The following is a 57,671-nucleotide window of genomic DNA, read 5'->3' on the forward strand; positions in this document are numbered from 1 at the left end:
AATGTATTATTTCGGCAGAGTCGGATGTTTGCTTTATGGGGGGATCAGGAAATAATTTGTTGATGGAAACTTACACGGTTACTCATACGAGTTGTGTTTGGAAGATGAGGGTGGTGAACCACAAAACTTGAATGTCCGAAAAGTAGGGCGTCGACGGGGTTGCATAAGGGAACGAGCGGGAATAGGTGCTGGTAGCAAGAACTTCAGAATTCGTTGAAGTTCCCGAGGTCATTTGCTAAGCTGACCTTCCGTTTTTTTACCCATCAACAGAGACGAGTGGCAGGAGAACACATGGCAAGATTGGGGAAGGCGCTCATCAGCGTATCCGATAAAACTGGTGTAGAGAAAATGGCCAAGGGGCTGGCGGCACTTGATGCAGATATTTTGTCGACAGGTGGAACCGCCAAGATGCTCAGGGACGCGGGAGTGGCCGTGACCGAGGTGGCAGATTACACCGGGTTTCCTGAAATCCTGAACGGGCGGGTGAAAACGTTACACCCCAAAATTCATGGTGGGTTATTAGGGCGGCGTTCGGTCGATGCGCATGTGCGGCAGATGCAAGAACAGGGGATCGAGCCCATCGATGTCGTGGTTGTGAATCTCTATCCGTTTGAAGCGACCATTACGAAGCCTGGTTGTACATTTGAAGAAGCCATTGAAAATATTGATATCGGGGGACCGTCCATGCTCCGGTCGGCGGCCAAGAATCATGAGGATGTGCTGGTGGTGGTCGATCCACAGGATTATGAGCGGGTGTTGGAGGCCTTGCAGTCCGGGACCGTCTCCTTAGGATTGCGACGGGAGTTAGCCAAAAAAGTCTTTGACCATACCGCCAGGTATGACAGCCTGATCGCCAATTATCTCACCTCCAAGTTAGCCGATACCGCAGGGCAAAAATTTCCCTCGTTATTATGCCTGTCGTATGAAAAGGTCGAAGATTTGCGGTACGGGGAGAATCCGCATCAGGCCGGTGCGGTCTATCGTGATCGGCAGACCCAAGAAGCCTCCCTTTCTCAGGCTCAACAGCTTCATGGCAAAGCCATGTCCTATAATAATTACCTGGATGCCAATGCGGCGTTGGAACTTGTGAAGGAATTTGATGAAACCGCGGTGGTCATCGTCAAACATAATAATCCCTGCGGGGTCGCGATCGGGGATATGCCGGTCGAGGCCTATGTCCGGGCGCGAGAGACAGATCCGGTCTCGGCATTTGGCGGGGTCATTGCCTGTAATCGAAATGTCGATCTGGCCATGGCCAAAGAAATCACCTCGACGTTTGTGGAAGTATTGATTGCGCCGGCATTTTCGGATGAGGCCTTGGCGGAACTTCAACGGAAAAAGGATTTGCGGCTGTTAGCGGTGGGGGCGTTGGAGGGTGCTCAACGGGATGCGTTAGATATGAAAAAAATTGTGGGCGGGATCTTGGTTCAGGATCGGGATCTGGGATCGTTGCGTGAGATGGGAGACTTATCCATGCCGAGTGAACGTCAGCCGACCGACTACGAGTATCAAGCCTGCGATTTTGCCTGGAAAGTCTGCAAACACGTCAAGTCCAATGCCATTGTCTTTGCCACGCAGACCCAAACCGTCGGGATAGGCGCCGGTCAAATGAGCCGGGTAGATTCAGTGAAACTGGCGCAAATGAAAGCGAAGCTTCCCATCAAAGGGTGCGTGATGGCTTCGGATGCCTTTTTCCCATTTCGTGATGGCATTGATGCTGCCGCAGACGCAGGCATTACCGCCGTGATTCAACCGGGAGGGTCTATCCGGGATAAGGAGATCATCCAGGCCGTGGATGAGCATAAGATGGTCATGATTATGACGGGTATGCGTCACTTTCGTCATTAACCGAACTCCATCCGATTTTTTTTTCAGTCTTCCTGGATTGCGGTTGTTCAGCGTGATGCCGGGTGTGTTTTCGGATCGGAGAGTTGGAACCGGGCTTCGGGTCATCAGTAGTAGGATAGGGCACAGGCCATGTTGGCGCATTCCCCCATCCTCGGGATGGAGCGGGAAGGGAAAGCAATCCGTGTTCCGATGAACGTATTCATCATAGGCAACGGTGGACGAGAACATGCACTCGCGTGGAAGCTTGCGCAATCCCCTCGCGTGACCAAACTCTTTTGTGCCCCCGGCAATGCGGGGATCGCACAGGTAGCCGAATGTGTGCCACTTCAGGTGGACGACCCTGAAGGCCTCAAGCACTTCGCACAAACCCACGAAATTAATCTGACGCTGGTTGGACCGGAACTGCCGCTCTCCCTAGGTATCGTCGACGAATTCCGAAAATCCCATATGCGGATTTTTGGTCCCACCCGCAATGCGGCCCTCATTGAATCCAGTAAATCGTTTGCCAAAGAACTCATGGTGCGGGAAAAAATCCCCACCCCATCTTCCCACACGTTTGACAAACTGGAGCCGGCGTTAACCTATCTGGAATCCTGTCCGCTCCCGGTCGTCGTGAAAGCAGATGGTCTGGCGCAAGGCAAAGGGGTCATCATCTGTGCGACCAGGGCCGAGGCCCGTGAGGCAGTTTGCAGCATGCTGGAAGAGCAGCGCTTTGGAAAGGCCGGCGCCCGGGTGGTGCTGGAAGAATTTCTTGATGGAGAAGAACTCACGGTCATGGCCTTTGCCGATGGTCGTACCGTTATTCCGATGCTGCCTGCTCAGGATCATAAGCGAATCGGTGAGGGGGACACCGGTCTCAATACCGGAGGGATGGGGGCCTATGCACCGGCCCCGTTGGGAACACCGGAACTCCGGCAGCGGATTCTTGATGAGGTGTTGTGTCCGGCGGTCACAGGGTTGTCCCGGGTGGGGAGTCCATTTTACGGCGTGTTGTACGCGGGGATTATGGTGAAGGATGGGAACCCGTATGTGCTGGAATTTAACGCCCGCTTTGGTGATCCTGAAACGCAGGTCGTGTTGCCACTCTTAAAAACGGATTTGCTTGATGTGCTTGAAGCCGTGGTCGAACATCGTTTGGACCAACTGCAGGTAGAGTGGCATGATCAGGCGGCCGTGTGTGTAGTATTGACCTCCGGCGGATATCCAGGGTCCTATCAAACGGGTCTCCCGATCACCGGCCTGCCGGAAAAAGAGTCGAAGTCCGTCATGGTGTTTCATGCCGGGACCACTCATGCCAATGAAAAGATTGTCACGAATGGGGGGCGGGTCTTAGGGGTGACCGGGCTTGATTCAACCCTGGCGGGAGCCAGAGATCATGCCAATCAGGCCCTCGCCTCGATTCAGTTTAAAGGCCGGTACTTTCGTTCGGACATTGGCCACCGCGTGCTGCAGGTTCCATCCTGATTTAAGAGGCCCCTCCTGTGGCCACCGTTCTCCAACTCAATTCCCCACCATCGCCTCAACTGATTCATCAGGTTGCGCAATGTCTTCAGGATGGCGGAGTCGTGGCTCTGCCGACCGACAGCTTTTACGCGCTCGCGGTGAGTCCCTTCAATGAGATGGCATTAGAGCGGCTGATGGATATCAAAGGCGAACGCAACCACAAACCCTTTCCGGTGTTAGTGGGTGACCCATCGCAACTGGACTGGCTGACGGAAGTGATTCCCGATGTCGCTCGAACACTTATGAAAGAGTTCTGGCCCGGTTTGCTCACCTTGATCTTTCAGGCTCGTTCAACTTTGTCTCCCATTCTGACCGGCGGCCAGGGAACCATTGGTATCCGGCAGCCGAATGATCCACGAGTCTGCGAACTCATGACGCACATCGGGCCGCTTACCGGCACTAGCGCCAATCGAAGCGGGCAGCCGCCGGCAGAATCCGTGGGAGATGTAATGGAACAATTAGGGGCAATGGTTGATGTGATTGTTGATGGTGGCCCTACGCCCGGTGGTCAACCCTCTACCGTACTCCAGGTTTTGCCAGAGGCTCGTATCCTTCGTGAAGGGGCTATTTCCCGCCTGAAACTTCAAGAAGTCCTTGCCTGCAAAGGAAAATCTCTTTCCTGGTAGGTTTCTGAGAAATTCTCAAACATCATTGAATGAATGAGATTGGTCCCCTTCACCATCTGCTCTCCTGTTTTGTCTGCATGGGGCGTTGTCCTAAGGCAACCAAGGAAAATGAAATTGTTGTGTTTAAGAAAACCTCTTGAAGTATCTGATCTATTGGATATAATCTTACTAGTAAGTTTATAGAAAAGGAGGATAACATGGCGTCTATAGCCACAACAAAACTTTCGTCCAAGGGCCAAGTCGTCATTCCGGAAGAGATACGAAAACAACTGGGCTTAAAAGAAGGCGATCAATTTGTGGTCGTGGGGCAAGATGACGCGGTCATTCTGAAAAGCATCAAAAAGCCTGTCTTGAATGAATTTGATTCGCTTATCGATAAGGCCAGGCGGCAGGCGAGGGACGCCAGGTTGAAGCGTTCGGACATTGGGAAGGCCATTGCCAAAGTCAGAACCACTTCATGAGGCTCGTCCTTGACACCAATGTCTTTATTTCTGGTGTGTTTTTCGCTGGACCGCCTTTTGATATTCTGAAATCTTGGAGAGTTGGCCAAATTGAAATTGTCGTCTCTGCTGAAATTCTTGACGAATACCGACGAGTTGGAGTTGAGCTGTCCGAGAAATACACAGAAGTTGACCTTACTCCGTTTCTCGAGCTTCTGATCTCCCATGCCATCGTCGTTCATGCACCCCCCTTGGATGAACGTGTGTGCTCCGATCCTGATGATGATAAATTTATGGCTTGTGCTCTGGCAGGCCGGTCAAAATTTATTTGCAGTGGTGATAAGGCCCTCCTGAAGATATCGGGATACAAGGGGATTTCGGTCGTGACACCCAGAGTATTCGTGGATCAATACCTGCCACAAAAGAAATAACCAATTGGTTGTTGACCTCCTTTTCCAACTAAGTCTCTTGGCAGGGGCCTGTCCTGTTGAAGTGTTTGACTATTTGACATAATTCGTGAGTTGAGCAAGGATTCGTCTGGAATACCAGCGGTTCTAATATGGTTCCGGCCTTACAGATTTAAAATGTGTTTCGGGAATTCATTTTAGCCTCTTCCATTAAAAAAGGCTGGCAGGTGAACGCATCGTATTTTGCTCACCAACTCTTGTGTCAACGTAATGTTCTATGTTGCCGGGACTCGCCCCGGCTGGCGAGGCCCTTTTGTTTCGGCAAAAGGTCCCAAAACCAGTGACGCCCCGTCTGGCCTCATTGAAAGGGGATGGACGCAAGGCTGAAGAGGGCGGACCAACTCGCTCCGCTCAAACAAGGCCCGCCAGCGGATGAGAGCGTCCATCTCTAGGGCCAGACGGCAGGCGTCGGGCTATAAGTGGTACTTTTAGAAACGCTCATACTAAGAACGAGGAGCTAAAAATTCTGCATGATTCGTTTGGAGGCTGGCGGATGGTTTCATCATCTTTCTTGATGCGGAAAGCAGGGAAGACGGACGGGACTTGCAGCCTTTTGTCTTCAAAAACGGAATGTGGGTTGGTTCTAAGGTATGAGAAACATGAAGGAATCGCAGTCAAATGGATTTGGACTTGCCCGGATAAAATGCATAAGCGAGCGAGCTTTACAGACCAATATACTCACTAGTTAGATTCTTGCGTGCCGAAGAGGGAAGAGAAAATATAAATGATGAATAAAGAACTTGAAAAGCTGTTTAATCCTCCATGGTTAGAATCAATTAAGAGACTCCAAAAGCAGACGGATCTTGCTATTTTAGCGTTACGAGAGTCTGAAGCTTTACGCTCCATCAAAACACTAGGTGAATCTGCCAGGCTGGCTTCTTTAGCATTTTGTGAATCGGACCTAATGAAGACTGCTCGGATGGTTGCAGAAAGCAGCAAACTGGCGTCGCTCGCGTTCCGCGAGTCAGATGCCATGAGGTTAATCAAAGAGATGACAGAATCAAGTCGCTTTGCTGCACTCGCATTGCAAGAATCAGAAGCAATGAAATCTTTCAGAGCTGTTGCGGAATCAACTAGATTATCTGCTATTGCATTCCAGCAATCTGAGACGACAAAGCAACTCAAGTGTCTCGCTGAAACCAGCCAGCTAGCTTCTATTGCGCTAAAGCAATCGAAAGCTTTTGAAAAGTTGTCACAGCTCAGCAATCTGGAGTCATTTAAAGCTCTTTCTCGCTTGATAAATTCTCCGTTCCCTGAACAGGCATCTTTAGCGTTTGTGATAGATATGGCGTATTCAGAAGCGATTGACGACTCTCTTATAGAAATAGATGCTGAAATAAGAGAAGAAATATCGTCCGTAACTGACTTTAATGCGCTACCAGAAAAAACAAAAAGTATCTTACTTTACCTGTATCACACCTATTTTTTGCCGGTTTTATTAAGCTGTTTGTCGGCATACGTAATGACAAATGCGGTTAAAGCTAAAATAGAAACTGTTAGAGTAACCACGCCTGGTGAGGCGAGAGCTTTTGTTAGAGAGACCAACAGAAAATTCGATCGGTCTGCGTTAAAAGCGTTTCGTATCACAACAGCTAATGCATTGAACTTTAGAGACAATTCCAGCATGAAATCTGAAATTATCACGACTCTGCCAGTTGGAACTTTGGTCGAAGTTATAGATAAATCCAATCGGTCTTGGCTACTCGTTGAAGTCGAAATTGATGGTGAACTTGAGCAAGGATGGATTTTTAGACGTTACACAGCGTATTTCAGATGAATCTAACTAAGCGCTGCTTTCGGATAAATTTTACGCTGGGCTCTAAATTTGCCGCAGAGCGCGGCGTTCAGCCGACCGCAGGCGGCGGACGGGGTGCTGACGGAGTTGACGGGGGCCGTGGCTGCTCGACGTGAAATAGAGGGGAATTGATGAGCGGTCGGCTGAACAGAGTCGTGTCTGGCCGTGCGTTCCAGCCCCCCTGCGGCAACCGAACGCGCGGCTCGAATCGACGAGCCATCGGCCCGCCTCTCAGCCGCGCACTCTGTTATGCCGCCTCGTAGGTCCGAAAATGTCCAGTTCTCCTACTGACCATCGCCCACTCCAGGGCGGCGTACTAATCATCGGCTCGCTCCTTTGGCGTGAAGATGACATCCGGTCAAAGTGGCGGAGCCGTCTAGATATGGAGCGAAAGCAGCGTATTCATGCTCCAATACGGTATGGCCGACTGTCTGCAAAAAACACCGATAGTCCGTCGTACACCATGGTTTTCGCGCGTTCCTGCGCGCGACCTCGGCGGCGTCTCGGCACAGCGTGGGCGGTCCCGTTTCGAACACCAACGGATGGGGAGGAGGAATTGAGGGTCGAAGCCTCGGAGCTTGCGCGGGCAGAGACAAATCGCGCGACCTATAGTCAACTGTCTAATGACTGGTTTACCGTGGGCATCATTGTCAATCCACACAGCCCAATGCGCCGCGACATTCAGAAGTGGTGGGGCCGAGTCTATGGGCAAATTCGGGATGATCACGACCTTCGACGTATCCATCTGAAGTCTGAAGGATCCATCATCACTCGTGACGGCTGTGTTCGCGTATCGTGGCCGGACATCGTGGAAAGTGGCGGCACGCTCGATTACGATTACCTGCTCGCCACGCCAACAGTCCCGGAGATCAGCGGTGGTCGGTATCCAACCGTGCGGCAGATCGCGTCTTCTTGGGCTAGAAACGACGAGTACTTCCGACGAAACATTGATTCTTTCATAACCACGGCCCAGGACCGCGAGCTCCAGAAGCACTTGGAGCGCGGGCGTTCAGTCGGCGGCATAACGGAGGTGTGAAGCTGACGGGCGGATTGTTCTGTCGCGGAGCTGCTGGTGAGAACTCGTATCGCAGTTCAGTTGGTGTTCCGCTGGTGTGGCCCGCAGCTTACACTAATTGCGTTCAGCCGACCGCAGGCGGCGGACGGGGTGCTGACAAAGTTGAAGGGGCTGTGGCTACTCGATGTGGGATAGATTGAAATTGATGAGCGGTCGGCTGAACAGAGACCTCGTCTGGCCGTGCGTACCCGCCGCCTTCGGCAGCCGAACGCGCGGCTCGAATCGACGGGCCTCCGCCCCACCACTCAATTGCGGACTCTATTAGCCCAAAAAAACATGGAACAAAAAGACAATAAATGGCCAGCTTCCAGGATAGTTCATCTGGTGGGAGGGTGTAGGGCAATAAATAATCAAGACCCAAAAGTTCAATTTGATCCACATACACTTGGGGGAAAACAAGCGCAATTTCAAATAAATCAATATGGTGCCATTTTCCACAGCCTGGAATCATTAGGGTTCGGCGTTATTGGTGTTGATTTCTATTCACATTTTTTGGAAGCAAAAGGAAGTGTACCTCCTAATTGGAGGTCATATCACCGAACAAGTCATACTTCATGGCCCACGGAAGAGGTCGCTCAAAAGTGGAGGAATATTGGCCATGCAGCATTTAAACAAAAAAATGGGAAATTATGGGACATTGCAAGTCGAATTGGATACCAATTAAGAGTGTGTGATTGGAGGCTCAGGGAAATTTCAGAAGCATACTGCAATCAACTTATCGCACAAATTCAATTAAAGAGCTTTAAGGTCGGTCAAAAATATGAGGATGGTTTTTCTTGGTTATCTTATTTATCTATTCAGTCATTTTTAGTCGATGCCTGCATACTGAGGGATTATTTATCTGAATTCATGGCGGATTTTATTTACAACGGCACGGTTGAGTTGGGTAACCTCAGAATTACTGCTATGGGTGCCTTCAAAAAAAAGGTGTTAAATAAAATCACCGAACCTGACGGTTTTACACGAGAACTCATTTATGCAACCAGCAATGGTGGCTGGTTAACGTTACTTGGCAATTACAGAGATATGGTCGTGCATTCTGCTCCACTTGTCCAAGCAGAAAGAAAATTATTTTCAGTATGTAATGAACTTAAAATTATTGGTGGTGGGAGCATGCCTATCATCTGTTGTCCAATTCCAGAAAACCCTGATGAAATTTCAAGCTCACGCTCAACAGGTAGCCATTTTGAAGATTTTGAAAAACAATTCAATGTTTTTGTCGAGGCTGCCAAAGGGGACATTCCAATGATTGATGGGCTGGACTATGCGAGTGCAGCTCTTGGTAATCTTGCAAAATTATCTGAAAAAGCGGCAGAAAAATCTCCAATTGTTCCGGAAATGATGGTAATTGACTCTTCTAATATTATTGGTGAAATAAAAACCACTAGACATATGGGCTAACCAGGCGCTGTACCAGACTGGTTAAGGCTCCGTGGCGCTAAGGCCGCAAGTTCGGGGCTGGCTGGTTAGCATCCGATTGGACACCGCCAATGAAGATTGTCGAATTTGCTTTTATCGTATATCCAGCCTCGGATCTGGCGCGGTCCCGTGCCTTTTATGAGGGCGTTCTCGGGCTCACCAGCGCGACTTCCATGGATCTGGCCGACGGATTCTGGGTCGAGTATGAGATCGGTCCTCACACGCTGGCCATCGGCAAAGAACCATTCCTGAAGCCCTCGGGCGATGGTCCTCAGCTTGTGCTGGAAGTGGACGATTTTGACAAGACGATAGAACATCTCAGACATCACAACGTGCAGTTTGCCCTTGAGCCTTTTGACCTTCCTCATTGCAGGGCAGCAATTGTTCTGGACCCCGACGGGAACAAGCTTGGTATCCATAGACGAAAGACCTAACGAATTTGGATTATGGTTTAAGTATGTTGGTGAAAGTTTGAAGGTAGGGTATCAGGAGCCTATCCCCTCAGTTCGACTGATCGTGCTCCGGGAATTGCAACGCCGCGCATGCGAGGCCGCCGTCGACCATTAGGACCGCCCCGGTCATGTAGCTTGAGGCATCGGAGGCCAGTAGGAGTAGTGGGCCGTTGTATTCTTCGACCTCCGCGAAACGCTTCAGTGGCACCGATCCTACCGCTGCCCTACCATCTGGGGTCTTCAGAAACTCCCTGACCATATTGGTCATAATGCCACCGGGAGCAAGCGAATTCACTCGAATCCCGTATGGCGCTAACTCGGCGGCAAGTGCTCGAGAGAGATGGTTTACTCCCGCCTTCGCGGTGGCGTATGGCACCAGGTTGGGTTGAGGGCGGTGTGAAGTGGCCGATGAGATGTTGATCAGACTACCAGGAATCTCGTTGGCGATCATGTGCTTGGCCACTGCCTGACACATTAGCCATGTGCCTTTGAGATCGACGTTGAGCAGCAGGTCCCACTCTTCTTCGGAAACTTCCAGAGCCTGTCGCCACAAAGCGACTCCCGCCGAGTTTACTAACACGTGGATATCGCCGAACGCTTCGATCACTTCCGCCACGCCGGCGTCGACAGCCTTGGTCTGTGAGATATCGACGACCTGGCTTATCGATTGACCACCCACCTCTTCAATCCTAGCGGCTGTTTCAGCCAGTCCATCCTGGTTGACGTCGAACAGTGCGACTCGGGCACCTGCGCGCGCGAGCGTTTTGGCGCCATGTTGGCCCAAACCCGAAGCAGCCCCTGTGACGATCGCATTCTTTCCTTCAAGCGTGAACAACGATTTCAGAAACTGCATCCGGCACCTCGTTCCTTGTTGGATAATAGGTGTTTGAAGAAGGATTTATCTTTCACACTCGTGTGAGATCTGAGATAAGGTAAGGGCAGGCTAATTTCCTAGAAATAAAATGTCAACGGTGCCGGGTGGGATGTAGGTCCTCAAAGACGACCAAGGGCTACTTGTTGTGGTGCGTCTTGAAGGGCCTGCCCCTTGTTTGCAGCAAGGACCCCAAATCATTTTTACCCAGGTCGGTCACATTCAATCGGGCTGACGCCGGGTACGTTGTAGCGGCCTAACACGCTGGGCTCAAACAGGGGCGGTCCCTTACTTGAGCGTCAGTCCGGTTGGGCGATCTGCAGGTGGTGGGGCAATTCGATGGAGCAGGAACAGGTATAACAAAAGGACCGTGGATTGGCACACGGTGGTATGGATGAGTGAAGCAGAAAAAGAAATGTTTGCTTGCGAGACCAGACCTCGGATTCGTTTAAGATTTGCTCATCGTTCGCCTAATTCGAAGGTATCGGGAGTCGGTCGTCAAAGGCATGCCGCGATGCCTAGGGACAGTATATCGCGGTTTGCCAGATGTAATCGATTTACGAGTCAGAGGCCTTAGTTGGTAGTTCCTTGGAACGGTATGCTTAGTTATACCTGGGCATCCCGAAGGAACATTCCATCTCCGAATCCTGAATTAATTTCTGCCGCATTTCCCGCGTGTGTAATGAGTTGGGTCCACACTGGGTGGAAAGGTATCCACCCAGGTGGCTCATGTTGTTCGGTGTTCCCGACCCTTCGAAATTTATCTGCCTCTTGTCCATTCCCGTAAAATTCTAAATGCCTATGGCATCTCAATTTTTTGATTACACCGTTAGTGCGAGGGGCTTTTACTCTTTCTCTATGAAAGACACATCGGTGACCTTATTTTCCTCATCAACAAATAATACGACTTCTTGTCCTGAAGAAAGATTTTTAAACTTATCTTGAATGATGGAACGCACTTCATACTGTTGTTCTTTTTTCCCATCCTGTTGAACGGAAACCTTATTGTCTTTCAGTGGTTCTTTCAGGATGCCTGAAACCTGTTTGAAATTTCCTTTCAGGGGAGATTTCTTTTTCTCAGGGTTTTTGATTTTTTCCACTTCTGCCGCATTCTCAAATGTGACGTCAACGATCTGATCCATTTCATCAATGAGGAATATAGCTTCCGCGCCAACCGGGATGGATGCGACTTTGCTCCTGGCCAATGGCCTGATAGGATGCGTTTCCTCTTCACCTTCCTTCGACTGAATGACAGCTTTTTCGTGTCCGGTCGCCAGTGGCTGAGTCAACACCCCATGTACGGTTCGGTGTTGGGACTCTTCACCTTCCAGATGAACGTCCACAATGAGGTTTTGATCGTTAACGGTTATGTCAACCCGATCACCCTTCTTTAAAGCGGGAAGCCCTTTCTCCTCACGGAGATTCATGGGTAGATAGCGAGGTTGAGCTTCCCCGGTATCTACCTTGGCTTGTTCCCCTCTGATTTCTTCGACAGTTCCACTAATGACTCGTTCCCCGGACAGGGTTTCGCTTCCTTTCGCATCCTTTCCTTCATGGGCTAACGCCACACCGGAAAAAATCAGACATCCAGTCAACAAGCACATTCCATACAGTTTTAAGCGTCCGATGGCGCCCTGTGCGGTTGGAAACTTTGATGTGTGTTGAAATACCGTCGTGAAAGACATGGAGCACTCCTTTGGCTAATTGAACATTGAGTGTTTTGATTCAGACATTTGAAATATATCCAATTTTTCTTCAGGGGAGACCTGAGGAAAACCCTGGGTCTGATATTCCTAGATTTTCTATGAAGTGGGAAAAGGGCTGGAAAAACTCAATGCGGGGATTCTGCGCTATGAAGTCCGTTTTCAGTTGGCGTCCGGGTGGATTTCGATAAAAGAAGTAAGCCGATACAGGCTGAGAGACAGGAGGCGATTAAAATGGCCAATTTCGCTGTTTGTAAATCGGAGGGTTCCTGGAAAGCCAACGTCGCAATGAAAATGGCCATGGTAAATCCAATTCCTCCCATAAATCCCAAACCGATGATTTGTGGCCAGCCAAGATCGGATGGAAGAACAGCACTGCCAAACTGTACGACAACCCAGGCTCCAAGACATATTCCCAATGGCTTGCCCAGCAATAATCCCAGCCCGATTCCCAGTGAGACGGAATGGCTGAGAAGGGAGGAGAAGTCCGTGGCAATCACCACGCCTGCATTGGCCAAAGCAAAAATTGGCATGATAGCGAACGTGACCCACGGGTATAAGGCATGTTCGAGTTTTTGGAGTGGGGGTTGAATTAAATCCTTAGCCGTTTCGAGAGCCTTAATCGCCTCAGACTGTTCTTCATTCCCTAACACAGGAACCCCCGAGACTTCGGCTTTTCGGAATTCTTGACTGAATTTTTCGCTTTTATGGGCAAATTCCTTTTTCGTGATAGCGGAAGTGGCCGGAATGGTGAAGGCGGCAAGCACTCCCGCAATCGTTGGGTGAAGGCCGGAAAAAAGAAAGGCCAACCACAGGCCGCCAATCCCGAATAGGCCATATATAAAGGGAGAGCGAAGGCCCATTCGGTTGGCACCCATGAGTATGGCTAAGAATACGCAGGCGGTTCCAAGGCTGATCCAGGAGATTTCCGACGTATAAAACAACGCAATCACCAGAACGGCTCCAAGATCGTCAACGATAGCCAGGGTAGTCAGAAAAATTTTAGCGGAAAAGGGAATCCTTGAACCCAATAGGCCCAGTAGGCCAATGGCAAAAGCAATATCGGTGGCCATGGGAATGCCCCACCCGGAACTGTAGGGCGATTGGAAATTGAACAGGAGAAATATGAATGCCGGAATCACCATTCCCCCCAAAGCAGCCGCAATGGGAAGAATGGCTTGACGAGGTTCGGTTAATTCCCCCACCAATATTTCCCGTTTGATTTCGAGTCCGATGACGAAAAAGAAAATGGCCATCAAGCCGTCATTGATCCACAGTATTAGGGGTTTCTCTAATAGATGGGTGCCAATGCCAATGGTAAAAGGGAGTTCCCAAAAATTCGAATAGAGATCGCCAAAGGCCGAATTGGCCCAAAGCAATCCGATAGCAGTACAGACCAAGAGAACGATTCCACCGGAAGCATTGAGTTTGGTGAAATCCTCAAAGGGCGAAATAACCCGTTCCATCGGTCGGGTTATCACGGTTTGTTTCGCTTCTTTTACAAGATCCATGATTTCGAAAATTTTGGATTATGACGTAAGGTTCGGGATCCACCCATGGAGGAGATGAATGCCTGTCTGCCTGCCAGTTAGTGAAGAGTTGTTAAGAGATGCTTGCATAATTTTGAGTGCGAAGGTCGAACCGATTCGGCTGTTATGGGTGGCGCCGTCCAAAAGCTGGTGGGGCCAGGAATCAACCCGGATGGCACAATCTGACGATTAAGAACTCCTAAAAACGAAGTGTTATTGATGATACATGGGAGAGAATTTGAAATCTAAGACAAATGTTAAAGACAGGAGTCTGTTTTGTCTCTTGAGGCCCATCCACTCCCATCCATTAGGATAAAGGAAATTAGACCATAGGAGAGAAAATGAAATGAATTTTTCTTAACAACTTCCCAATTCTTATGGGAGACGAACCTTTTTGAAGGCAATTCAAACTTTTCTCGGCCTTGCTGTGGTGATGGGATTGTTGGTGGGTGCCAGTCTATGACGGGTTAAACGAATTGATACTGATCTGACAGTTCATCTTCAATAGTTCAAGCCTTCATTGTTCCCGGAAACTCCCGCCTTAGTGGCGGGAGATATTTTTGGGTGAACGGAATCGTCAGAGGATTAATCAACAGCAAAAGCCAGTATTTTTTTCATATAGATTGAAAAATATTTTCTCATTCTGCAAGTTCCCCCATGGAAGGGGTGGCCACGGCTGGAGTCACACATGGTAACCCAGGAAAACAAATCATGGATGATTCGTACCCTTATCATTTCATTAGGGACGCTGGGATTTGCCATTCTGGTGGTGTGTTTGGCGTCATTTTTTGTCGATGAACCTCTACGAAGGTATATCGAAACAAACCTCAATAAAAACCTCGAAGGATATACGGTGCAATTAGAGGCAGTGGATTTTCATCCATTGGGGTTTTCGATCGACTTTGAAAATTTAACCTTAAGGCAGGAAGCCAATCCTGATCCACCTCTTCTCATCATTCCCTCCTGGACTGCCAGTATTCAATGGACAGAATTAATCAAAATGGGAATTGTCAGTGATCATGTCATTAGAAATGCTGAAGTAAAATTCCTTTTTACTCAAGCCGAAAAAGAAGTGAAGGATAAAACGGGCGTTGAAGACAAAGGTTGGCAAGAAGCCTTATATGCCATGTACCCCGTCACCATCAATACTTTCCGAATTGAAGATAGTTCCTTTTCATATCGGGATCAGCCTGATCAACCTCCGCTTGAACTGACCAATCTCCTACTGGAGGTGGGAAACATACAGAACGTCCGCTCACAAGTAGGGGAGTATCCATCCAGCATTCATTTGGAAGGATCCCTGAATCAGACCGGTTTTGTGAATATCATGGGAAAAGCCAATTTCTTAGCCGAACCGTTTCCCGGTATATCAGTAGATTTCGATTTAAAAAATCTTCAGCTGCAGCCGTTTATTCCATTTTCCTCACTTGTCAATGTGGAAATACATTCCGGAACGCTGAACGGAAAGGGACATGTCGAATATTCCCCTTGGGCAAACATGGCTCAAATTGTTAGGTTGGAAATTGAAAATCCAGATATTAATTATGTGGAGAAACATTCTCCCAGGAAAGCACAAAAGGCCAAGCAGGAGTCCCCGACGCAAGACACGGATGATTCAAAAAAATCCCAAGACCCCTTCAAGGTGGCGATTGACTCGGCATTAGTGAAAAATGGCGAATTTGGCTATACGAACCAGACAACAAATCCCCCCTATAAGATTTTTTTCAATCATGTGGATCTTCAGGTAACTGGAGTGGGGTCTCCAAGGATCACTCAGAAAGGAGAATTGAAACTTTCCGGGAAATTTATGGGAAAGGGGAAGACGTCAATCGAAGGCGGATTCCGGCCGGAGGTGCAACATCCTGATTTTGATGTAAAAGTGAAAATTGAAAAAACAGAAATGACAACTTTCAACGATGTATTGAAAGCCTATGGAGGTTTCGATGTGAAGAGCGGGGAATTTTCGTTAGTTTCTGAATTGCATACTGATAGTGGCCGGGTCCAGGGGTATATTAAGCCATTTTTCGATAAACCTGAAATTTACGATCTTTCACAAGACAAAACCGACAATATCTTTCAAAAGGCCTATGAGGGCGTTGTGAATGCGGTTGCTTCTCTATTGGAAAATGTTCCAAGAGACCAGGTGGCCACGAAAACAGAAATCAGCGGGAATTTAGAAAATATTAAGGTAGGGACATGGGAGCTTATATGGAATCTATTCAAGAATGCATTTGTTGATGCCATGAAACCGGCCTTCGAAAATTTAAAAACCACTGGCAAGAAGAATGGTAATTAAGCCGATTTATCTAAGCCAGGGCTGGAAACACTCATGTATGAAATTTAAATGCGTTGGAATTGGCCATGCCAGAGGAGGCTGGGAGTCTTGTTGGTGCGAAGAACAATTCTCACGCCCGCTGTTACAAGAATATCTTTCCCATGGTTTTTTAAACACAAAGGAGGCGGAAAAATGAGCGAAAAAAATTATGTGGGGGCAGTGCTTTTGATCGCATTATTAGCGATGACCGGATGTAATACTATGGAGGGAGCCGGCGAGGATGTACAAAAAGCCGGGGAAGAAATTGAGAAGGCAGCGGATTAATCCTCTGTGTACATAACATAAGGCGGAATTCCTTTATCCGGGTTTGGGGATTCCGTCTTCCTCTCTCTGTTCATTCTTTTTCCCTCCAACGTCCAACACCCCGAGTAAATCAGGCCTGTGAATTTGTCCGGGATACCTTTACATATTCCCTGAGCAACATTCGGGAAACGAACCGGCATGGCCCCTGTATTAAGTCTAAAGGAAAATCTGGATAAAAAAGAGTGAGTAGAAAACCAATTTATACGTTGGTGAAGCGGGGTTTGTCTTGATAATACATAGTATCGAAGTAATTAAGAAGTGGGTTATTCATCCACATGACATTTAAAAACGTTTAGGAATCCCATCAAAGGAGGTGGATAAGCAGACGAAGAAAACAAGATTTAACGGGTATTTGAAAGATTTTCATAATTACAAAAACATTTCAAGGAGAACACAATGAACAAAGAACAATTCAAAGGAAATTGGAACCAGTTTAAAGGCGAGGTGAAAAAAAAGTGGGGAAAGTTTACGGACGATGAATTGACCCAAATCGAGGGAGATTACGATAAATTTAAGGGAAGAGCCCAAGAATTATATGGAGATCAAAAAGAGGAATTGAATAAGTGGACTGAGGATTGGCAGGCGAAAAACCAAACAGTTCGCTAATCCTATTTTCACTCATGGTGTAAGATCAGGATACCCTTTACCCCAGGAGACGGGAGATTTCACCTTCCGCTCCTGGGGTAAGGTATGTCTTGGGTGATATGAAGTGCCTCAAATATCTATCTTAACAATCTTCTGTTTCAACACGATTTAGTCAAGATGCATGGAGGAAGGAGTACAATTATGAACATCACGCAACATATACTGAAAAACAAAATTGCCTCAACCGTGGCGGCCGTTCTTCTCATGAGTGCTCCAGCTTGGGGGGCAAACGGAATGAATTATTCTGTCTCCGCAGAAGAAGGAGTTCAAAACGGGTACATCCACAAGGTGTATAATGAGGACCAATTTAATGGCAATTGGAAGCAGTTAAAGGGGGCGCTCAAGGAAAACTGGGGAGAGTTTACTGAGGATGATTTGTTGGCGATTGAGGGCCGAACCGACCGTTTCGAAGGAAAACTTCAAGAACGATATGGAGACCGGAAAGAAGAAGTGAAGGCTTGGGTCGATGACTGGATGGAAAAACATCCTTATGAGAAGACCCAGGATCGACAACACTAAGACAGAAGAATTTTCCTGCCTTGAAAAATTACCTCCGGCGAAATGGGATATCTCCCATTTCGCCGATATTCCAAACCGTCTATCACCATCCATAGCTCCTATAACGGTTTTGGCATTTTTCGTATCGCTATGGGTAGATTATCAGCCGAATAGCGAATTTCGGCTTGATCCCCAACGGTAATTGACTCATCGACCAGCGTCATGGAGTTCACTTCAACGGAAATTTCTCTTTCATCCTGGTCTTTAATAACATAGGTTTTCTCTTCAATCGATACCACTTCACCTGTAATATTTCCTGGGATGCCGGGTGTGAGTCCCTCCTGTTGGGAAACGGTCGGCATGTCGGATTCAATCGGCGGTTCATTTGCCACGGTTCCCGGAAGATTATTTGATTGAGCAGGGGGTGTATTGACGGGTTCATGTTCTTCCTGACACGCAATAACTCCAGAAAGTAAAAATGGTATTATCCAAACTGTTCTTATGAAAACTGATCGTTGAGTTCGTGAGTCATGTTTCATGGGATCACCCCTATTGGAAATTAAAAAAATTACTGTTCGAGCCCGGTCCTTCCTTGAAATGATGATTTTAAAAAAAGAAAATTGAAGTGTTGTTCACAATAAATGATTCGGTGGAGCCTTCTGTCGGATCAATCGCTATGGACAGAACGCTATTATATTTCTTTTCTTCCTTTTCCTCTCAATAGAATTCATTTTAGGGCATGGGGAGATATTGGGAACTCATCAAAACCCTGGCTTGTTTTTGACGTTAAGGGCTTGGCGGGAATAATTCTATGGTTGATTCAAATTGAAAAGGTACATCCACGATTGTGGATGCCGTCGTGGGGGAGGGGGATTGTGGCGAATAAATCTTGTGAAACCTGATATAAACCGTTTGTCGGGGGATGAGGGATTGATGGACTAAAAGCACATCGGGTCCATTCCATCGTGGTGATGAAAATGGATTCAAAACATGATGAATGATGCGTCGAGGTTTGACCGAAATATCTCTACTTGAGCTCTCGTTGTTATGGGGTCGACCAAGACCTGATCGGCACCGTCGATATGGAATTTTTTGGTGAGCCTTCGATCACTTTATCGCTGTATACGAGATAAATGAAGGTTTGACGTTTCTTGTCAAAAAATCTGACCACCTGCAATTTTTTAAAGATTAATGAGCGACTCTCGTGAAACACCTTTTCCCCCTCTTCAAGCTCAGCAACAATGTGAATGGGGCCGACCTGCCTGCAGGCAATTGACGCATCTGAAGTGTCCTCAGCGACACCAACCATACCCTTTAACCCTCCTGTTTTTGAGCGACTCAGATGGCAGGTGACTCCTTCAATTTTTGGATCATCAAATGCTTCAATCACAATTTTGTGATCTGGGCCCAAAAAATTGAATTTGGTATCCACACTTCCAATTTCCTCAGCATAGGCACCAGAAACCAGTGATATAGAAAAGATCAAAGACATCCATGCAACATTGGGATTCATTTACTATCTCCTCTGAGCGTTATTTGTATGGTTGATAGGACAACTTGTATGAATTTGCACTCTACGCTATTTGGGACCATAAACAACACAACCAAAACATTGAAACCTTCATCGAGAAGTTCCAGTTTTTTTATTGATAAGGAGAGCTATGGTGTGGATTTGGTTGCAGCCCTCAATGAGGCGTCTTCATCTACCCTGAAAGCCCACTCCGGCTCCTTATTCATGGCCCATGCCCGTTCCGTCTATGGAGACGATCACTACCAGAGGTGTTACCGGGCCTTGGTATTATGAGGGGAAGGCTCTGGCGTTGAGTAGAATTCCCCTATCATTAATTTCCACTTTTCGTCCTTCATGTCGGGCCAATCATTTTTATTAAAGCCTGGCGCCGTTTCTAATTTTTTCGATTGAATATCCAGAGTCAAATGTTCCTGGCCTGGTGGATGTGCAAGCGATGCCCATGGGACGGCAAAGAGCTTGTCCCCCATATCTAAAAATCCTCCAAAGGATAAAACCGCATATCCGACTTTTCCGTCACTCCCTATAACCAGTTCTTCAATCAGCCCAATGTCTTCACCTTGGAGATTTTTGACGGATTTCCCAACTTGCTCACTGGCCTTGTAGGAATCCTGGTCTAAATTTGCAGCTAAAGCTTGGGAAAGGGGTGCGACGAGCAAGATAAAACCCCAAAAAATAAATAGAAGCGAAACCGGCATTCAGACCTCCATTCTGTTTTTGTGTCGTCTGGGCCATTGGGCATCGAAATCTTCTTATGCAGGCGGCAGCGTGCCCCCTTCAATAAAGAGCCATAAATGATTCTCTAACATAGATGAAATAGGGCGGTCTATTAGGACGTTGTCCGCTCCTCAATCTTGAGGTATTTCCTCGGGTACGCAGGGATAGGATAAAGCCCAGGGAAGATTTAATAAGTTACCCATTCAAGGGTTTTTGATAGTGGCCGATCCCCTAGGAATCCGCTAAAAGTTACCAGCCTGATTCTATCTATGGTGGAGGGGGCCTACATGATTTATCTTGTGATAGAAGATCAAAAAATTTCAGAAATCATTGCAGAGCGTTTGCGGAAAATGGGTAAAAAGACGAGGGTAATTTCCCAATCGGAGGAATTGTGGATGGGCATTCGGGAAAGTTCTCCCGATATCATTATTCTGGATGGTAATAGCCCGCATATTAATGCTCTGGAAATTTTGAAGGATCTTAAAGCCCAGGAATATAAAGGCCAGACTATAGTTTTAGGAGGTGAATCTTCTGCCCCGTTTACCCCTGAAATCTCCCGTTTCGGTGCTATTCAGACAGCCGGTCGCCCTCTGGCGGCCAGTCGCATAATGGGCGCTATCAGGATTGCCCAAGAACATTTGAATGCGGATCTATGGCGTTCCTCGTCAAGCAGATCTGAAGTGATGAGGGATTCCGGCCAAAAGGCAACCTTTTTATAGACCCTAGGACTGAAAAGTTTGAAAATATTCATGCTGAAAAATTCGGGGTAATCCCAAGGAGGAAATTGTTATGCCAAACACCAATGCATCATTTTCGGCATTTTCCCGTGTAGATCAATTGAAACAGCAACTGGAAAAGCTAGAGAATCTCAGTCAGACCGAGGTTGATGCCAAAGAATTGGACAATTTTGATCGTGAGACTGAAAAAATTTTGAAGCGTGTGGATGGAAGAGATACCAAAATGGCCGCCTATAGTTTTGCCACCATGGCAGAGGCAGAAGCTTTGGTCAATCTTCCTGAGTCCGCTCAAGAACCGACCTCCCGTGACCTTTTGCAAAAGTCTCTACAGCAGAGACGACAAGTGTTGTTGGGAATGGTTAGTGAAATGGAAGGCATGGAGGAAGCGGAAGCGGAAGTGTTAACGGGAGAAGATAAGGAAGATCCCCCGCTCATGGGATAAATCCCTAGAAGAACCTGAGCCCGAAACACGTTGTTTCATTGAGGGCGGCTGGGCCTCCGTGATGTTCCTGTCGGTCACGATTGAATAGGCTGATTCACACCTGGATTTTTTTGAACACACGAAAAAGGTACAGAAGTGAGGGTAAGACCACAATCATTCCTGCCACCAATGCGAAGAGAAGCAATTCCAGCGTTGAAGCCGGGGCCGTGGTGTTGAAAATGGTTAAATCGGGTTTTATGAGATATGGATATTGACCAAATCCCCATCCCCAGATAATAGCGGTGACATACCCGACGGCTGATATCCGGGCGAGGTGAAATCGTTTGGTCCACAGCCCAATTATACTTGCCAGCATCCCTAATAAAGCCAGAATGAGAAATACCCATCCGTTTGGACTTTGTAGCAATCCTTGGCTGATTTCTGAAGCGTAATTTTTCGTGAGGAGGAGGGTCAGGATAGCCATTATGGCTGAAGTCCGCAAGCGACCACAGAGCTTTTCGGCGATACAGACCTCTGAGAGCCGGTAACGGGGTTTCATGGATTAAGTAGGTTGATGCCAAAAATGCAAAAAGCGTGATCGTCCAGATTCCCACTGCCAACGGGAAAGGTTGAATCCATGGGAGCACAAACACGTCAACGAATCCTCCTTGAACGTTCTGCAGGTAGCTGGAGGTTAGCGTGCCAAGAATAATGCCTAAGAACATCGCCGTGATCAGACTGGAGAGCCCGAAGAGCGTTCCCCAGAATCGATGGAGCGGAGACTGCTGGACATCATAACTACGGAAGGCAAAGGCAGATCCTCGAAACACGATACCGGTGAGGAGCAAGGTCAAGGGAATGTGGAGTACGGTCGATATTCTGGCATAGGCAAGGGGAAAGGCTGAAAAGAGAAGCGTGATGACCAGGATCAACCATACGTGGTTCGCTTCCCAAATGGGCCCTATAGCAGTAGAAATCAAGTGACGTTGCGTTTGCGCCTCCGGCCCTCTGGCTAGGAGATACCAAATGCCGGCTCCATAATCTGCTCCGCCCAACAGGGCATACAAGGTGAGCGATATGACAATGCACCCGGCGATAATTTCCTCAAGCCCTGGCATGAGTCTTCCTTGAAGATGGACCATCCGGTTCTCCAATCTGTGGAAATACCGTAAGATGGCGATGTAAAAGCCACAGAACAATTCCAGCCAATCCCAGATATAGCAGGGTAAAAAAGATAAGCGAAACGGTCAGGCCGGTCATCGGGGTAACGGCATCAGTGGTGCGCATAATTCCTACGATGATCCAAGGCTGCCGACCGACTTCCGTCACCACCCAACCGGATTCGATGGCGATTAACCCTAAAGGAGCGCAACCCACTAGGCATCGAAGAAACCAACGGGATTTCCATAGAAATTTCTGTTTCCATATCTTGCAGAATCCCCCCACACTCATGGCCATGAGGATAAATCCAGAGGCGATCATGATTTGGAATGCGAGATGGACCACTACGAGCGGAGGCCAATCCTGGCGAGGAAAATCCAACAATCCTGTGACAGTTGCCATAGGATCCCCATGAAGTAAGAGGCTGAGCGCATAAGGAATTTCAATTCCATATGAAATCGTTGCGGTGGAGCCATCGGGAATGCCTCCAATCCAAAGGGAAGCGCCGGAGGTGGTATGAAAATGTCCTTCGAGCGCCGCCAGTTTAATCGGGCTGTAGGTGGCCACTGCGCGGGCGAGCAAGTCTCCACTCAGAGGTTGAAAGATGGCCGCCACTCCCCCTGTCATCAAGGCAATTCGGAGCGCCTCCTGGTGAAAGGGATTTTCCGGTTGCCGAAGTAAGAAAAAAGCATGCACACCCGCCACAAGGAACCCGATTGCCACAAATGCCGCCAGAATCATGTGATGCGATTCATGTAGCCCGATCGGATTGGTAAAGGTGGCAAGCGGGGCAATCTGGGTAGGCTGTCCATCGAGTAGCTGAAACCCGACAGGGTGGTTCATCCAACCATTGGCCAGCACGACAAAAAAAGCGGATAGAACACCACTCACCGTCACGATCACTCCGGACATCAAATGCAGATAAGCCGGAATCTTCTTCCACCCATAGAGATAAATTCCCAAAAAGATAGCTTCCGTGAAAAAAGCAAACCCTTCTAAGGAAAACAAGAGTCCGATAATCGGCCCGGCCCAAGCCATAAATGTCGGCCATAACAGTCCGAGTTCAAAGGAAAGCACCGTGCCGGATACGGCGCCAATGGCAAAAAGAATGGCGGTTCCCTTTGCCCATCGTGTGGCCAATTCACGAAAGATTTCATTGCCGGTGCGAATATAACGCCATTCTGCAATGACCATGAGTAGTGGCATGGCCATGCCTGCCACGGCGAATATGATATGAAAACCAAGGGAAATCGCCATTTGGAGACGCGCAGCCAGAAGGTTTTCAATCATCTTAGGCGCCCGCTCCTCAGTATGATACAGAGTCGTCTCTTCAATTTCGTCCTGGTTAAAAAGTTTTGAAAAATGCGATGTCCGATCAGTCCTGAAGACGGTCAGGTAAGGGATTGGGCTGAACTCTCCCTTCGAGGGCAATGATGGGCCCTGGCCTGTTTAAGGGCATACGCATACCATTCCAGTTCTTCAAAAAACTCCCGGGCTTTGTGATGGAATTTTTGATCAGCAGGCGTGCCATCTTCCTGAAAGGCGTCCTGAACATGGGGGATGGGGAACAGAGAGGGAATACTCGACATTCCCAGTTCAGCCAACATGGCCCTGAGGGTCATTGCCGCACGAACGCCGCCGAACCCACCTGCTGAATAACACACGATGGCGGAAGGTTTTCGAAAGTATTCCTCAAGAAAATGGTCTAATACGTTCGAGAGGACAGGAGGAATGGTATGATTATATTCGCCCGACACAATAATATAACCGTCAGCCGGAATAATCAGATCAGCCACAAGTTGGAGGAGGTGAGGCGCCTGACCCGGCTGATACTCTTTGTACATTTTATCCAACAACGGGAGAGGAAAGAGAAGAGGATCGATGAGCGACGCCGTATGCCCACGTGTTTGGCAGGTGTTCAGCATAAACCTGGCGGCCTTGATACCCTGCCGGTCGGTTCTCACTGATCCATAAATTATAGCCAAATTCAGTGGCATGGAGAATTTTCTCTTAATCCAACCATTTATATCGAATGATTTCTGGATGAACAGATTATCCCAAAGTAGAATTTTCAGTGTTGACAGTTTAAACCGTGTGTTCGACCACAGGGTGTAGACAAATCGCAAGTGAGCCTTTAAAAAAGATCCATTGAGCGAAGGAAGGAAGTACCCATAATCTGTCAATCGTGTCATCCGATTGCCGGGTTCCGGAAAGACGTCATGGCAAAAGTTGGCCTGGCCTAAATCCCGGTTCAAAAGGAGAAGCGATTGAAAGTCGGAATGTGGAGAGGGTCATGATATCTAAATGGATCGATATCTCAATGCCTTTGTATCCGGGAATGGTTCAAAGACCCGGAGACCCACCATTTCAGATGGAACCGGTGACGGACAGAAAAAATGGGGATAAGGTTCCTGTCTCAAAAATATCAATGAGTTCCCATGCCGGAACGCATATTGGCGCTCCGGTGAAATGTGAAAAATCTTTTCAAGATAATGAACAAACAGAATTTTCAGCAACAATAGGCCTGGCCAAAGTGATTGAGATCCAAGATAGGAATTCTGTAAAAGCGGAAGAATTAAAAAAACACCGGATCTATTCGCATGATCGGATTCTTCTGAAAACACGCAATTCCGCCTCTGACTGGTACTCGGAACACCCCCCTGAAGATACAATCTTTCTTGACCGAACTGCCGCGGCATGGCTTGCTGAACGGCGGGTGAGCACCGTCGGAATTGATGCGCTGTTTATTGGAGGGAAACACCAAAATGGGAAAGAGATTGTTCGCATGCTAATCCAAGCCGGGATTGTCATTATTGAAGGACTCGAATTTTCTCGAGTGAAACCGGGTGAGTATATGCTCATCTGTTTACCCTTAAAAATTCCGAATGGAGATGGTGCTCCGGCAAGGGCCATTCTCCAACCGGTCCGGTAGTGGGAAGGGAAAGTAATAGGTCGCTCATGCCGATGAATAGTTATCCAATCCTCAAGAACGAAATGATCAGGAGGTTTATTGATGGTTCCTGTGACCCATGCTTAAGTTCGGTGCCCCCACCTCTTTTGCCGAACATGGCTCCCTCCGATGCCTGAAATCCATCAGAAGGAATTCTCAGAATTCGAACGTAAGGCTTCCTCTCCACTTCCTTCATCCGAAATCGAAGCTGGTTATCTCTCTCCATTATTTCAGGGACCGATCAATATCCGGTCCATTGCCCTTACAGGACTGTTTGTCTATGCCTCACTCATGGTGATGTATGTGGCCAAGGCCATCATGCTTCCTGTATTCGTGGCTTTATTTCTGAATCTTTTGTTTGCTCCTCTTGTCCGGGGGGGTGAAAAAATACATATTCCCGCCCCGTTTGCGGCTGGGGGGATTCTTCTCGTTTTAATCAGCACCCTGACGTTTGGAATTATTCAGCTGTCGACTCCCGCTTCTCTCTGGCTGGACCGTGCCCCGGATGCCTTACAACAGGTAGAGCATAAAATCCGGTCCATCAAAAGTTCAGTCCTGGAAATGGGGGAGGCGACCAAAGCACTGGAACATATGGCCAGTCTTTCGGAATCCCGGAAAGCCCAGAATATTCAAGTGAAAACCGAAAGTTTGGGTGGTCAATTGATCTATTGGACCACGGAATTTATTCTGGGGCTGGTTTCAACCATGATTCTACTGTATTTTTTCCTTGCGTCCGGTGATTTATTTCTGGAAAAACTCGTGAAAGTTCTTCCACGATTTTCGGATAAACGACGTGCAGTGGAAATTGTCCGAGGAATAGAGGGAAATATTTCCAGTTACCTTGTCACGGTGACCAGTGTAAATGTTGGTCTTGCGCTGGCGACAAGTCTCGCCATGTATCTGCTCGGCATGCCTAACCCGTTTTTGTGGGGAGCCATGGCGGGTATTCTGAATTTCATCCCTTATGTTGGAAGCATTATTGGTTTAGGAGCGGTGACGTTGGCAGCGATCCTCACATTTGAACATATGAATGTCGTGGCTGTGGTGTCCGGGACCTATTTATTTCTGACGGCTATTGAAGGAAGTGTTATCACACCCCATTTATTAGGACGAAAACTGACATTAAATCCTGTGATAATTTTGGTCAGTGTCTTGTTCTGGGGCTGGTTATGGGGAGTCGTCGGGGCGCTGCTTGCGGTACCATTTGTCGCATCCCTTAAAATTATTTGCGATCAAATTGAGCCGCTTCATTCCATCGGAGAATTTTTAAGTCGTTAAGTTTACAATAGTTAGAGCAAACTGCTGCCTACTCGAATTATGGCGGGATGATGAATTTCATTGATCTCGCGACAGGGTAAGGAACTCATGCCGGCTTGGGTATTAAATTGGTTGAATAAACTCCGTTCGAGTCTCTGGCTCATACCCACTTGTATGACCCTTGCCGCTATTCTCCTCTCGTTGGTCGTACCGTATTTTGACAAATATTTTTCTCCCGGGAATATTGATTTTCTCCAATGGCTAAGCAACATGGGTCCTGAAGGAGCGATGACTCTCCTTTCGACCATTGCCGGGTCCATGATCACTATAGCGGGCGTCGTGTTTTCCATTACGATTGTGGCCCTCACCCTGGCTTCGGGGCAATTCGGCCCACGTCTGTTAGGAAATTTTTTGCGGGATCGAGGGAATCAAGTAGTTCTGGGAACGTTTGTGGCGACTTTCCTGTATTGTCTGCTCGTCTTGCGAACCATCCATGTGGATCCTGATGGCTCTACGCCATATTGGGGAACGTTGGCGGGCCTTATTTTGGCTGTGTGCAGCCTAGGGGTATTGATTTATTTCATGCATCATATTGCTGTTTCCATACAAGCCCCCAATTTGATCGCTGCGGTATATGGGGAATTGGAAGAAGACCTGGCCAGGCTTTTTCCAGAGCGTTTGGGACTGGCCGATGAGAATGAGGCGAACAAAACCCGTATTCCTTCTATCCTGTCCAGGATAGAAAAAGAGGGAATGGAAATTAAGGCCGACATTGGGGGTTACCTTCAGGCAATTGAAAATGATGCCCTTATGGAAATCGCTCGTGAACAGAATTTAGTGATATTTCTTCATTATCGGCCGGGGCACTTTATCACCAAGGGAGCATCATTAGCCAAAGTACTGGCCCTTGGGCCGATGGCAGATGTCGTAACCCCACAGATTAACAAGCAAATGATCTGTGGATCCAACCGAACCCAGGAACAGGATATTGAGTTTTCCGTACTTCAACTTGTTGAAGTGGCCGTGCGGGCACTTTCACCTGGAATAAACGACCCGTTCACTTGCGTCCATTGTATTGATCATCTTAGCGCGATTTTATGCCAGCTTGGGCAAAGAAAGTTTCCATCTCCTTTCCGGTACGACTCTGAGGGAGTTCTTCGTGTGATTGCTCCGTCTGTCACCTTTGAAGGCGTCATGAATGCGGCTTTTAATCAAATCCGACAAAACGGAAAAGGCAATGTGGCGGTGACCATCTGCTTGTTGGACGGTTTGGGACGAATAGGTGAAACCGCGGAACGAAATGAGGATCGTGTGGCAATCCTTCGTCATGTCGAAATGGTCCAAAGAGGGAGCCGGGAATCCATCCAGGAAAAAAATGACTTAGAGGCTGTGGAGGATCGGTGCCGCCAGGTCATGGCTTCTTTAAGTATGGGAGAAAGCCGGAGTTCTTTTTTGATGGACAAATTGTTGCATATCCTTCCCTAACTGTGTCTTTCACTCCTGCTCCTGGGACCATTGATTTGGCCCATGTTAGCCCTCCGGTTCATAATTCGTCGCTTAAGACTTTCGGATTTCTACGCATGGTTTCCCTGTAAAGCTTGAATGATTGACCGGGAACTTCCCCGCCTTTACCCCACAGACCTTTATTTTACTGTTCATGCCCGTTCCGAGGCAGTTTTTTGACTTTTCAAGGTTGGCAATAAAAATTTTGTACATTGTCCTGGAAACTTCAGAAAGTGGTTAATGAATGATACAGGCCCCTCCACTTAATCTTTATCGAACTCAGGGGACTAGATCCATTTTTTGGTAAACATGAACGTAAAAGGAAGACTATGTTGAAAACGTTGTTGGAAATGCGAGGCTATCAATTGCGAGCCATTGATAAAGACCTTGGGAGCGTGGACGATTTTTATTTTGATGACCGGTTGTGGAGAACCCGTTATCTCGTGGCAGATACAGGAAACTGGCTTCCCGGAAGAAAGGTACTTATCGGACGGGAAGCCCTTGAACGGTCAGAATGGGAAGAAAAGGTCATTCCCGTGACCCTGACTTCCATAGAAATCGAAGATAGCCCGGGGATTGAAACCGATCTGCCTTTTTCGCTTCAAAAAGAAAAGGAGTTACGTCTGTTTTTTAAATGGAGAGAATATTGGGACGAGGATGGTTTCATCCAGCCTGCCGGATTCACCCCCATGAGTGTCCCAGGAGGGGAAGCTATGGAACAGTCGCTCACTGATGGAATGAGGGCGCCCGGAAAATTGGATGGAAATCCCCATTTGCGGTCCGCAAATGAGGTGCAGGGATATTACATCGGTGCCCAGGATGGAGAGATCGGTCATGTGGACGATTTTATTGTCGAGGATACCTCGTGGGAAATCCGATATTTAGTGATTGATACTCAAAATTGGTTGCCTGGGAAAAAGGTTCTCATATCTCCAAAATGGGTTAATTCTATCGACTGGAATAAACAAACCGTTCAGGTAGGCATGAACCGGGACCTGATTGAACAAAGTCCTGAATATGACCCAAGCAAACCCATAAATAGAGAATATGAAGTCCGTATGTATGACTTTTATGGTAAACCCCACGATTGGGTTGAAAAATAGTCGACAATTAAAAAATCTGTTTTAAAGGCGCCATGGTCCGGTCATCTACCATCATCGCCTTACAATTTATTGAATGCCTTTTGACAACAAATTATTCCGATAGAGGAACGACTGACGTTCTATTGTGAGGGAACCTTTTCTATCATTAATCGGGTTTTGAGCACTTACTAAAGGAGGGAGTCAATGTTGAATACATTAACAAATAATCCTGTGCCCACCGTACTTATCGGATTGGGATTGTTCTGGTTGTTCAAAGATGGGGCTGTACCCTCGCACGAAACAAAAAGACGCCATCGGAGTGACAACAATCCTTGGCGGAACGGCGAAAAAGAACTCCAACTCTCAATGGAGGAACAGGTGACGGAAAAATTCCGAACAGCAAAGGATGCCGTTCGAGGTCAAGTGTCGGAGTGGAAGGATGAGGCGAGTCACCAGGCTCATGAATTGAAAGAACAAGCCAGTCAACAGGCTAAGGAATGGAAAGAGGGGGCCGGGCAAAAAATGGAAGAGGTGAAGGGATATTTGCAAGAGAAAAAGGCTGTGGTAGGAGGAGAATTCAATCACCTCTTGGACAGTAATCCGCTGGCAGTGGGAGCAGTGATGGTGGCACTAGGCACGGCCGTGGCAGCCGCCATACCGGCGAGTCGGAAAGAAGTCCAATGGATGGGAGATTCGCGAGACAGGGTGATGAAGGCGGTTAAATCCAGCGTGGAATCGACGGTGGAGGATGTGAAGCAGAAGACCGGTCAAGTTGCGGAAAAGGTTTTATCGGAAGATACGCAGAATTCTCTCTGAAAAAATGCTATGCAATAGGACGAAAGGAAACTTATGACTTCTTATGCAAAAAGAATTTTATTGGTTCTGTGCTTTTCTGGATCACTATTCGGTGCCCTGGGGTGTGAACAAGAAGGTCCTGCGGAACGAGCAGGGGAACGAGTAGATGAATCAATGGAGCAAGCCGGAGAAAAGATGGAACAGGCCGGAGAAGATATACAGGATTCGGCCAATTAGAAATCTCCTTCGAACAGACGGGGAACTATTGTCTCCATTTTTTCTCATTTGAGTGAAGTTTTGTCCATTGTCCGAAACGTCTTGAAATTGCCACACTGAATTATGAAATCGGTCATTGTCCCCGGTAGAGACAGATATAAACGAAATTCAGGTTCTTTTTTTCTATTACCCTGACGGAAAGGAGAAAAGATGACCACTGCCAATGCAAAAAAATGTGCTCACCCTTCCTGTTCATGCGAGGCCCCTCCAGGGAAGGAGTTTTGTTCCGAAAATTGCTCCTCTTCTCAACCTTCCAAAGGCGGAAAATGTCAGTGCGGACATTCCGGGTGTGGGCACGGAGGATAACGGCACGAATGCTCAAAGAACGAGCGTTAGTCGTTGTTTTTTGGATACAGCGGAAATCTACAATGAAGGAGGCGATCATGTTTACTCCCAACCACAAGACGCAGTGGTTTCTGGATGTAAAAATGAGCATGGCATTTGCTGTCCTAATGGGGGTTCCGGGTTTCGCTGTTGGTAGCGATCTCACAGGTCATGCTCCTGACCATAATCGCTCCACGACAACTCAAATACAGGAAGACCGTCAATTAGATGAAGGACATCGAATTATTCAAGGAGTGGTGGAGGAAGTGAACGAAAATACGGTACGGGTTGATGCGGGTGAGGCTGGTGAGATGTCCCCTCGGTATCTGAATTTAAATAATTCCGAGGGGAAAGAAAATTTTGAAGTTGGAGACAGGGTTAAGATTGAAGTCAATGCTCAAAATAAAGTCGTAAAATTTCATCCACTCAACAGGACCGAAGGAAAGCAGTAGTTATCACCAGTCTACGAGGAGCACATCAATGTTTCCTTAGTGGCGGATAATTTATTCTATCCCTTCGGAAAAGGAATAAAGGAGAAATCATATGTTAAGTTGGGCCATTACATTTTTGATCATTGCTCTTATTGCAGGAGTGGTCGGGTTAACGGGTGTTGCGGGTACGGCGACCAATATTGCCTGGGTATTGTTTGTTGTGTTCTTAATTATTTTTGCTTTAAGTTTTATTACGGGCAAAAGACCACCGGCATAGCACCGTATTTTGTACGGGAAGGAAACCCCCAGTTGCTCAACGGCGGAGGGTGAACCATGGTTGGGCTTTACGAGACTGTGGTTATTGAATAAAAAATTCCCGCAATGGAATTTCAATAAAGACCCTGAAGAGGGACGAGGGATGTATCATGATTATGATCATCACCCCTGACGAGACATTTCGAAAGGCAATGGTTCTCCATTTCCAAGAAAAGGAATATGAGCTTTCGATACCCGAGCGTAGACAGGATGTCCCTTCGTTGGTGGAAAAACATGCCCCGGACGTCATTGTCCTGGATATGTCTATCGCCGATCCCAATGGGCCAACGGTCCTAAAAGATCTGCGTGGCACCGGTTATACCGGGAAAATTGTCGTGATCAGTGGACCCTCCAATCGGCCCCTCACGGTGGATATCCATCAACAGAAGGTTGATCAGGTCATGAGGAAATCTCCAACGGATCCTATTCCTTCCTTGATGGATCAACTGGAAAGTATTATCCGGGTCATGTTCCGTGAGGAAATTTCCAAAAAAGCCTATGACCATTACAATAAGCGATTAGGTCAACATGGAAAAGACTGGGAGGACTGGTTTAAGGCAAAGAAGGAAATATTGAAAAATCCAACAGACGGGAGAGCACCATCGAATGGTCCCCAACAACCATAAACAAATAATGTTGAAGGGTAGTAGAGGGGACATCAGCGTATTTTATTTCTGAAATGGACGACAGGGCAGGGAAAGGATTCATTATATGACCAGGCCAATTTGGAAAGGGCACATTACCTTTGGTCTTGTCACAATTCCTGTTGTCGTTCATTCAGCGGAAAAACAATTTGACTTGCATTTTCGGTTGTTGGATAGCCGGAATAACGCCAGAGTCCGGTATGAACGTGTGAACGAGGAGACGGGTGAAGAGGTTCCATGGCAGGACATTGTGAAAGGGTTTGAATATGAAGAGGGCCGGTATGTTCTTTTAAATGATGCTGATTTTGAAAAAGTTGCCATTGAAGTAAATAAATCCGTTGAAATCGAAAGTTTTGTCAACGGAAAAGATATCGGCTACGAGTATTTTGATAAGCCCTATTATCTTGTTCCCGATAAAAAGGGTGAAAAAGTATATGTGCTGTTACGGGAAGTGCTCCGTCGGAGCGGAAAAATCGGTATTGCCAAAGTCGTTATCCGAACACGCCAGTATTTAGCCGCTCTGATTCCTCAAGGACATGTTCTGGTGCTGGAGCTTCTGCGATTTCATCAAGAAATCCGCGATGTAAAAGAATTGGATGTGCCGGAAGGGAATGTGAAATCCTACAAAATTTCAGAAAAAGAATTGACTTTGGCCCAACAGTTAGTGGAATCCATGAGCACCAAGTGGGAACCCCAGCGCTACCATGATGATTACCGTGATGCCTTGTTGAAATGGATCGAAAAGAAATCGAAAAGTTCCCGGTCACGAACATCCGTCCCCCCTGTCGCAAAAGAAGAGAAAACAGGTTCAGGAAAAGTGGTTGATATCATGTCATTATTAAAGAAAAGCGTTCAAAAGGCCCAACCCTCCGTCCGAGCCAAAAAACGCAAATCCGCCTCCCCTCGAAAATCCCGTAAGGCCAGTTAACATACCATCATGAATTGCCGGCCTGACTGAGTAGAAGGGTCTTTGTTTCGGTTTTTCAGAACTAAGACACTCAAGGCTGCTCACAGGAAGTCACAAACATGGGATTAAAGGAATATCAAGGTAAACGTCACTTTGAGAAAACCCCGGAACCCCATGGGACGGCCTTCCGGAAAAAGAGCTCTTCGTTTGTTGTCCATAAACATGCGGCAAGCCGGTTGCATTACGATTTCAGGCTTGAGCTGGACGGGGTGTTAAAAAGTTGGGCCGTTCCGAAAGGTCCCAGTTTATTCCCTTCCCTCAAGCGTCTGGCCGTTCATGTTGAGGATCACCCCGTCGAATATGGATCATTCGAAGGAACCATTCCCAAAGAAGAATATGGCGGAGGGACGGTCATGGTATGGGATCGCGGGCAATGGGTACCTCAAGGAGATCCCCAGTATTCCTACGACCGGGGACGAATGAAATTTCTGTTAAAAGGCCAAAAGCTGAAAGGGGGATGGAGCCTGGTTCGGATGGGAGGGGCAAAAGCCAAAGAAGAAAAAAACTGGTTGCTGATTAAAGAAAAGGATTCGGAAGCCCTCCGAGGGAAACATTCCGATATTATTGACATGGCCCCCGGGAGTGTTGCCACCGGACGATCATTGGAAGAGATTGCCGGGGTGAATCAAGAAAAAAGAAGGAAGAACCCGGCTTCCCAACGGGAGCCGAAAAACAACCGTTCAACCAAAAGCCGTTCCTCCCGTACTCCTTCACGAAAAAATATGATTTCCGGAACTTCCCGTGTCCCTGATCCGTCAGACCTTCCTTCCGCCGTGTCCTCTTCCCAACCCGCAACCTTTCATCCTCAGTTGGCGACTTTGTTCAAAACTTCACCTGAAGGGGAGGATTGGCTGCACGAGATCAAGTTCGATGGGTATCGTATTGTCAGCATGGTTAAAAATGGAAGAATTCGCCTGTTGACCCGAAACGGTAAGGATTGGACAAAAAAATTTCCCGACATTGCCGGAGCGCTGAAGGCATTGCCGGTTCAACAGGGTATCCTTGACGGGGAGGTCGTCGTACTCCGATCGAACGGCACCTCCGATTTTCAGGCCTTGCAAAATGTCTTGAAGGGTGAAGCCTCCGACCCTCTGGTCTACTTTGTGTTCGATCTACCCTACTGCGAAGGGTATAACCTGTGTCGGACCCCGCTCATCAAGCGCAAAGAACTGTTATGGGAATTCATCAAAGCTTTTCCGGAGAAAGCGGCCGCTCACGTCCGTTACAGCGATCATATTCAGGGTCAGGGAGAACGAACATTCGAACAGGCCTGTCGACGGGCCTTGGAAGGGATCATCAGCAAAAATGCCATGAGCCCCTATCGGCAAGCCCGTTCCAAGCATTGGGTTAAAGTCAAGTGTCATCACCGGCAGGAATTTGTCATCGGCGGGTATACCAACCCTTCAGGATCCAGAAAATTTTTCGGAGCACTGCTATTGGGCTATTATGATAAGGAGGGACACTTACAATATGCTGGCCGGGTGGGCACCGGTTTTACCCACCAACGCCTTTCACGTATTTATGCGCTTCTGGCCAAGCGAGCTCAGTCCCATCCTCCATTTGCCCGGCTGCCTTCGGACAGAAACATTCGGGAGGTGCATTGGGTACATCCCGAGCTTGTTGCCGAGGTAGAATTTTTTGAATGGACACGCGACGGCATATTGCGCCATCCTTCGTTTGTCGGTCTCCGTGAAGATAAACCGGCAAAAGAAATTATTAAAGAGACTCCACACCCTGTGAACAATATTCTTTCCGAACCACTCAAACCTTCCAACCGGCGATCCAAGGCCTCGCCCGATATCTCTACGGAAAAGCCGGCGCTGGCGCTTACGCATCCTGAAAGGATCCTGTATCCTCAGCAGGGCATCACGAAACGGAATCTGGCGGAATTTTATCAACAGATCGCCAAGTGGGTGTTGCCTCATGTGGCCGGCCGGCCGCTGACCCTGGTGCGGTGTCCTGAGGGTTCTCAAAAAAAATGTTTCTATCAAAAACATGCCTCGGGATCTCTTCCGGATTCCGTGCACCGCATTCTGATCCGGGAAAAAGAAACGAAAACAAAGAACACTTATCTGGTAATTGACGATGTGAAAGGGCTAATCGCTTTGGTGCAAATGGGCGTATTGGAAATTCATCCGTGGGGATGCCGGAAGGATCGAACGGATCGACCTGATCGCCTGGTCCTCGACCTGGACCCCGGTCCAGGGGTGAAATGGGAACAGCTGGTTGAAGGAGCCCATGTGTTAAAAAAACGGCTCTCGGGGGATGGTATAGAAAGTTTTGTGAAAACCTCGGGAGGAAAGGGATTACATGTCGTGGCCCCCTTGACGCGCCGTGCCACGTGGGACCAGTTGAAGCAGTATACTCGGAGACTGGCGATGGAAACCGCCCGGACGCATCCCTCGGGATTTGTGGCCACGATGAGCAAAGCCAAACGAAAAGGGAAAATATTTATTGATTATCTTCGTAACAGTTTCGGGGCCACTTCTATTGCCACCTATGGCACTCGAGCTCTCCCCGGAGCGCCTGTGTCAACCCCGGTGAATTGGGATGAACTCTTTTCTATCTCCGGATCCCAGGTCTTTACTCTCACCACTCTCCCTCAACGCCTTCAAAATCTGAGGGCCGATCCCTGGAAGGGATTTTTTGATCTTCGGCAGACACTCTCTCGATCCCTTATCTAATTTCCAAAAACGAATTCATGCGCTTGCGTGAAGGGGACCTCTCCGATGCCGTTCATTTTTTCTTTCGGGCACGCGTCTCAGCGGCCTTCCTGGCAGAGGCGGATTTGGCGGAGGCCGATCGTGAGGCCGAGGCTTTTCCGCCTTTTTTAGCCGGAGCTGTGTTCATTCCTTTTCCCCGACCGGATCCCCCTGGTTTCTTTCCTCCACCGGTCATTTTATTCACGGTAGCCCATGCACGTCGTTCCGCTTCGTCCTCCGATACGCCTCGCTTTTCATATCCTTCTTCAATTTTTTGCGCCTGACGTTTTTGTTTTCCGGTGTATTTGGATTTGTCTCCTCGTGGCATGAGACCCTCCTTGTTTTTGACAGAGCCAGGGATTTCGTCAATGGTGCCACAGAAACCGAATATCCGGACGGGATCTCCTTCAGGAAATCCCCATCTGGAAGGTGCGCCGGTCAGGTTATTGTATGGGTTCAGCCGAGATGACGTGAAATTCTTTTTTCTGTGTCACCAACGCTTCAACTTTATCGCCCTTCTTCAATTCGCCTGATTGTTTGGCAGATTGGTCCAGCCGCAGACGGATTTCTTTGCCGGAATTATCCCGGACGTAATACACATTTCCATCAACTTCGGAAATTTCTCCTTGAATAGTTCTTGTGAATTGTTCCTGTGAGGATGATGATTGAGAAGAAGATTGCGCTTGCATGGATCCTCCGCCTTGTTGTGCGGAAGCTGCAGTGGAATCCCCATCCTTCTTGACGGAAACCACATCATACGTTTCTTCCCCCTGGGGGATCTTGGCTTGAATTTTGTCACCTTCTTTGGGCTGTTTCCCTTGAAATGCCTTCTCACCTAGGTGAAGCCGGATTGTCTCGCCTTTATCATTTTTGATGGTAAACACGTCGCCTTCGACTTTTTCCACCGTGCCTTTCACCGTTGCCATCTGATTCTGTTGTTGACTGGTTTGGTCCGATGGTTGTTGCATCTGATCGCTGGCAGCATGAAGGGTGGCGACGAAACCCAGGGTAAGGACAAACGTCGGAGCGGCAAATTTCCATATAGGATTCATAACACGACCCCTTGTGTGTGAGAAAAATGAACTGAAGTGAACTGTCAAGGTAAAGCGAAAGGCAAATACGCACAACTGTCAAAAACCCTCATTGACCCAAACGTGCTGAGGAACGTGGCGAAGAAGGGTGGGTTTCAGCTGTCCGACCCAGAGTATCTGCCGAGTAGGCTTGGCGTTGGCCCATCGGTTCGGGTTCACCCTCCGTCGTGTCAGCCCGCGTCTGTCGTTCCATTTCCGAATTAATTTCGGCTCCGACCATGACGATGAATGCGGTCAACCAGAACCACATCAGCAGAATGACTGCCGCGCCGAGTGACCCGTACGTCTGGTTGTAACTGCTGTAATCATTCGCATAGATAGCAAAGGCCGACGATCCCACTATCCACATCAATGTGGCGATTCCGGCTCCCCATGACACCCATTGCCATCTCGGGTAATTCCGGCAGGGCGCATACCGGTACAGGATGGCCAATCCTCCCATGACGATCATGGCCAGGAGCGGCCAACGAATGAGAGAGAGGGCCGTTTGCATTTTCTGGCCGAATCCCAGCGCGTGCAATACTGCCGGCAGCAGGGTAATGAGAAAAAGAGTCAGAATGACGAAAATTAAACCTCCAACCGTTAATCCTAATGCCAGCGCGGTAACCTTGATGAAACTCCGTTCTTCTTCTTCATTGTAGGCAATGTTCAGGGACGTGATCATAGCAGCCATGCCTTTGGACGCACTCCAAATCGCAAAGAACAATCCCCCGATCGCTCCAAAACTTAAAGCCGATTCCCCGCTGGTTGAAATAGTTGTCAGCTGCTCTTGGATAAGAGTTTGGGTGTCATGCGGAAGAAAGGAACTCAGAGAAGTAATCTGTTGCTGGATATCAGAGGCCTCGGTAAACAGTCCATACAGCGAGACAATGGCGGCCAGCGCCGGAAAGAGCGCGAGGACGGCATAAAACGCCACTCCTGCGGCGACAATCGAAACGTTATCCTGTGAGATCTGATCCTTCAGGCGCAGGAGGATGTCCCACCATCCCGCATTGGGGATTTGACTGGGCTGAGTAGCATTTCGGCCTCTTGTGCCGGACTTCTGTTCAGCTGTGTTGTCTCGGGACATAATCTAGCCTCGTGTTGTAAAAATGTGGTCCGACAGGAAAAATATTAAAACTGTCCTTTGGCGCACCGGCTTATGCAACTCTTTATGCGGTGCTCCTCCTTCAATTCATGCCGACCTGTTCTTTGATGGTCTCTGCCGCAACCCGCTGCGCCTCAGCAGCGGCTTCTTTGGCCTTCGGCATGATCTCCCTGGCAGTTGCTTTCGCTTCCTCCAGCAACCGGTCGCGGGTTTCCCCCATCCATTGATCTTCCTTTTCAGACCGGGGCAGGGAAAGGCCGATAGCTGTCCCCATGGCTAAAGTTACGGCTCCGATGGTCAGAGGGCTCTCCTGCATATAGCGGAACAATTCATCCTTCATACGTTCGCCACCCTCGCGTGTGCGCTCTTGGATTTCATCTGACCGGTGGGATGCCTTTTCTTTCCAATCTTCCAATGATTCTTGTGCCTGGTCTGTCCATTCTGAAATCTGTTCCCGTGCCTGTTGCCCCGAGGTCTGTGCTCTTGCCTTAATGGCGTCCAGGGGGGATCTTCCCCGCCGGGATCGTTGACGGGGAATCCGCCCGGCTTCGCTTTCGGGAGCATAATCCGGCCACTCTTCATAGGGATCAAGGGAGTACTCATCGCCATATCGGTCCCTTCCAAATCTGCCTCTGGCTGATGAGGAAGTGCCGGCCTGCTTCATCATCCATAGGAGACCCACGCCAATAAGGGCGGCAGGTAGAGGGTTGTTCAGGACCCGTTCCACCAGGATGGATTGCCATTGGTTCACCTTCACACGGGCATTTTCTTTTACCGTTTCGACTTTATCCATAGCTGCGGTTTTGACCTGTTCCTTGATAGTTTCCGGGGACAGACGTTCTTGAAGTGTATGAACCGTCCCATCCAATTCCGCCCTCGTTACTCGAATTTGTTCGCGAAGCCGGGCAGGATCTTCAATCTTTTTCGATTCCAGTGCATTTAATTGAGTACGTTGGTCGTCCACTGTTTGGTCTCCTTTAAACTGTCTATGGTTTTTTGCGGAGCAGGATCCATGGTTTTCAGATCGCTGATTCCTTTGTGAATCAATGCGTAGCCGATCCCCACAACGGTTAGTCCAACAATCAGCGCCGAAGCCCAGGCGGGTATGATTAATGCCAGGGCGAGAGTGGCCGCACCTAAAAGAACCAGTAATCCGGCATAGGCCAGCGCTCCACCTACTGCAATAAATCCCACATCTTTTCCTGCCTGTTTGGCCTTTTGGGACATTTCCAGCTTCAAAAGCTGCAGTTCCTGCTGAATGAGGATTTTTGTTTCGTTCACCAGGTCACGGAAGAGATCACTAAGTGGTCGTTCTTCCTGATATAAATTCATAACATACTCCTTCTTATGGTCTCATTGATGTGAAAAAGAGGATTTCCCCTTTACATGGTTGGCGCGGCAGGAGTAGTTGTCGCCGAGGGTTCTTCCCTCCGGAACGATTCCTGCCGTCCATAGGATGAAGATTCGTCAATCCTTCGATCTCGGGAACTCTTTAAAAATCTTCCGGCGACAAGCCCCAACATAAAAGCCCCCCCTAAAAACGCTTCCGGATGGCGGCGGGCAAACATTTCAGTCTCGTTCAGCAATTCTCCGACATCACGGGAATCGAAATATTGCACCATGCGATCCATTTGCTCCGCCGCCCGATCCGCATATTGGGCGACGCTATCCTTATGCTGATCCCGCAGAGTTTGACTCGTTTGACGCACGGCTTCGATCAGCCCGCTGAGTTCTCCTACTCCCTTCTGTTTCTGTGTCTCCAGCGTGCTCTTAACTTTGCCTTGTGCCTGGCTCGCCAATTCGGAACCCTGCGCACGAACCTGCTCTCCTACCTCACTTGCTTTTTCCTGAACTTGTTTCCCGATCTCTTGCGCTTTTTCCTTCATGTCATTTGCCATTACGGTCTCCTTCCAATGAAAAGAAAATTCCCTCGAATGATAAATTCCAACTGGCATCTCCAGCCGTGCTGACTACTTATAAACAAAAGGGAGGATGTCGTGAACTGTCAACAACCCTTAATTTCCGCGAAATATCGAGGGCACCCATGCCAGGGTATTTCGGCTGGATCGGGGTACGCCTCCAGCACCCCCGGCGGAGGATTGGGAAGACTCCTGCGGACTCTGCGGGAATACGGCCACAGGGGCAAAGATCCAGGTTGATCTTGTGATAGGTATTTCAGAAAGCAGACTGAACGGCTAATTCAAAACCCCACCGGTTTTTCTTTTATTTGGTGCCCGCCAGAACCTAGAGGTGTCCCCTCAACAAATTGACCATGAAACGGCGGAATTAATAAAGAAAAATGGCTGCCAAGGACGTACGGCCTGGCATCTTTTCCTGAGGGAGGGCATAAACCATGCCTTTTTTAATTAACGTTTGCACCACCGCAAAGTCCAGGATTTCCAGTGATTCGGCGGACTTTGTCGGGTCCGTTTCCACAAGGTTATGCATAAGGTCGATGCGCCCCCATTGTTGGATGTTCCGGGCGACGAATAATGTTTGGACTTTTCCCTCGTGGGCTGCTAAAACCACGGTTTTGAGATCATGGGAAGCTTTGGTCGTACCCAAAAACTCTTCACACTTGATCTTGGCCTCTTCTATGCCGTGATCGGCATCCGCTTTCACGACCGGCCAAATCTGCCGGTGCAATTCATGAAGGTTTTTTCATCAGCATTACCCGTGACCCCATCTTCTTTAATATGAGGGTAAGTATTGACGTCTTTGTAAATCGGAATCAAATATTCCACGCCCGTAAGATATAACGGGGCCTGCCCATCGTGAATGAATTCGTGTAGACCCTTTGCCACCTGTTGGAAAAATTGGGATATGCGGGATTTTGCTTCGTCATCCCCACCGCCCTGTCCATGAAACATGGCGGCCCGCTGGTCGCCGGCAATGGGAGCTTTGGTATGCCATTGCAAGGATTGCTCGCCGGCTGCCGTTTGATTGGCTTCCTCCATACTGAGGGGAATGTTTGGTATGAACAATTCCTGCAATCCATCCTGTGAGCCCTGGAAGAACCGGATATGGTTCTGACTAAGCGCGAGAAGATAAAACGTTCCTCCATACATGAACACGGGCAGGATGGGCTTCAGATAAAACCGGGATTCCACCATCGTGAGTTCAGGGAGACTGAGAGGCAGACGAAAAACCCGGTGAAAATCCTTCGCCACGTACATGGCCAGTCCCTCATCCTGATGTCTCCAGAATTGCTCATCCTCCAGGAGTTTCAAGAGTGGTTCCAACCAGGTTCGAGCGTCTGCGCTCCTTATGCCCTGTTCCCTCAATTGCTGTTCCGTCTCTTTGAGAAGGTTTTTCAGGCGTATCGGGTCCTGTCGTGTTTCCGGTCCGGCGGGATGGGTCGGCATGAACAAGGACACGCATGGACTTTCCTTCTGTTCAAGAAGATCCCGTAGATCGTGAGTCGTGTTTGACATGGTCACCCTTTCGATGGTCCAAGAGGTGGGGGCTGCACGGTTGTCGTTTCAACGTAACACGTAAAATTTGAGCAGAAACCTGTTAATTTCCCTGAAGTCCTTTCTCTTCCCTACCTGACACGGAAGTATCACTCTTTACCGGCAGGTTTTGCAGGTGGTGAATACCACGGAAAAATCAGTTGTTCTCTGCCAGTTGCTCCTTTCTGGCGTTCCTAAGCGCGTCAACCATGCCCGTACAGCGGGCGCTATCGTCAGCCATTCCCAACTCAGGAGAGGGAAAAGAAGGTTCGACTGAAAATTCCGGCTTTGAAAATGTGCCCATGACGTGCAAGGGGCCGCGTGAACTCAGGATGGTGAAATCCTGGGGATAGGGCTCTATGGTCAGATTCATCTTTTCCTGACGAAGATCGATCGATCCGTGACCTTTGAATTTGGTGTCTTTGGTATCCAGTAAGAATGGGTGGATGGTCACAATACCACTGCGGGCCTGCATGTCGGTGTAGGCGCATTCTATCTTGACACGCGTATCCGTGCTCAGGAATACCGCCGCTGATTCGGTGAAGTCTAATCCGGCCAATTCCACCAACAAAGCATCGATTTTCCCTCCGGTCATCGTTAGGTAAAGACCCCCGTCGGCCGAGGCGAACCAATTCGCCAGGGATTCTCCTTGCATCCAAAGTGTGGCACGTCCTCCGATATCGCCAAAAGAATCATTCGCCACCTCGAAGCGGGCAAGCAATTGACTTAAATTGATGTGATCGAAATGACTATGAAGCTTGCCTTGTGCTGGTGATTCATGGGCATTGACCTCAAGTTGCATGGCCACTGTCCCCGTGGCCACGCCAAAATCCAGCCGATCCATCTGCATGTGTCCGTCCTGAATAACCACATTCAGTGAAAAATCATTCAGGGGGAGATCGGGTGCCTTGACTCCTTTGGCGCGATATTCTACATCCGCGTCTAATTTACGGAGTTGAGTGAAGTCGATAGGTTTGTTCGGCAAGAGGGTCTTACGCTTTTCGGCTGCCTCAGCTTGAGCTTCCTGTTCCGGTGAAGCTGACTCGTCCGGATCCCGAGATGCGCCGATGAGGCCGGCCAGGTCATCCAGGTCGAGTGTACGTGTCTCCAATCGCGCAAATATCATCGGATGCTCCCCGCCGGTCGTCACACGTAATGTTCCTGCAACGTCACTGTCGCCGATGGTGCCGTCTAGGTCACTCAAGTTAAAACTCTGTTGGCTCTCAGCCTCTTGCTCGCGATGAACTCGTGCGCTTAATCGGTAGGGTGGAAGGTGCGGAAGAGGAATGCCGATAGCTTCGCCCAGACGAGCGGGATCAGGACCTTTCATCCCGACTGTCCCCTTAAATTTCGCTACCGGAAACAACTCACCAACATTGCCTTCAAGCCTAAGGGTGGTTTCTTGTGTTGTAAAAGTCGCGTCCACCGGCATTGCGCCATAGTCTTGCAAGGCCTGGCGTATGGAACCCGTTGTGATGGACACCTCTACAGGGTTTTCTCGATATTCAACCGTGCCCGTGACTTGAATTCCGGATGCGACACTATCTGCCATGAGGCGCAAATCCGTCTTTGCCTGTAACGCTGGATCGTCGTAACGCAGATGCATTTCATCGATGCGCAATCGATCGAGTAAGGCGTCGGTATTGAGAGGATGTTTCGCGGTCTGACGGGCCGCGGGAAGACTCAGAGCGAGACGGCCGTTGACCTGACCCAATTCTCCGGACTCGCGGCCCAGGGTCTGCATAGCCTTGTTGAGATTAACTTCCCGGATGTCGGTCTGAAGATGACCTGACCATGATGGGTTGCCGAGGTCCAGTTGTGCTGTTGTTTTGATGACGCCACCGCCAAGGTGAATGTTCATGGGCGAAATGCGAAGGAGTCCATTGTCGAGAGTTGTTCGAACCGTCACATCCTTGAGTGTCGCGCCGGGCAATACCAGGTGTTCGACCTGTAGGCCGAGTACGCCCTGGAGTTTGTTCAGCCAGGGTGGGAGAAGCCTCTCCGGCGAATGGCGTTGGAAAGTATCCTGCTCCGAAGATTCAGGAACTGATGTTATGGCTTGTGCCGTCGGGGTGTCCTTCCCGTTTTCCGGCATCAGCGATGCAACATTCAGGGTATTCGACTGCAGTTCCCCCTTGAAGTTCAATTCGTCAGACAAATCGATGGAGGCTTGTCCGGAGATGTCGCTCTCACCGATGATGGCGGAAAATTTTTGGAGATTCCAGAGGTGTGTCCGTCTGGAGAGTGATCCGTTGAGGGCCAATCGGTCTAAGGCAGGAAGTTCAACATCGAATATGGCGGCAAGGGTATCCGGAGACTCACTGCTCATGGAGAAGGCAATGTCTAGCCAGATGGGCGGCCACACAGGTTCGACCATGGCAGAAAGCGAAGCCGTGGTGTCTGCCAGTTTGATGTCGGCCGACAGATGTTTCCGGGATTGACTGTCAGGAGGGAGATTAGCAAACGTTTTCATTGCAGGAGCCGTCACGGTCATGTCAATGCGTTCGTTTCGATACAGACCTTTAGCTTTGACGATCAATCTCTCCGGGCTATTTTCACCGATCTGCATCTGGACGTGCGTGTTTAAGAAGGGATCATCATACCGGATATCAACATTCTCGATATCGAGTGTGCTCCATTCAACGGAATGAATAGAATCTGGCCGGCCGGAGGATTCCCGTAAATCCTTCCCCTGATCCGATCCACGAATCGTGTGAATATTCATGGCCAATTCCACTCCGACGGTTCCGGGAAATCCTTCTCTGGGATTCGTCCCGGATTCGGGGATGACTTCGTCGTCTCTTCCATCAGTCGATTTCAGGTTTTCAGCTTGCAAGGACAGGCGACTTTCCGCCGTCCTTCCTTTCACGGAAACCTGTGTCCCGATCGTGAGATGGGTCCCGGCCACGTCTCCGGATAATGATTCGATTGTGAGCATGTCATCTTGCAGGCGCATGACGATGTTGACATGGTGAACGGGCATTTCACCGGTGGCAATCACATCGGCACGGTAGGTGAGGCCGGCCTCCCAGCCGGCATGGGCGATCACATCCAGAAGATTCCCTGCCTTGACCGCTAAGGGATCGCTATCTTGTTGTTGAGGCATAAATCCCTGCAGTTGAGCCACATCCAGCCGTGACGAATGGAGATCTCCTTCTATGCGAATAGGATCGGCTTCCGATATCACTCGAATCGTTCCCGCAAGATCGCTGTTTGCGACAATCGCTTTCATGGGATCAATCGACCAGATGTCATCCGCCAGGGCAAGAGCCCCGGTCAGTTGATATCCGGGGAGGGCAGGGAGTTCAATGGCTAATAACTCATTCCATCTTGAAAGATTTTGTCCTTCCAATTGGAAATCCAGATTTGCCGTCTCGGGTGTGAGCAACGCATCAACAGTCCCTTCAATGGCCAGATTGGTTTCGACGGTGCTAATCTTTAATCCTACCTGGATGGGATTTTCCGGTGAGGGTGGCTGCGGCGATTCCGTTCCTGCGGACAGTCCGATTGTCACTGGGTCTCCAGCGACATGTCCTCCACCTTCAGCAATAAGACGCTCTTGGTCCGTAGGTGGTTTTCCCTTGGTTCCAAAGATCGAAAGGGCAAGAAAAATATCATGCTGCGGATCCAGATAGGTGAGGCGCCCGCCGTTGACTGTCACAGATTCAATACGAGGCAGATTGAGAGCCGGGTCCGCTTCGCCCGACTCTTCAGTGGGTTGGTTACTGTTGGAGGAATTTCCTTCATCCGCTATTGACCAATTGGTTGTTCCCCGACCAGATCGTTCGAGATGGATTACTGGCGCCGTCGCCTGCACGTCAGGAATGACCAGGTCACCCTTCAAGAGCGGGAGAATGTCGATCCCCACCTCTAACCGATTAACGGATGCGAGGGAGAGATCTGATGCCCATGATGGGTTCGCGATTGATAGATTCTCGACTCGTAATCGAGAGATTCGGCCGAAGTCCAAGGCCAATGCGCCAATCTTGACTTGGCGACCAGCAAATTCCGTTGCCTTGGATTCAGCCAAATGGAGAAACCATTGAGAGTTCAGCGCGGCAATACCCACGGCCACCAGGATGACAAGGATGAAAGCCAGTCCAACAATCGAGAGCAGAATTCTACGAATCCACATAGACTATTTTCCCGCTCACTTCACAGTGATGTCACCAGTATTCCTATGGGAATAGGTTGTGAAGTAAAGTAAGGTTCTTAAAATGCCTGATCGTGGATGGCCGGAAGGCCCGAATAACCTTATAGCCGTTAAAAGGTTCACTATGATAAACCTTTCTTCCATGCGTCTACTTATGGACCGGTCACGAAAACCTTCCTGCCGAAATTTATGGTGTCCTATCACATTTGTGTGTGTGCTGTTCCTCACATTTAATGCGGCCGGATGCGGCACTCATCTCGGTGCAGACGCAGAGGTTTCCGACCGGAATGAGCAGATGGCCGCTGAGGTTAAAGTGGCGTTGGTTCAAGAAGCCGGTTTGAACGCCGCTCCTATTGATGTCAAAGTCCAAAATGGCGTAGTGACTTTGGGGGGATTCGTTGAAAAAGAGTCCCACCGGCAGGCGGCAGAGAGAGCCGCCGGTCGTGTTGGAGGGGTCCAATCGGTCATAAATCATCTTCAAGTTAAATGACATCACTTGTTGGAGAAGGTATGGAATTTTTTGTTCTAATTACCCATGTGCCCTCTTAACTTCTATGAATAAACGCCTCCTTGCCGATTTGCATTTCATCGGCCTGGGTGATTGTCTGGATCCATGATCACAGATCTCGGGACGTGGTGAACGAGAACAGACGCCATTACCAAAAAAATTCGAAGGAAAAGTGCCAACGCCTATTCGCTTCCGGATGCCTCGGCGGAAATGACGTGATATTCTTTTTCCGTCGTCACCAATACCTCAATGGTACCTCCCTTTAGAATATCCCCTTGGTTGTCCGTTGATCGAAGCGAAGCCGGACTTCTTTCCCTGAGGGGTCTGGGACGTAATAGACATTTCCCGCATTATTTTTTACTTCACAGCGAACTGTTTTCGTGAATGTCCCGTCCTGTTGAGAGGTTTGACCCTGTGATGTAGTAGGTTGTTCCGAATGCATTCCCCCCGATTGTGATTGAGAGTGCATGAAGATTGGCCTGCCTTTTTTGTAGAAATGAGGGTATAGGTTTCGTCCCCTTTCTTAATTTTGGCTTTGAGGTGCACCTCGAGGTTAATTTAAATTGGTTTGAGGGCCTCACCACACCCGTTGAAATTCAAAAATTAGTTAAAGGCTTTGAGCCTTTCCGTGCCGAACACTGACTTTCTTCACTCAAAAATGTTCCGTCGCCTTACCTCTCCAAACGCCTTAAGGAGCTATTGTGAAAAGGGACGGAAAATCGGCTTTCATTCTCTAAGCATTACCCTGCGGGTAATTATTTCTCGCTTTGAGGGAGATGGGCAATATCGACGATTTTATCATCACTATCTACCAATACTGTGACCGGGGTGCCCTTGGAAATATTTGTCATATTCTCTTGTAAATAGTCCCAGACAGGTAACGTGAGAGATTCCTTGTCTTTTGTTTGAATAGTCAATGAAAGGTTCTTCGGCTCGTTCTGTACCACTCCTTGAATATGGCGGTACACATTATAGGCGGTGGAACGCGCCCAATCGTCTTCGGCAATCACGTCATTAGTCAACGTCGCACTCGCAATTTTATTTGTTTCATCGATGAGAAAAAGTCCATCTGTATCCAATGGAATAGCCGCGACCTCACTTCTGGCCAGGGGGCGTACCGGAAACGATTGTTCTTTGCTCTCTTCGGTTTTAATCACCGCATGGTCCTGTCCGACCTTCAGCGGTTGCGCAAGTCTGCCTTTGATGACTTTGTGGTAACTCTGGCCTTTCTCTTTCGAGAGGTGATAATCGACAACGTGATTCCTGGCGTTTACCACAATGTTCACCTTATCGCCCTGCTTCAGCGTGAATCCTTTTTCTTTCGCTCGTTCAAGGGAAAGATATCTAGGACTTATTTCTCCGGAATCCCCGGAATTGACTTTAGCTTGATCCGCTGCCACTCCTTCCACAACGCCGGTAATCATACGATGGCTCGGAAGTAACGTATTCAGTTTTTCCTTGGCGCCTTCCTGGTTTTGATTGTCGTTGGACTGCTTGTTTGCCTGACTGTTATTCGTCTGAACGGGATTCTGTTCACCGGCGCAAACGGGTGCGACGCACACAGCAAATGACAAACATGAAAACAAGAGCAGACTTGGTTTCCATCCGGAGTGGTCTTTCATGGGATGTTGCATCGTTGACCCTTTCGATCATTTTGCGGCCGGTTGCCGGGCCCCATGCAAAATGATTATGCAGAAGTCCGAAAACCAGCCACACAAAAAACTTTTAAGCTCAAGATCCAGGAGAATTCTATTTGGCTCATAAATCCCCGCAACGTTCTGCAAGGTCATTTAATGAGAACTGAATGTATGGCTCCGTATAATAATCCGTCCCTGGCGGCGGAGAATTTTATTGTCTGGGTGTTATTGGAAGACGATCAACGGCATCGAGTGTTCGATCCACAGCATCCAGAGTACGATCAACCGCCTCGAACCCAGAACCGCCGGAGCGCATGGCCCGATCACGCTCTTTTCGAATAGTGGCTGTCTCCTGTTGGAGGGCATCGCGCTCCTTCAGGTACTTGTCTCTCTCCTGGATAAGGCTGGCGACTTCTTGGTCGTGACTCTGCTCACCTGTCTGAGCACTACGACTTTGTCCTTGAATAGATTTTGTGCCCGAGGGGGTATTCTGGCTCTTGCTGGCTTGGAAAGCCTGGTCGCGTGTCTCTTTGGCCGTGTCTCGATCATTTTGAGCTTGATCACGGCTCTTCTTAGCTAGATCCCGCTCAATTTTTAGCTGGTCGCTCCATTGCACGTCAGCGCCAGAACTAGGGGTTGACTGTACCTCCGGCACCGAGCCTTCTGACCCCATTGCCGAAGAAGTCGTACCCATACCTTCATCGGCCATGGCGGTTCCTGGCAGAAGCATCATGCCTGAAACCAGCAGGAGACTGGAAAATGTGTGAACCGAAAGTATTGATGCGAAATTGTTCATGATAGCAACCCCTTCATTAAGGTGATGAAATTGTCTCGCCCTTTGGTTTGGGATTTTAAGGTCGAATATTGTAAAAACTCGGCATTTTGATCGATAGGGATGAAAAGAGGGAGTTTACTCATAAAAGTTCGAGTAACCTTTCATTTTTTTCTTTAATTGAAAATGGGGCGAAGCTCTGATTAAAGGTATAGCTTCGTCCCCGATTTCAAATTTTCGTTTCAGACTACTAAGGCGAATCGGCTTACCATGCTAATGACCTCTAACAATTGGAAGATCACCACAAATACTCCAAGCACTGTTTGTAATACTTTCATGATTCTTGCCCCCCTGTTGAATGCGATGGCTTCACAAAAAAATATAAAAAACTTTCATGACACTAAAGGTATTATGAAGAAAATGAAGGAGACGGCTAACTAGTAAAAACCCCTGAACAGGTGATATTTACCCCTAACGTTGAAATCCCTATTCAGTCAGGGGGAAGAACTCCTTCCTGTACCGCTCAGAACATCCAGAACCACAGGCTGGCGGGAGGGTTTGTCACTATTAATGAAAATACGTGAGTGAAGAATGTGTGCGTGGTGAATGACTTCCAGCCGTGGCACATTGTGTTTTGAGGGAATTAGAAAACTAAGTAGATAAGGGGGAAGGAGGAGGTGGGGAGGAAGGATGTGGAGAGAGGACATACCGGGATTCAATGGCGGATTTGATATGAGCCAGACTTTGCCCATGTTCTAGCGATTCAGTGGATTCTATTTCCCGAATCTCGGCGGCCAGCGTTTTATCTTTAATGCAATCCTGAGCCCAGGATGAATAATCATGCCGCTTCAAATGATACATCCACGTTTCAGGATCCAGTCCTTCTGCCAGTTGAAGAAAGAGCATCAGATTTTGAGCTCGAAGGTTCAGTTTTCTTTCCGGACCTTGAAAGTAAAAGCTGCGATCAGGGCCTAATTCTCCTTCCGCGTACTTTCGACGATGGCGCCTCCGCTCGCCCCTATTGGGGTGTATCCGGAATCGAACCGGCAGAGTCCCACCGGACCGTTTCCAGAATATCGCCTCCCCCGGTTGGAGAGGATGGTCCTCGAAGGAAGGCAGGGATTCCCCCACCGAATTGGTGAAAGCCTCCAATCGCTCGCCTGGAGATTTGCCAATCACCACGACACAATCAATAGCGGCAAGGGCGTCGGCAGCCATTTGATCGGGATGCACCGTGATCATCAGCAGGGTATGTGGTGATGGGGTGGGGAAAGGCGTATCCCATTCTGCCGGCATCAGATGATGAGTCTCATCCAGTACAATCCAATGGGGGCGCCCGGTTCGTGCTCTGAAATCCTGAAGATCCTTAAAGATGTTTTGAAAAAAAGAAGGACGTTCCTGTATCGGCAGACCCACCAGATTGATGACGAGGTTCGTATCCGGATTTTCCAGAATATTGATGACTTCCTTTGTGTTGGGGATGTGATTCATGTCACCCAGGACCACAGCCTGTTCTAACGATTCATAATCGCCTTCAGGATCGATAATGCAGCATTGATAATGCTTATCTGTGAGACGTTCAATGATGCCGGTTGAGAGCGTGGATTTTCCGCTTCCCGATGAACCGACCAGGAGGAGGTTCGGACCATACGGACTGATCTGGACTTCCTGCTCCGTCTCTGTGGATCCCAGCACCACGTAATGTCGGTGTAGGGACGGGTCAATTGATTGTAAGTCGTCAGCCAGAAGTTGCCGGATAAACTCCACTACTCCGTCTCCGTGCTCTCCTTCAGTCACGATATCGGCGCGGTCTTTGATGGCCGGGAGGGCATTGCCGACTGCTGCGGAGCATTCCACCATTCCTAGAAAGGGCAGGTCATTCTCGGCATCGCCAATTCCGGCGACATTGTGTGGTGATAGGCCCATTTTGCGTAGCGCTTTTTCCAGGCCGGTCGCTTTACTGAATCCGGCGGGAAGCATCATGACGGCTTCTTTATTGAATATCAGTTGGATATCCAGTCCGAGATCACGGACCACTTCCAATACGACAGTTTCATGCGGCCGGACGGTGGAGACGATATTTCGTCCGACTGAAATGGGAATGCCCCGGGAACGAAGCCGCATGATGAAATCTTCAGACGGCATATCCGCCAGTGTGATCGTTTCTTTGGAAGAAGGTTTGTACAACAAAAGCCCATTCTCCGCGACAATCCAATCAAATAAATAAGGGTGAGGAAATACATTCAGTAGATCATCCAGTTCCCGGCCTGTGACCAGAAGAAGCTTTCGATTAGTGGTTAGGAGTTTTTCAAGACTTCGAATGGTCGATTCGTGAACGCGCCCATGAAGGGCAAGAGTGCCGTCATAATCGGTAGCCAGCGCTAAATATCTCATGGAATTGTCTCTGGTAAAAATGAAATAACTTTTTGGTAAACTATTCCGTGCAGTTGATTAGACAAATAAATTGTTGCACGAACCTGGTCGACATTTGTTTGGCATTGTGTCTCAATTTTCTGCAGCCAAACGGGAGTGCGCCTAAAATATTCCCCTTCACTTCTCCGCACGATTATTTCCGATGGCGCTTATTATGAGGTCATAATCCATTCTCTTGTATCGATCCGGAGGTAGAACGACCTCTCAGCTGAATCTTCCCTTTTCCTTTAATTCATCGTGAACCGTTATTGTGGGGGAAGTGCCGAGGAACGCCTTCCCCCATAGACTCCGTTTGGATTTCATAAATCCGGGTTCTGACCTGTTATGAAGGAACGGCGCGATCCCAGAAACGAAGCTTTCGGCACGTTTCAAGAAATTGACTTGATCCCTTCCCCTTATCAAGGGCAATGAAACCAGCGTCTTGACTCTCCTGCACTCCGGCCTTCTGAAACAGAGGAGTAACGGCTTCCACGTAACCAATAAACTTCATGTGAGCAAAGGCATCTGCCACAAAATCTCTGGCGGCAGGAACCTTGGCCAAGGCCAGCGCTCCTTCTTCGGAAGGTAAAAGTGCCACTGCGTCATACAGCACCGAGGGCCCACCATCAATTTTTTGGGCCGCTTCAATCCACGTTCCGTCGCTGGCTTCTACTCCCCCCACGCCGGGGGCCACAATCTCCATCATCGCCCCTTCCGACTTGACGGCGGCTTTGAGTGATTTAAATATTTTTATATCGACTCCGTCGGTGATGAGCACTCCAAGCTTTCGCCCTTTAAAGGTATTGGGACTATTGAGAAGAATGCTGAGCGCGGGTGATGGCTCAAGGTCCTCTCGTGTAGGTTTTGCCGCATCCGCAGGCTTAGGCATGTCCTTCAGGCGCAGACCCTTGGCCACTTGTTTAGCCAAATCCTGGTGAATATTCAGCAGATGAGAAACCATACGAGTCCGGATTTCAGGATGTTCCACTTTGCTTAATTCAAAGACTAAGGCATTCGCGATGTGGGTTTGTTCCACTTCGGTCTGGCTAATATAAAATTGTCGGGCCTGGCTGTAATGATCGGCAAAAGTTTCTGACCGAACCCGTACTTTTGGCCCTTCCTCATCTGCAGGATATGAGGTAAATCCCTTCTCCGGGGATTCCCTGGGACCTCCCGCTTCCCCGGGCCAGGAATTTGGTTCATAGTTGGCACGGCCTTTCGGATTCTGCATGGCCATATGGCCGTCCTGTTGAAAATGACTGAACGGACATTTGGGAGCGTTGATGGGGATGTGAGTGAAATTCGGACTGCCAAGCCGTTTGAGCTGCGTGTCGAGGTAGGAAAAGTTCCGCCCTTGTAATAAGGGGTCATTTGAAAAATCGATGCCCGGCACAATGTTTTGCGTACAAAAGGCGACCTGTTCGGTCTCAGCAAAGAAATTGTCCACACAGCGATCCAGAACGAGCCGGCCCACGCGTCGAATTGGTAGGATTTCTTCCGGAATGAGTTTGGTCGCATCGAGCACATCAAAATTGAATTGTTCAGCAAAATTATCATCAAAAAGCTGAAGGCCCAGTTCCCATTCCGGATAATCACCCTGCTGAATGGCACTCCATAAATCCCGGCGATGGAAGTCCGGGTCGGCTCCATTAATTTTTACGGCTTCGTTCCACACCACCGATTGCATCCCCAATTTGGGTTTCCAGTGAAATTTCACGAACGTCGATTTTCCCTGGCCATTGATCAGCCGGAATGTATGAACGCCAAACCCTTCCATGAAACGAAAGGAGCGGGGGATAGCCCTGTCGGACATGGTCCACATGATCATATGCATACTTTCGGGAGTCAGAGAGATAAAGTCCCAAAAGTTATCATGCGCGGTTTGCGCCTGGGGAAATCCACGATCCGGTTCCGCTTTGGCTGCGTGAACGAGGTCTGGAAATTTCATGGCGTCCTGAATAAAGAAGACGGGCATATTATTGCCGACAAGATCCCAATTTCCCTCTTTAGTATACAGCTTTACGGCAAATCCCCTGACGTCTCTTGCCAAATCGAAGGAGCCCTTATTGCCGGCTACGGTAGAAAACCGGACGAATGCCGGTGTTTTATCACGTGCTCGTTGAAAGAGGTCGGCTCTGGTGACATCTGCCAGGGATTCGTAGTTTTCAAAATACCCATGAGCTCCGAACCCGCGGGCATGCACAACCCGTTCTGGGATCCGTTCATGGTCAAAATGAAACATCTTCTCCCGAAAGTGAAAGTCTTCCAATGCGGTTGGACCCCGCTCTCCGATTTTCAGCGAGTTTTGGTCATCCGCGACGGGAATGCCCTGCTGAGTAGTTAATACCGGATTGGTTTTTCCGCTTGTCTGATGGACCTCCCCTCCTGTACCGATCTCGACAGTTTGGTCTGCGTATTTCGCAGTTTTACGGGTGGAAGTAGGAGAAGATTGAGTGGGTTGCTTTTTGGCCATGCGAATCGCTCCTTTTTATTGATGATTTTGTAATGAATAGTAAACATATGATCAACATATGACGCTAACCTACCTATCATATAGGACCAATTGAAGAGGCTATACTGTAAGAAACCCTGGTGAGAAATTTCAGAAAGTTTTTTGCATTCCGGGGATTAGATTTGTTTAAGTAACTTGAGAATTGGAGTTCAGATACCCACGCCCGAATATCTGCTCTGCAACCCTTGTGTTAAACATTTCAACCCGTTTCAATAAAGGAGGTCGAAAAGCATGATGATGCAAATTGGACAGACGATCCCGGATGGCACATACCAGGCTTTCCACAAAGAGCAAATTCGTTCACTGACTCTGTCGGAATGTCAGGGAAAGTGGCTGGTGCTGGTGTTTTATCCGGGAGATTTCACGTTTATTTGTCCAACTGAATTGCAAGAACTGGCAGAGTTGTATCCGGAATTTCAAAAACTGGGGGCTGAGGTTCTTAGCGTCAGCACCGATTCGGTCTTTGTGCATAAAGCCTGGCACGATACCTCGCCTGCCATAAAAAATATTCAGTTTCCCATGGTAGCTGATACGACGGGCCGCCTAAGCCGGGATTTCGGAACCTATTTGGAGGATGAAGGGGTATCGTTACGCGGGAGCTTTCTCATCGATCCGGACGGTGTGCTCAAAGTTGGAGAAATTCACGATAATAGCATTGGACGGAATGGTCGGGAGCTCTTACGAAAACTCCAGGCTGCCGTCCATGTTAGAGAAGGAAAAGGCGAAGTATGTCCCGCCAGCTGGTCCCCCGGCGATAAGACCTTGAAGCCAGGGTTGGATCTGGTTGGGAAAATTTAATGTAAAGACCAAGGTCGATCAACCATTTCATCCGGAGTAGGGATCTGCGTCATCCAGCCAGGTGACTCTCGCTTGTGAAAGAAGCGAGAGTCACCTATAGCAGGCCCTTTATTCGGCAGGTGTATCAAGCTAAGGTTGAATTTCCCAAGCCGTCGACGCCGTGCCGGGGAAGCCCACGGAAGTCCTGGTCACCCCGTTCATCAACCACACCGCCACCGCGCCGCTCGAGGTATTGCGCCAGATAATATCCGCGTTGCCATCGGCATCCGTGTCGCCTACTTGTCTCAACTGCCAGACCGGGCTCACCGCACCTAAGGAGCCGGTAGAAGAGGGTGTTGCGGTCCCATTCAGCAACCAGACCGCCGCGTTGCCATTCGTGTTTCTAAAGACCAGATCGGCCTTGCCATCCCCATTCAGGTCACCGACTCCCTGGATGGTCCACGCCGTCGACGCTGTGCCGGGAAAGCCCACAGAGGTCCGGGTCAACCCATTCATCAACCACACCGCCACCGCGCCGTTCGTGGTATTGCGCCAAATGATATCCGCATTGCCGTCGGCATCGGTATCACCCACCCCTGAAATCTGATAGTCGGAGCTCACCACACCTAAGGATCCGGTAGAAGAGGGCGTTGCGGTCCCATTCAGCAACCAGACCGCCACGTTGCCATTCGTGTGTCTAAAGACCAGGTCGGCCTTGCCGTCCCCATTGAGATCCCCGACTCCCTGAATAGACCATGCGGTCGACGCTGTGCCGGGAAAGCCCGCCGAAATCCGGGTTCCTCCGTTCATCAACCACACCGCCACCGCGCCCGTAGTGGTATTGCGCCAGATAATGTCCGCGTTGCCATCGGCATCGGTATCGCCTACTCCCTCTACCTCCCATTCGGCACTTATCCCTCCGAGAGAGACGATGGACAGGGGCGCTGCTGCCCCATTCAACAGCCACACTGCAGCATTACCATTCGTATTCCTAAAAACAAGGTCAGCTTTGTCATCTCCATTCAAATCCTGTCCACCTGAACCTGATGACTCAATCAGCCGAACCGCGCTGCCATACTTTCCCTTATATTGCTCACCTACGCTTCCATCAAAACTGATAGTCAGCACCACCGTCCCATCGCTACCGGGATCAATGCCACTAAACTGGGCCACATAGCCATTATCGTTGTCCGCTGGCAATCTTGTAGAAGCACTTGTCGGCCCCGTAAACAGCACACCCCCAGGATACGTTCCCGCATTAGGATTATCAGTCGCAACGGAACTCGTATTCGTAAAGGCGTCCTGCCCGGAAAGAGTTACCAGGGAAGCTCGATCCCACTCGTTATTGTTTCGATGAGCATAGAAGGTCAGATTATACGTTTTGCCAGGGTTTAGCCCGCTAAATGTCAACACAAGGGAATTATTCACATCATCGATATAGGTAAGCACGCCCTTCCCGTTGACCTTCCCATCAAAGATCGCAAAGGCATCACCGGTAGTCGGGTCTGCCCCTTGCAGATCATTGGCCCCGGCAACAAATTGACCGCCGGCCACGGTCATGGTCACGTCCGTATCCAGGCCGGTAGCAAAATCTTTCAGTAGGCCGGTGGCAGGAAGGCCAGAGCCCCCATTCGGAGAAGTGAACTTCGTGATATTCGTTTCCAGTTGCCCAGTCCCCCAAGCCAGATCATTATAGGCGGTAAAACCAGCTGCCGGAGCCATAGAGGTCGTCCCCATGGTCAAGACCACCGCCGCTAGGCCCACTATCCACCCGCTAGTCCGAGACGTATTCATTTTCATAAATCCCCCTTTCTTTTTCCGCCTTGAGTTAAACCACATTTGGGATGAGCGCTGTCCATTTCACGATACCTCCTTTAAAAGTTTACGGGGAACATGGTTGAGGGGGGATTAGCAAAGAGCGAGCCTGCAGCCTGTCTTGAGCTCATGTGGATGCGCCACTTGCGCGACTGGCCGGTGGTCTTCCAGGAGAGAGAGAAGAAATAGGCGGGTGGAAAATTTCCTCTATCCCTCATAATCTTCTTCATCTGTTATTGTAAGGAGACATTCAGGGTTGTAATGACCGAACCTTCGTTTAGTATTCCGATTATATTCCGGCAAGCTTCAAGGGCAAAGAACAACTTTCCTGCACTCATTTTGGTGGTACCGAAAATTTTTATACGCGTCAGGAGCTTCATCAAGATTATAGCGGTGTGAGATGATAAAAGACGGATGAATCTCTTCCTTTTCGATGCGTTCAAGCAATGGCTGCATATAATTATGCACATGAGTCTGACCGCAACGTATGGTTATGCCTTTACCGAAGATGGCGCCGATTGGAAATTTATCGGCAAAACCGCCATACACACCGGGTATGGAGATCGTGCCGTTTTTGCGAACGGTTCGTGCCGCCTGGCGAAGGACATGAATGCGATCGGTTGCGAGGAGACTTGCCACCTTGATCCGGTCGAAAAGGGCGTCTACCGTTGTGCCGTGAGATTCAAGTCCTACGGCGTCAATGCAGGCATCAGGGCCTCGTCCACCGGTCGCACTCATGAGGTGGTCATAGACTTCATCCTCGTCAAAATTAATAGTTTCTATTCGATCATCCTCATGAAATTGACCGGGGTGGCCCTGGCGCGCAAGGTCCAGACGTTGGGGAAAATGATCAATGGCAAATACCCTTTCCGCTCCTAGCATCAGGGCGCTTCGGATGGCGAATTGCCCCACGGGTCCACAACCCCAGACGGCAATGGTGTCGCCTTCCCGAATCCCGCAGTTTTCCGCTGCCTGATATCCCGTGGGAAAGATATCGGAGAGGAACAACACTTCCTCATCCCTCATACCATTATGAATTTTGAGCGGTCCCGTATCCGCAAAGGGCACACGGACATATTCGGCTTGTCCTCCTGCATACCCGCCGAGCATGTGGGAATATCCGAACAGTCCGGCAGGGGAATGTCCATAGGCCGTCTCGGCCATCCATGCGTTGGGGTTGGAGTTGTCGCAGCACGACCACATCTTGCCGGTACAAAAATAACACCTTCCACATGCGATGTTAAATGGGACGACGACCCGATCGCCTTTTCGTAGGTTTTGTACGCCGGCTCCGATTTCGACAATTTCTCCCATAAACTCATGACCGAGAATGTCGCCGGCCTTCATGGTCGGAATGTATCCGTCATACAGGTGGAGGTCTGAGCCGCAGATAGCCGTAAGAGTGACGCGTACGATCGCATCACGGGGATTGAGAATTTCCGGGTCGGGAACGCGTTCGATCCGGACGTCATGTGTTCCATTCCAACAGACTGCTCGCATGTAAAGATTCCTTCCCGCCCTCAACAGGGATTGACGTATTGTTTAGAAGAGCAAACGCCTACACAATCGACTTTTTCCGGATCCGGAATTGCCTTCTTGTTCAAAAGTGAAGTCGACAAAAAAAAGAGTTTATGCCCCCGGAGCCTCAGCATGGACAACTAGAGGGGTTGCTCCGTACCCACGGACTCGACGATGCCCGGTTTGTTGCCGACTTCCCGTGCCTTCCGCGCGAGCCCGGAATGGTCAAGATCGACTGAAGCCCGCTGGTTTCGGGAAATTTCTCCGGCCTCCATTAATTGACGAAAGCGTCGAAGATCTTCACTCAACTGACGTGCAGGGTCATCGGGAAGGAGCTTTGCCATTGCTGCGCCGAATATTCCTCCCGGCGGAGTCCATCGACAATCCAGGGAGAGAATGGTTCCGCGGTTTCCGACAGCGCGTCGCAGGGACAAGACTCCCTCGTGTTCAAGGTTGGAATGTATTTCAATTGTCCGCCATTTGATGAGTTCGTTTTGACGTTCTTCAAGAATTTCGGCTTCCCAATAAAAATTTTTATTGAAGGGACCACGTGCCTGCCAACGGGAATGTCTTTCGTCGAGTTCCTGGACCGCAACGATATTTTGCATGAACCGTGGT

53 protein-coding genes (1 of these 53 only partly in view) are annotated in these 57,671 nt (G+C 48.9%); 28 read left to right on the forward strand and 25 right to left on the reverse strand.

Annotated elements, in window-relative coordinates:
- The first annotated feature begins 291 nt into the window (after nucleotides 1–291).
- From purH to PJI16_14350, 9 genes are all read left to right on the forward strand, one after another.
- A complete protein-coding gene (purH, locus tag PJI16_14310; GenBank protein ID MDT3778735.1) occupies nucleotides 292–1,848 on the forward strand; it encodes a bifunctional phosphoribosylaminoimidazolecarboxamide formyltransferase/IMP cyclohydrolase in 1,557 nt (518 codons plus the stop codon).
- Nucleotides 1,849–2,037: 189 nt separating this feature from the next.
- On the forward strand, nucleotides 2,038–3,312 hold the full coding sequence (gene purD, locus PJI16_14315) for a phosphoribosylamine--glycine ligase (protein MDT3778736.1): 1,275 nt from the start codon (nucleotides 2,038–2,040) through the stop codon (nucleotides 3,310–3,312).
- A gap of 17 nt (nucleotides 3,313–3,329) precedes the next feature.
- Complete coding sequence (locus tag PJI16_14320; protein ID MDT3778737.1) at nucleotides 3,330–3,977, forward strand: L-threonylcarbamoyladenylate synthase; 648 nt, start codon at nucleotides 3,330–3,332, stop codon at nucleotides 3,975–3,977.
- A 197-nt stretch (nucleotides 3,978–4,174) separates the two neighbouring features.
- The gene (locus PJI16_14325) at nucleotides 4,175–4,438 is read left to right on the forward strand and encodes an AbrB/MazE/SpoVT family DNA-binding domain-containing protein (protein MDT3778738.1); all 264 of its coding nucleotides are present in this window, start codon (nucleotides 4,175–4,177) and stop codon (nucleotides 4,436–4,438) included.
- Nucleotides 4,435–4,848, forward strand: coding sequence for a putative toxin-antitoxin system toxin component, PIN family (locus PJI16_14330; GenBank protein MDT3778739.1), 414 nt, complete (start codon nucleotides 4,435–4,437; stop codon nucleotides 4,846–4,848). Before PJI16_14325 ends, PJI16_14330 begins: the two co-directional genes overlap by 4 nt.
- A 760-nt stretch (nucleotides 4,849–5,608) precedes the next feature.
- Nucleotides 5,609–6,661, forward strand: coding sequence for an SH3 domain-containing protein (locus PJI16_14335; protein MDT3778740.1), 1,053 nt, complete (start codon nucleotides 5,609–5,611; stop codon nucleotides 6,659–6,661).
- 400 nt (nucleotides 6,662–7,061) lie between these two features.
- Nucleotides 7,062–7,715, forward strand: coding sequence for a hypothetical protein (locus PJI16_14340; GenBank protein ID MDT3778741.1), 654 nt, complete (start codon nucleotides 7,062–7,064; stop codon nucleotides 7,713–7,715).
- A 315-nt stretch (nucleotides 7,716–8,030) separates the two neighbouring features.
- Nucleotides 8,031–9,155 (forward strand): hypothetical protein, encoded by a 1,125-nt coding sequence (locus PJI16_14345; GenBank protein ID MDT3778742.1) that lies wholly within the window; start codon nucleotides 8,031–8,033, stop codon nucleotides 9,153–9,155.
- A gap of 89 nt (nucleotides 9,156–9,244) precedes the next feature.
- Entirely contained in the window at nucleotides 9,245–9,607 is a 363-nt protein-coding gene (locus PJI16_14350; GenBank protein ID MDT3778743.1) for a VOC family protein, read from the forward strand.
- Between the two features lie 67 nt (nucleotides 9,608–9,674).
- On the opposite strand, the gene PJI16_14355 is transcribed toward PJI16_14350, so the two are convergent.
- The 3 genes from PJI16_14355 to nhaA form a co-directional block, all read right to left on the reverse strand.
- Nucleotides 9,675–10,478 carry an SDR family NAD(P)-dependent oxidoreductase gene (locus PJI16_14355; GenBank protein MDT3778744.1) on the reverse strand — a complete coding sequence of 268 codons (804 nt, stop codon included), beginning with the start codon at nucleotides 10,476–10,478 and terminating at the stop codon, nucleotides 9,675–9,677.
- A gap of 863 nt (nucleotides 10,479–11,341) precedes the next feature.
- A complete protein-coding gene (locus tag PJI16_14360) occupies nucleotides 11,342–12,181 on the reverse strand; it encodes a hypothetical protein (protein ID MDT3778745.1) in 840 nt (279 codons plus the stop codon).
- Nucleotides 12,182–12,327: 146 nt separating this feature from the next.
- Complete coding sequence (nhaA, locus tag PJI16_14365; GenBank protein MDT3778746.1) at nucleotides 12,328–13,710, reverse strand: Na+/H+ antiporter NhaA; 1,383 nt, start codon at nucleotides 13,708–13,710, stop codon at nucleotides 12,328–12,330.
- Between the two features lie 733 nt (nucleotides 13,711–14,443).
- Between nhaA and PJI16_14370 the strand changes: the two genes are divergently transcribed.
- From PJI16_14370 to PJI16_14385, 4 genes are all read left to right on the forward strand, one after another.
- A complete protein-coding gene (locus PJI16_14370) occupies nucleotides 14,444–16,024 on the forward strand; it encodes a DUF748 domain-containing protein (GenBank protein ID MDT3778747.1) in 1,581 nt (526 codons plus the stop codon).
- 171 nt (nucleotides 16,025–16,195) lie between these two features.
- Nucleotides 16,196–16,327: an entericidin A/B family lipoprotein gene (locus tag PJI16_14375; protein ID MDT3778748.1), complete on the forward strand. Its 132-nt coding sequence runs from the start codon at nucleotides 16,196–16,198 to the stop codon at nucleotides 16,325–16,327.
- A gap of 435 nt (nucleotides 16,328–16,762) precedes the next feature.
- Entirely contained in the window at nucleotides 16,763–16,972 is a 210-nt protein-coding gene (locus PJI16_14380) for a CsbD family protein (GenBank protein ID MDT3778749.1), read from the forward strand.
- Between the two features lie 327 nt (nucleotides 16,973–17,299).
- Nucleotides 17,300–17,530, forward strand: a complete 231-nt coding sequence (locus PJI16_14385; protein MDT3778750.1) for a CsbD family protein — start codon at nucleotides 17,300–17,302, stop codon at nucleotides 17,528–17,530.
- A gap of 98 nt (nucleotides 17,531–17,628) precedes the next feature.
- On the opposite strand, the gene PJI16_14390 is transcribed toward PJI16_14385, so the two are convergent.
- The 3 genes from PJI16_14390 to PJI16_14400 form a co-directional block, all read right to left on the reverse strand.
- Nucleotides 17,629–18,048 carry a hypothetical protein gene (locus PJI16_14390; protein ID MDT3778751.1) on the reverse strand — a complete coding sequence of 140 codons (420 nt, stop codon included), beginning with the start codon at nucleotides 18,046–18,048 and terminating at the stop codon, nucleotides 17,629–17,631.
- A 506-nt stretch (nucleotides 18,049–18,554) separates the two neighbouring features.
- On the reverse strand, nucleotides 18,555–19,001 hold the full coding sequence (locus PJI16_14395) for a CreA family protein (GenBank protein ID MDT3778752.1): 447 nt from the start codon (nucleotides 18,999–19,001) through the stop codon (nucleotides 18,555–18,557).
- Nucleotides 19,002–19,291: 290 nt separating this feature from the next.
- A complete protein-coding gene (locus tag PJI16_14400) occupies nucleotides 19,292–19,735 on the reverse strand; it encodes a PRC-barrel domain-containing protein (GenBank protein MDT3778753.1) in 444 nt (147 codons plus the stop codon).
- 306 nt (nucleotides 19,736–20,041) lie between these two features.
- On the opposite strand from PJI16_14400, the gene PJI16_14405 reads away from it, so the two are divergent.
- Together PJI16_14405 and PJI16_14410 are read left to right on the forward strand one after the other, a co-directional pair.
- Nucleotides 20,042–20,473 carry a response regulator gene (locus PJI16_14405; protein ID MDT3778754.1) on the forward strand — a complete coding sequence of 144 codons (432 nt, stop codon included), beginning with the start codon at nucleotides 20,042–20,044 and terminating at the stop codon, nucleotides 20,471–20,473.
- Between the two features lie 70 nt (nucleotides 20,474–20,543).
- Complete coding sequence (locus PJI16_14410) at nucleotides 20,544–20,933, forward strand: hypothetical protein (GenBank protein MDT3778755.1); 390 nt, start codon at nucleotides 20,544–20,546, stop codon at nucleotides 20,931–20,933.
- A 74-nt stretch (nucleotides 20,934–21,007) separates the two neighbouring features.
- On the opposite strand, the gene PJI16_14415 is transcribed toward PJI16_14410, so the two are convergent.
- The 3 genes from PJI16_14415 to PJI16_14425 form a co-directional block, all read right to left on the reverse strand.
- On the reverse strand, nucleotides 21,008–22,030 hold the full coding sequence (locus PJI16_14415) for a cytochrome d ubiquinol oxidase subunit II (protein ID MDT3778756.1): 1,023 nt from the start codon (nucleotides 22,028–22,030) through the stop codon (nucleotides 21,008–21,010).
- The gene (locus tag PJI16_14420) at nucleotides 22,017–23,363 is read right to left on the reverse strand and encodes a cytochrome ubiquinol oxidase subunit I (GenBank protein ID MDT3778757.1); all 1,347 of its coding nucleotides are present in this window, start codon (nucleotides 23,361–23,363) and stop codon (nucleotides 22,017–22,019) included. The genes PJI16_14415 and PJI16_14420 overlap by 14 nt, the downstream gene beginning before the upstream one ends.
- A 101-nt stretch (nucleotides 23,364–23,464) precedes the next feature.
- Nucleotides 23,465–24,070 carry an NAD(P)H-dependent oxidoreductase gene (locus tag PJI16_14425; protein MDT3778758.1) on the reverse strand — a complete coding sequence of 202 codons (606 nt, stop codon included), beginning with the start codon at nucleotides 24,068–24,070 and terminating at the stop codon, nucleotides 23,465–23,467.
- 296 nt (nucleotides 24,071–24,366) lie between these two features.
- Between PJI16_14425 and PJI16_14430 the strand changes: the two genes are divergently transcribed.
- The 11 genes from PJI16_14430 to ligD all read left to right on the forward strand — a co-directional run bounded on the left by PJI16_14430 (nucleotide 24,367) and on the right by ligD (nucleotide 35,301).
- A complete protein-coding gene (locus PJI16_14430; GenBank protein MDT3778759.1) occupies nucleotides 24,367–25,005 on the forward strand; it encodes a cyclase family protein in 639 nt (212 codons plus the stop codon).
- 147 nt (nucleotides 25,006–25,152) lie between these two features.
- Nucleotides 25,153–26,301 (forward strand): AI-2E family transporter, encoded by a 1,149-nt coding sequence (locus PJI16_14435; protein ID MDT3778760.1) that lies wholly within the window; start codon nucleotides 25,153–25,155, stop codon nucleotides 26,299–26,301.
- Nucleotides 26,302–26,388: 87 nt separating this feature from the next.
- Complete coding sequence (locus PJI16_14440) at nucleotides 26,389–27,765, forward strand: DUF2254 domain-containing protein (protein MDT3778761.1); 1,377 nt, start codon at nucleotides 26,389–26,391, stop codon at nucleotides 27,763–27,765.
- A gap of 347 nt (nucleotides 27,766–28,112) precedes the next feature.
- A complete protein-coding gene (locus PJI16_14445) occupies nucleotides 28,113–28,886 on the forward strand; it encodes a PRC-barrel domain-containing protein (protein MDT3778762.1) in 774 nt (257 codons plus the stop codon).
- A 183-nt stretch (nucleotides 28,887–29,069) separates the two neighbouring features.
- A complete protein-coding gene (locus PJI16_14450; protein MDT3778763.1) occupies nucleotides 29,070–29,681 on the forward strand; it encodes a hypothetical protein in 612 nt (203 codons plus the stop codon).
- Between the two features lie 33 nt (nucleotides 29,682–29,714).
- Nucleotides 29,715–29,897: a hypothetical protein gene (locus PJI16_14455; GenBank protein ID MDT3778764.1), complete on the forward strand. Its 183-nt coding sequence runs from the start codon at nucleotides 29,715–29,717 to the stop codon at nucleotides 29,895–29,897.
- 422 nt (nucleotides 29,898–30,319) lie between these two features.
- Nucleotides 30,320–30,712 carry a hypothetical protein gene (locus PJI16_14460; protein MDT3778765.1) on the forward strand — a complete coding sequence of 131 codons (393 nt, stop codon included), beginning with the start codon at nucleotides 30,320–30,322 and terminating at the stop codon, nucleotides 30,710–30,712.
- Between the two features lie 91 nt (nucleotides 30,713–30,803).
- Nucleotides 30,804–30,968: a DUF1328 domain-containing protein gene (locus tag PJI16_14465; GenBank protein ID MDT3778766.1), complete on the forward strand. Its 165-nt coding sequence runs from the start codon at nucleotides 30,804–30,806 to the stop codon at nucleotides 30,966–30,968.
- 148 nt (nucleotides 30,969–31,116) lie between these two features.
- Entirely contained in the window at nucleotides 31,117–31,632 is a 516-nt protein-coding gene (locus PJI16_14470) for a response regulator (GenBank protein MDT3778767.1), read from the forward strand.
- 85 nt (nucleotides 31,633–31,717) lie between these two features.
- On the forward strand, nucleotides 31,718–32,578 hold the full coding sequence (locus tag PJI16_14475) for a Ku protein (protein ID MDT3778768.1): 861 nt from the start codon (nucleotides 31,718–31,720) through the stop codon (nucleotides 32,576–32,578).
- Nucleotides 32,579–32,676: 98 nt separating this feature from the next.
- Complete coding sequence (ligD, locus tag PJI16_14480) at nucleotides 32,677–35,301, forward strand: DNA ligase D (GenBank protein MDT3778769.1); 2,625 nt, start codon at nucleotides 32,677–32,679, stop codon at nucleotides 35,299–35,301.
- A gap of 52 nt (nucleotides 35,302–35,353) precedes the next feature.
- Here ligD and PJI16_14485 read toward each other — a convergent pair whose 3' ends face one another.
- The 9 genes from PJI16_14485 to PJI16_14525 form a co-directional block, all read right to left on the reverse strand.
- On the reverse strand, nucleotides 35,354–35,647 hold the full coding sequence (locus tag PJI16_14485; protein MDT3778770.1) for a plasmid stabilization protein: 294 nt from the start codon (nucleotides 35,645–35,647) through the stop codon (nucleotides 35,354–35,356).
- 115 nt (nucleotides 35,648–35,762) lie between these two features.
- Nucleotides 35,763–36,371 carry a hypothetical protein gene (locus PJI16_14490; GenBank protein MDT3778771.1) on the reverse strand — a complete coding sequence of 203 codons (609 nt, stop codon included), beginning with the start codon at nucleotides 36,369–36,371 and terminating at the stop codon, nucleotides 35,763–35,765.
- Between the two features lie 88 nt (nucleotides 36,372–36,459).
- Nucleotides 36,460–37,479, reverse strand: a complete 1,020-nt coding sequence (locus PJI16_14495; protein ID MDT3778772.1) for a YihY/virulence factor BrkB family protein — start codon at nucleotides 37,477–37,479, stop codon at nucleotides 36,460–36,462.
- Between the two features lie 100 nt (nucleotides 37,480–37,579).
- Complete coding sequence (locus PJI16_14500; GenBank protein MDT3778773.1) at nucleotides 37,580–38,461, reverse strand: DUF3618 domain-containing protein; 882 nt, start codon at nucleotides 38,459–38,461, stop codon at nucleotides 37,580–37,582.
- Nucleotides 38,437–38,829 (reverse strand): phage holin family protein, encoded by a 393-nt coding sequence (locus PJI16_14505; GenBank protein ID MDT3778774.1) that lies wholly within the window; start codon nucleotides 38,827–38,829, stop codon nucleotides 38,437–38,439. The genes PJI16_14500 and PJI16_14505 overlap by 25 nt, the downstream gene beginning before the upstream one ends.
- Nucleotides 38,830–38,879: 50 nt before the next feature.
- Nucleotides 38,880–39,395 (reverse strand): hypothetical protein, encoded by a 516-nt coding sequence (locus tag PJI16_14510; protein ID MDT3778775.1) that lies wholly within the window; start codon nucleotides 39,393–39,395, stop codon nucleotides 38,880–38,882.
- Between the two features lie 388 nt (nucleotides 39,396–39,783).
- Nucleotides 39,784–40,143: a hypothetical protein gene (locus tag PJI16_14515; protein MDT3778776.1), complete on the reverse strand. Its 360-nt coding sequence runs from the start codon at nucleotides 40,141–40,143 to the stop codon at nucleotides 39,784–39,786.
- Entirely contained in the window at nucleotides 40,116–40,931 is an 816-nt protein-coding gene (locus PJI16_14520; GenBank protein MDT3778777.1) for a hypothetical protein, read from the reverse strand. The genes PJI16_14515 and PJI16_14520 overlap by 28 nt, the downstream gene beginning before the upstream one ends.
- A 175-nt stretch (nucleotides 40,932–41,106) precedes the next feature.
- Entirely contained in the window at nucleotides 41,107–45,084 is a 3,978-nt protein-coding gene (locus PJI16_14525; GenBank protein ID MDT3778778.1) for an AsmA family protein, read from the reverse strand.
- A gap of 160 nt (nucleotides 45,085–45,244) precedes the next feature.
- On the opposite strand from PJI16_14525, the gene PJI16_14530 reads away from it, so the two are divergent.
- The gene (locus tag PJI16_14530; GenBank protein MDT3778779.1) at nucleotides 45,245–45,592 is read left to right on the forward strand and encodes a BON domain-containing protein; all 348 of its coding nucleotides are present in this window, start codon (nucleotides 45,245–45,247) and stop codon (nucleotides 45,590–45,592) included.
- A gap of 773 nt (nucleotides 45,593–46,365) precedes the next feature.
- Here the strand turns inward: PJI16_14530 and PJI16_14535 are convergent.
- The 4 genes from PJI16_14535 to PJI16_14550 form a co-directional block, all read right to left on the reverse strand.
- The gene (locus tag PJI16_14535) at nucleotides 46,366–47,244 is read right to left on the reverse strand and encodes a hypothetical protein (protein MDT3778780.1); all 879 of its coding nucleotides are present in this window, start codon (nucleotides 47,242–47,244) and stop codon (nucleotides 46,366–46,368) included.
- 214 nt (nucleotides 47,245–47,458) lie between these two features.
- The gene (locus PJI16_14540) at nucleotides 47,459–48,043 is read right to left on the reverse strand and encodes a hypothetical protein (GenBank protein ID MDT3778781.1); all 585 of its coding nucleotides are present in this window, start codon (nucleotides 48,041–48,043) and stop codon (nucleotides 47,459–47,461) included.
- Nucleotides 48,044–48,670: 627 nt separating this feature from the next.
- On the reverse strand, nucleotides 48,671–50,413 hold the full coding sequence (locus PJI16_14545) for an HAD hydrolase family protein (protein MDT3778782.1): 1,743 nt from the start codon (nucleotides 50,411–50,413) through the stop codon (nucleotides 48,671–48,673).
- A gap of 361 nt (nucleotides 50,414–50,774) precedes the next feature.
- Nucleotides 50,775–52,904, reverse strand: a complete 2,130-nt coding sequence (locus PJI16_14550; GenBank protein ID MDT3778783.1) for a catalase — start codon at nucleotides 52,902–52,904, stop codon at nucleotides 50,775–50,777.
- Between the two features lie 273 nt (nucleotides 52,905–53,177).
- Between PJI16_14550 and PJI16_14555 the strand changes: the two genes are divergently transcribed.
- A complete protein-coding gene (locus tag PJI16_14555) occupies nucleotides 53,178–53,741 on the forward strand; it encodes a redoxin domain-containing protein (GenBank protein MDT3778784.1) in 564 nt (187 codons plus the stop codon).
- A 129-nt stretch (nucleotides 53,742–53,870) separates the two neighbouring features.
- Here the strand turns inward: PJI16_14555 and PJI16_14560 are convergent, their stop codons facing one another.
- From PJI16_14560 to PJI16_14570, 3 genes are all read right to left on the reverse strand, one after another.
- Nucleotides 53,871–55,514, reverse strand: a complete 1,644-nt coding sequence (locus PJI16_14560) for a VCBS repeat-containing protein (GenBank protein ID MDT3778785.1) — start codon at nucleotides 55,512–55,514, stop codon at nucleotides 53,871–53,873.
- A gap of 327 nt (nucleotides 55,515–55,841) precedes the next feature.
- Nucleotides 55,842–57,035, reverse strand: coding sequence for a glutathione-dependent formaldehyde dehydrogenase (locus PJI16_14565; protein MDT3778786.1), 1,194 nt, complete (start codon nucleotides 57,033–57,035; stop codon nucleotides 55,842–55,844).
- Nucleotides 57,036–57,193: 158 nt separating this feature from the next.
- Nucleotides 57,194–57,671 carry the 3' portion of an SRPBCC family protein gene (locus PJI16_14570; GenBank protein MDT3778787.1) on the reverse strand. 302 nt of this gene lie beyond the right edge of the window, so only the last 478 of its 780 coding nucleotides appear in the window; the start codon falls outside the window, past its right edge — the gene reads right to left on this strand; the stop codon is at nucleotides 57,194–57,196.

Source organism: Nitrospira sp. MA-1, assembly GCA_032139905.1.
Classification (GTDB): Bacteria; Nitrospirota; Nitrospiria; order Nitrospirales; family UBA8639; genus Nitrospira_E.

Bases quoted from the DNA above. Each gene is read 5' to 3' on its own strand.
- purH (MDT3778735.1), top strand. From the start codon at position 292: ATGGCAAGATTGGGGAAGGCGCTCATCAGCGTATCCGATAAAACTGGT.
- purD (MDT3778736.1), top strand. From the start codon at position 2,038: ATGAACGTATTCATCATAGGCAACGGTGGACGAGAACATGCACTCGCG.
- PJI16_14325 (MDT3778738.1), top strand. From the start codon at position 4,175: ATGGCGTCTATAGCCACAACAAAACTTTCGTCCAAGGGCCAAGTCGTC.
- PJI16_14330 (MDT3778739.1), top strand. From the start codon at position 4,435: ATGAGGCTCGTCCTTGACACCAATGTCTTTATTTCTGGTGTGTTTTTC.
- PJI16_14335 (MDT3778740.1), top strand. From the start codon at position 5,609: ATGATGAATAAAGAACTTGAAAAGCTGTTTAATCCTCCATGGTTAGAA.
- PJI16_14340 (MDT3778741.1), top strand. From the start codon at position 7,062: ATGGAGCGAAAGCAGCGTATTCATGCTCCAATACGGTATGGCCGACTG.
- PJI16_14345 (MDT3778742.1), top strand. From the start codon at position 8,031: ATGGAACAAAAAGACAATAAATGGCCAGCTTCCAGGATAGTTCATCTG.
- PJI16_14350 (MDT3778743.1), top strand. From the start codon at position 9,245: ATGAAGATTGTCGAATTTGCTTTTATCGTATATCCAGCCTCGGATCTG.
- PJI16_14355 (MDT3778744.1), bottom strand. From the start codon at position 10,478: ATGCAGTTTCTGAAATCGTTGTTCACGCTTGAAGGAAAGAATGCGATC.
- PJI16_14360 (MDT3778745.1), bottom strand. From the start codon at position 12,181: ATGTCTTTCACGACGGTATTTCAACACACATCAAAGTTTCCAACCGCA.
- nhaA (MDT3778746.1), bottom strand. From the start codon at position 13,710: ATGGATCTTGTAAAAGAAGCGAAACAAACCGTGATAACCCGACCGATG.
- PJI16_14370 (MDT3778747.1), top strand. From the start codon at position 14,444: ATGATTCGTACCCTTATCATTTCATTAGGGACGCTGGGATTTGCCATT.
- PJI16_14375 (MDT3778748.1), top strand. From the start codon at position 16,196: ATGAGCGAAAAAAATTATGTGGGGGCAGTGCTTTTGATCGCATTATTA.
- PJI16_14380 (MDT3778749.1), top strand. From the start codon at position 16,763: ATGAACAAAGAACAATTCAAAGGAAATTGGAACCAGTTTAAAGGCGAG.
- PJI16_14390 (MDT3778751.1), bottom strand. From the start codon at position 18,048: ATGAAACATGACTCACGAACTCAACGATCAGTTTTCATAAGAACAGTT.
- PJI16_14395 (MDT3778752.1), bottom strand. From the start codon at position 19,001: ATGTCTTTGATCTTTTCTATATCACTGGTTTCTGGTGCCTATGCTGAG.
- PJI16_14400 (MDT3778753.1), bottom strand. From the start codon at position 19,735: ATGCCGGTTTCGCTTCTATTTATTTTTTGGGGTTTTATCTTGCTCGTC.
- PJI16_14405 (MDT3778754.1), top strand. From the start codon at position 20,042: ATGATTTATCTTGTGATAGAAGATCAAAAAATTTCAGAAATCATTGCA.
- PJI16_14410 (MDT3778755.1), top strand. From the start codon at position 20,544: ATGCCAAACACCAATGCATCATTTTCGGCATTTTCCCGTGTAGATCAA.
- PJI16_14415 (MDT3778756.1), bottom strand. From the start codon at position 22,030: ATGCCAGGGCTTGAGGAAATTATCGCCGGGTGCATTGTCATATCGCTC.
- PJI16_14420 (MDT3778757.1), bottom strand. From the start codon at position 23,363: ATGATTGAAAACCTTCTGGCTGCGCGTCTCCAAATGGCGATTTCCCTT.
- PJI16_14425 (MDT3778758.1), bottom strand. From the start codon at position 24,070: ATGCCACTGAATTTGGCTATAATTTATGGATCAGTGAGAACCGACCGG.
- PJI16_14430 (MDT3778759.1), top strand. From the start codon at position 24,367: ATGATATCTAAATGGATCGATATCTCAATGCCTTTGTATCCGGGAATG.
- PJI16_14435 (MDT3778760.1), top strand. From the start codon at position 25,153: ATGCCTGAAATCCATCAGAAGGAATTCTCAGAATTCGAACGTAAGGCT.
- PJI16_14440 (MDT3778761.1), top strand. From the start codon at position 26,389: ATGCCGGCTTGGGTATTAAATTGGTTGAATAAACTCCGTTCGAGTCTC.
- PJI16_14445 (MDT3778762.1), top strand. From the start codon at position 28,113: ATGTTGAAAACGTTGTTGGAAATGCGAGGCTATCAATTGCGAGCCATT.
- PJI16_14450 (MDT3778763.1), top strand. From the start codon at position 29,070: ATGTTGAATACATTAACAAATAATCCTGTGCCCACCGTACTTATCGGA.
- PJI16_14455 (MDT3778764.1), top strand. From the start codon at position 29,715: ATGACTTCTTATGCAAAAAGAATTTTATTGGTTCTGTGCTTTTCTGGA.
- PJI16_14460 (MDT3778765.1), top strand. From the start codon at position 30,320: ATGTTTACTCCCAACCACAAGACGCAGTGGTTTCTGGATGTAAAAATG.
- PJI16_14465 (MDT3778766.1), top strand. From the start codon at position 30,804: ATGTTAAGTTGGGCCATTACATTTTTGATCATTGCTCTTATTGCAGGA.
- PJI16_14470 (MDT3778767.1), top strand. From the start codon at position 31,117: ATGATTATGATCATCACCCCTGACGAGACATTTCGAAAGGCAATGGTT.
- PJI16_14475 (MDT3778768.1), top strand. From the start codon at position 31,718: ATGACCAGGCCAATTTGGAAAGGGCACATTACCTTTGGTCTTGTCACA.
- ligD (MDT3778769.1), top strand. From the start codon at position 32,677: ATGGGATTAAAGGAATATCAAGGTAAACGTCACTTTGAGAAAACCCCG.
- PJI16_14485 (MDT3778770.1), bottom strand. From the start codon at position 35,647: ATGCCACGAGGAGACAAATCCAAATACACCGGAAAACAAAAACGTCAG.
- PJI16_14490 (MDT3778771.1), bottom strand. From the start codon at position 36,371: ATGAATCCTATATGGAAATTTGCCGCTCCGACGTTTGTCCTTACCCTG.
- PJI16_14495 (MDT3778772.1), bottom strand. From the start codon at position 37,479: ATGTCCCGAGACAACACAGCTGAACAGAAGTCCGGCACAAGAGGCCGA.
- PJI16_14505 (MDT3778774.1), bottom strand. From the start codon at position 38,829: ATGAATTTATATCAGGAAGAACGACCACTTAGTGATCTCTTCCGTGAC.
- PJI16_14510 (MDT3778775.1), bottom strand. From the start codon at position 39,395: ATGGCAAATGACATGAAGGAAAAAGCGCAAGAGATCGGGAAACAAGTT.
- PJI16_14520 (MDT3778777.1), bottom strand. From the start codon at position 40,931: ATGTCAAACACGACTCACGATCTACGGGATCTTCTTGAACAGAAGGAA.
- PJI16_14525 (MDT3778778.1), bottom strand. From the start codon at position 45,084: ATGTGGATTCGTAGAATTCTGCTCTCGATTGTTGGACTGGCTTTCATC.
- PJI16_14530 (MDT3778779.1), top strand. From the start codon at position 45,245: ATGCGTCTACTTATGGACCGGTCACGAAAACCTTCCTGCCGAAATTTA.
- PJI16_14535 (MDT3778780.1), bottom strand. From the start codon at position 47,244: ATGCAACATCCCATGAAAGACCACTCCGGATGGAAACCAAGTCTGCTC.
- PJI16_14540 (MDT3778781.1), bottom strand. From the start codon at position 48,043: ATGAACAATTTCGCATCAATACTTTCGGTTCACACATTTTCCAGTCTC.
- PJI16_14545 (MDT3778782.1), bottom strand. From the start codon at position 50,413: ATGAGATATTTAGCGCTGGCTACCGATTATGACGGCACTCTTGCCCTT.
- PJI16_14550 (MDT3778783.1), bottom strand. From the start codon at position 52,904: ATGGCCAAAAAGCAACCCACTCAATCTTCTCCTACTTCCACCCGTAAA.
- PJI16_14555 (MDT3778784.1), top strand. From the start codon at position 53,178: ATGATGCAAATTGGACAGACGATCCCGGATGGCACATACCAGGCTTTC.
- PJI16_14560 (MDT3778785.1), bottom strand. From the start codon at position 55,514: ATGAATACGTCTCGGACTAGCGGGTGGATAGTGGGCCTAGCGGCGGTG.
- PJI16_14565 (MDT3778786.1), bottom strand. From the start codon at position 57,035: ATGCGAGCAGTCTGTTGGAATGGAACACATGACGTCCGGATCGAACGC.